The 57671-nt window shown below is 72.6% G+C and carries 24 protein-coding genes and 1 pseudogene (1 of these 25 running past the window's edge); 12 read left to right on the top strand and 13 right to left on the bottom strand.

Annotated elements, in window-relative coordinates; all coding sequences use genetic code 11:
* The 3 genes from ETD83_RS03400 to ETD83_RS03410 all read right to left on the bottom strand — a co-directional run.
* The coding region (locus ETD83_RS03400; protein ID WP_205717471.1) for a type I polyketide synthase at window positions 1-3956 on the bottom strand (3956 nt) is incomplete at its 3' end.
* 91 nt (window positions 3957-4047) lie between these two features.
* Window positions 4048-5214: a cytochrome P450 gene (locus ETD83_RS03405; protein WP_138643556.1), complete on the bottom strand. Its 1167-nt coding sequence runs from the start codon at window positions 5212-5214 to the stop codon at window positions 4048-4050.
* Window positions 5215-5227: 13 nt separating this feature from the next.
* On the bottom strand, window positions 5228-6406 hold the full coding sequence (locus ETD83_RS03410; RefSeq protein ID WP_138643557.1) for a pyridoxal phosphate-dependent aminotransferase: 1179 nt from the start codon (window positions 6404-6406) through the stop codon (window positions 5228-5230).
* A 659-nt stretch (window positions 6407-7065) separates the two neighbouring features.
* Between ETD83_RS03410 and ETD83_RS03415 the strand changes: the two genes are divergently transcribed.
* Together ETD83_RS03415 and ETD83_RS03420 are read left to right on the top strand one after the other, a co-directional pair.
* Window positions 7066-8298 (top strand): cytochrome P450, encoded by a 1233-nt coding sequence (locus tag ETD83_RS03415; RefSeq protein WP_205717472.1) that lies wholly within the window; start codon window positions 7066-7068, stop codon window positions 8296-8298.
* Between the two features lie 132 nt (window positions 8299-8430).
* Window positions 8431-16575: pseudogene (locus ETD83_RS03420) on the top strand (amino acid adenylation domain-containing protein); the annotation flags it as partial.
* Window positions 16576-16658: 83 nt separating this feature from the next.
* Here ETD83_RS03420 and ETD83_RS03425 read toward each other — a convergent pair.
* Window positions 16659-17201, bottom strand: a complete 543-nt coding sequence (locus tag ETD83_RS03425) for a DUF1707 SHOCT-like domain-containing protein (protein WP_138643560.1) — start codon at window positions 17199-17201, stop codon at window positions 16659-16661.
* A 222-nt stretch (window positions 17202-17423) separates the two neighbouring features.
* Between ETD83_RS03425 and ddaH the strand changes: the two genes are divergently transcribed.
* The 9 genes from ddaH (at window position 17424) to ETD83_RS03470 (ending at window position 43582) form a co-directional block, all read left to right on the top strand.
* Window positions 17424-18239 (top strand): dimethylargininase, encoded by an 816-nt coding sequence (gene ddaH / locus ETD83_RS03430; RefSeq protein WP_407921467.1) that lies wholly within the window; start codon window positions 17424-17426, stop codon window positions 18237-18239.
* A gap of 320 nt (window positions 18240-18559) precedes the next feature.
* The gene (locus ETD83_RS03435; protein ID WP_138643562.1) at window positions 18560-19396 is read left to right on the top strand and encodes a thioesterase II family protein; all 837 of its coding nucleotides are present in this window, start codon (window positions 18560-18562) and stop codon (window positions 19394-19396) included.
* 106 nt (window positions 19397-19502) lie between these two features.
* Window positions 19503-20513: an ATP-binding cassette domain-containing protein gene (locus tag ETD83_RS03440; RefSeq protein ID WP_138643563.1), complete on the top strand. Its 1011-nt coding sequence runs from the start codon at window positions 19503-19505 to the stop codon at window positions 20511-20513.
* On the top strand, window positions 20510-21364 hold the full coding sequence (locus ETD83_RS03445) for an ABC transporter permease (RefSeq protein ID WP_138643564.1): 855 nt from the start codon (window positions 20510-20512) through the stop codon (window positions 21362-21364). The genes ETD83_RS03440 and ETD83_RS03445 overlap by 4 nt, the downstream gene beginning before the upstream one ends.
* Before the next feature lie 257 nt (window positions 21365-21621).
* The gene (locus tag ETD83_RS03450; protein ID WP_268920406.1) at window positions 21622-29364 is read left to right on the top strand and encodes a SpvB/TcaC N-terminal domain-containing protein; all 7743 of its coding nucleotides are present in this window, start codon (window positions 21622-21624) and stop codon (window positions 29362-29364) included.
* Between the two features lie 28 nt (window positions 29365-29392).
* Complete coding sequence (locus ETD83_RS03455; RefSeq protein ID WP_138643566.1) at window positions 29393-35953, top strand: neuraminidase-like domain-containing protein; 6561 nt, start codon at window positions 29393-29395, stop codon at window positions 35951-35953.
* Entirely contained in the window at window positions 35946-39164 is a 3219-nt protein-coding gene (locus ETD83_RS03460; protein ID WP_138643567.1) for a Tc toxin subunit A-related protein, read from the top strand. Before ETD83_RS03455 ends, ETD83_RS03460 begins: the two co-directional genes overlap by 8 nt.
* Before the next feature lie 72 nt (window positions 39165-39236).
* Window positions 39237-41390, top strand: a complete 2154-nt coding sequence (locus ETD83_RS03465) for a hypothetical protein (RefSeq protein WP_138643568.1) — start codon at window positions 39237-39239, stop codon at window positions 41388-41390.
* On the top strand, window positions 41390-43582 hold the full coding sequence (locus tag ETD83_RS03470) for a hypothetical protein (RefSeq protein ID WP_138643569.1): 2193 nt from the start codon (window positions 41390-41392) through the stop codon (window positions 43580-43582). Before ETD83_RS03465 ends, ETD83_RS03470 begins: the two co-directional genes overlap by 1 nt.
* A gap of 36 nt (window positions 43583-43618) precedes the next feature.
* Here the strand turns inward: ETD83_RS03470 and ETD83_RS03475 are convergent, their stop codons facing one another.
* The 9 genes from ETD83_RS03475 to pstC form a co-directional block, all read right to left on the bottom strand.
* Window positions 43619-44920, bottom strand: a complete 1302-nt coding sequence (locus ETD83_RS03475) for an aspartyl protease family protein (RefSeq protein WP_138643570.1) — start codon at window positions 44918-44920, stop codon at window positions 43619-43621.
* Window positions 44921-45108: 188 nt separating this feature from the next.
* A complete protein-coding gene (locus ETD83_RS03480) occupies window positions 45109-46056 on the bottom strand; it encodes a metallophosphoesterase (protein WP_205717473.1) in 948 nt (315 codons plus the stop codon).
* 164 nt (window positions 46057-46220) lie between these two features.
* Entirely contained in the window at window positions 46221-47915 is a 1695-nt protein-coding gene (locus tag ETD83_RS03485) for a discoidin domain-containing protein (protein ID WP_138643572.1), read from the bottom strand.
* Complete coding sequence (locus ETD83_RS03490) at window positions 47912-49411, bottom strand: alkaline phosphatase D family protein (protein WP_138643573.1); 1500 nt, start codon at window positions 49409-49411, stop codon at window positions 47912-47914. Before ETD83_RS03490 ends, ETD83_RS03485 begins: the two co-directional genes overlap by 4 nt.
* 450 nt (window positions 49412-49861) lie before the next feature.
* Window positions 49862-52210, bottom strand: coding sequence for a polysaccharide deacetylase family protein (locus tag ETD83_RS03495; RefSeq protein ID WP_138643574.1), 2349 nt, complete (start codon window positions 52208-52210; stop codon window positions 49862-49864).
* The gene (locus ETD83_RS03500; RefSeq protein WP_138643575.1) at window positions 52207-53787 is read right to left on the bottom strand and encodes a substrate-binding domain-containing protein; all 1581 of its coding nucleotides are present in this window, start codon (window positions 53785-53787) and stop codon (window positions 52207-52209) included. Before ETD83_RS03500 ends, ETD83_RS03495 begins: the two co-directional genes overlap by 4 nt.
* Before the next feature lie 18 nt (window positions 53788-53805).
* Window positions 53806-54642: a phosphate ABC transporter ATP-binding protein gene (locus ETD83_RS03505; RefSeq protein ID WP_138643576.1), complete on the bottom strand. Its 837-nt coding sequence runs from the start codon at window positions 54640-54642 to the stop codon at window positions 53806-53808.
* Window positions 54639-55811, bottom strand: coding sequence for a phosphate ABC transporter permease PstA (pstA, locus tag ETD83_RS03510; protein WP_138643577.1), 1173 nt, complete (start codon window positions 55809-55811; stop codon window positions 54639-54641). The genes ETD83_RS03505 and pstA overlap by 4 nt, the downstream gene beginning before the upstream one ends.
* On the bottom strand, window positions 55808-56833 hold the full coding sequence (pstC, locus tag ETD83_RS03515; protein WP_171064000.1) for a phosphate ABC transporter permease subunit PstC: 1026 nt from the start codon (window positions 56831-56833) through the stop codon (window positions 55808-55810). The genes pstA and pstC overlap by 4 nt, the downstream gene beginning before the upstream one ends.
* Before the next feature lie 181 nt (window positions 56834-57014).
* On the opposite strand from pstC, the gene ETD83_RS03520 reads away from it, so the two are divergent.
* Window positions 57015-57671, top strand: partial view of a type 2 periplasmic-binding domain-containing protein gene (locus ETD83_RS03520; RefSeq protein WP_138643579.1) — the 5' end (the start) only. It continues 1698 nt past the right edge of the window; 657 of the gene's 2355 nt are visible here — the first part of the coding sequence; it begins with the start codon at window positions 57015-57017; the stop codon falls past the right edge of the window.

Consider the following 57671-nt stretch of genomic DNA (forward strand, 5'->3'; position numbering starts at 1 on the left):
GGGTTGAGGTGGTCGCAGACTTCGTCGAGGGCGGCGGCGAAGACGGGGTGGGTGGCGTAGAGGTCGCGGCCCATGCCGGGGCGTTGACTGCCCTGCCCGGTGAACAAGAACGCGGTGAGGGGTTGGGCCGGTACTGGTGTCGCGCGGTGGAGCAGGTTGGGGTGCGGCGTGTCGTGCGAGAGCGCGATGAGGCCCTCAAGGAAGCCCTGGCGATCCTGGGCGGTGATGGCAGCGGTGTGAGCGAAGCGGGTGCGTGTGGTGGCCAGGGTGTGGCCGATGTCGTTGAGGGGTGTTTGGGGGTGGGCGGTCAGGTGGGTGTGCAGGCGCGTGGCGTGGGCGCGGAGTGCCTGGTCGGTGCGGCCGGAGATGATCCAAGGCCGTGGCGTGGTGTCTGCGGTGGATTGTGGGGCTGTGGTGGGTGGCTGTTCGAGGATGATGTGGGCGTTGGTGCCGCTGATGCCGAAGGAGGAGACTCCGGCGCGGCGTGGGTGGTCGGTGTCGGGCCAGGGCCGGGCTTGGGTGAGTAGTGAGATGGCGCCTGCGGTCCAGTCGACGTGGGTGGTGGGTTCGTCGACGTGCAGGGTGCGGGGGAGGACGCCGTGCCGCATCGCCTCGATCATCTTGATGACGCCGCCCACACCGGCAGCCGCCTGCGCATGCCCGAGGTTGGACTTCAGGGAGCCCAGGTAGAGGGGCCGTTCGGGGTCACGGCCCTGCCCGTAGGTGGCGAGCAGCGCACCGGCTTCGATGGGGTCGCCCAGGCGGGTGCCGGTGCCGTGTGCCTCGACCGCGTCGACATCCGCGGCGGAGAGCCCGGCTGCGGCGAGCGTCTCCTGGATCACCCGTTCCTGGGCCGGGCCGCTCGGCGCGGCGAGGCCGTTGCTGGCGCCGTCCTGGTTGATGGCCGAACCGCGGACGATGGCCAGGACCTCGTGGCCGTTGCGCCGGGCGTCCGACAGCCGCTCCAGCAGCAGGACGCCGACGCCCTCGGCCCAGCCCGTGCCGTCCGCTCCGTCGGCGAACGCCTTGCAGCGGCCGTCCGGCGACAGGCCCCGCTGGCGGCTGAACTCCACGAACATGCCGGGGCTCGACATCACCGTCACGCCGCCCGCCACGGCCAGCTCGCAGTCGCCCGCGCGCAGCGCCTGCGCGGCCAGATGCAGGGACACCAGGGACGAGGAGCACGCGGTGTCGACGGTGACGGCGGGGCCGCGCAGGCCGAAGGTGTAGGCGACGCGGCCCGACAGCACGCTGGTGAAGTTGCCGGTCAGCAGGAACCCGCCGGCCTTGTCGTCCGCCTCGTGCAGCCGCGGGCCGTAGTCCTGGGCGAGTGCGCCGAGGTAGACACCGGTGTCGCTGTCGCGCAGCGCGGCCGGATCGACCCCGGCCCGCTCCAGGGCCTCCCACACGGTCTCAAGGACCAGTCGCTGCTGCGGGTCCATGCCGAGGGCCTCGCGCGGGCTGATGCCGAAGAACTCGGCGTCGAACTCGTCCGCGTCGTGCAGGAACCCGCCCTGGCGGGTGTACGAGCGGCCGGCGCGGTCCGGGTCGCCGTCGAAGAGGGTGTCGAGCGGCCAGCCCCGGTTGACGGGGAAGCCGGAGATGACGTCCTTCTCGTCCAGGACGAGCTGCCACAGCTCTTCCGGTGAGGTCACGCCGCCCGGGAAGCGGCACGCCATGGAGACGATGGCGATGGGCTCGTCCGCGTCACCGCCGCGGCGCTTGGAGGGCGCCGCCGCCACGGTGGTCGCGGTGCCGTTCAGCTGCGCGGCGAGGTGCTGGGCGAGCTGCTCGGGGGTGGGATGGTCGAAGAGCAGCGTCACCGGGAGCCGGAGGCCGGTGGCGTCGACCAGGCGGTTGCGCAGCTCCACCGCGCGTGCGGAGTCGAGGCCGAGGCTCAGGAACGCGCCCGTGCCGTCGAGTTCGGCGTCCGGGTCGAGTCCCAGAACCAGGGCGGTCTCGGCGCGCACCAGTTCCAGGAGCCCGACCATGGCCTCATCGGGTGCGCCGTCGGTGGTGGGCTGGGCCTGCGGCGGAGGGGGCGCGGGCAGGTCGATGAGCGAGGCGTCCGGGCCGAACGCGGGGCGCCAGTCCACCGTGGCGCCGCTGGTGTGCAGGCGGGCGAGCGAGGCGAGGAACCGGCGCGTTCCGGGCTTGTTGCGGTGCAGGGTCTCCACGACGACCGCGTCCGACTCCAGGTCGTCCAGGATCTGCTGGAGCGCCATGGTCATGACCGGGTGCGGACTGATCTCGATGAAGGCCTGGTGGCCGGTCTCGAGGGCGCGCACGGAGCGCTCGAACCGCACGGTGCCGCGCAGGTTGGCGTACCAGTAGGCGGCGTCCAGGGCCGCGGTGTCGAGGAAGTCGCCGGTCACGGTCGAGTGGAACGGCACGCCCGCCGAGCGCGGCTCGACCGGCGCGAGCCCGGTGATGAGCTCGTCCCGCAGCGCCTCGATGTGCGGGGAGTGGGCCGCGAGGTCGACGGGGATCCGCTTGGCCGTCACACCCCCGGCGGGAAGCTCTTCGAGCAGGCGGTCGACGACGTCGCGGTCGCCGGACAGGACCACCGATCGCGGCCCGTTCACCGCGGCGACGGCGAGCCGGTCGCCCCACTCGGCGAGTATCGGGTCCAGGGACGCGAGCGGCGCCGACACGGAGATCATCCCGCCGCGGCCCGCGAGCCGGGCCTGGGCCTTGCTCCACAGGGAGACGACCCGTGCCCCGTCCTCCATGGACAGGCCGCCGGCGACGACGGCGGCGGCGATCTCCCCGTTGCTGTGCCCGAGCACGGCCGAGGGCCGCACCCCGAAGGACTCCCACAGCCCGGCGAGGGCCACCGACACCGCGAACAGGGCGGGCTGGACGACGTCGTCGCGGTCGAGGGGCGCCGCGCCCGGCGTCCCGCGCAGCACGTCCTCCAGGGACCAGTCGATGTAGGGGGCGAGCGCCCGGGCACTCGCGTCGACGGCGTCGCGGAACACGCCGGACGCGTCGAGGAGCCCGGCCGCCATGCCGATCCACTGGGAGCCCTGGCCGGGGAAGACGAAGACGGCCCGGTCCCGCGCCGCCGCGCCGCCGCTGACGCGGGTCGCGCTGCGGTCGCCGCGGGCCAGCGCGGTGAGCTCGTCGGCGAGCTGCCGGTCGTCGTCCGCCCACACGACGCTCCGGTGCCGGGCGGCGGAGGGTTCGGCGGCGGCGTGCGAGGCCGCGAGGGAGAGGCCGAGGTCGCGCAGCGCGGGCCGGTTCTCCTCGTGGTGCGCGAGCAAACGCCGCGCCCGTTCCCGGACGTCGTCCTGCCCCGCCCCGGAGATGATCAGCGGGACCGTGGACGTGCGGAAGCCCGGCCGACCGGTCGCGAAGTCCCCTTCCGCGGCGGCCTCGACGACGACGCGGCATCCGCCGCCGCTGACGCTCGACGAGGACCGGCCGCGCTCGGCGGCCAGGACGGCCTCGACCAGCGCCGCCATGCCCGCCGCCGCGTCCGGCGCCGCGCCATGACCGCCCGTCGAGGCGGCGTCGCCGGCGCGATCGACGGACAGGACGGCGTGCACGCGGTCGCCGTCGGACCGCGCCCGGGCGAGCGTCTTGAGGACCAGGACGCCGCCGCTCTCGGGGCCGTCGACCCCGCCGGCGAGCGCCATTCCGGCCCGGCCGCCGTCCAGGCTCCGCGCGGCCAGGGCCACGGCCCGCAGCGCGGACCCGGCCCCGGTGGTGACGGTCGGCGTGAACCCGGGGAGACCGGCGGCGTGGTCGGCCTCCGGCCCGCCGAGGAACAGCTCTCCGTCGCCGTCCCGGAGGTCTTCGGGCGCGACGCCCGCGGCCGTCAGCGCCTCCTGGACGAGCGGCTCCCAGCCGGCCCGCGGGGTCGGCGCGCCCGGGAGCCGGCAGGACATCCCGATGACGGCGAGGGACACCCCGAGGGACCCGGCATCGGTGATCATGCGGTCGGCAGACACGTGCTCTCCCACTTCGGGTCTAGGTGGGTGCCGCGCGACGGGACGCGGCGGGCATAGGACAAAAGAGGGGATACGGGGGCGCGGGGGAGGGCTACCAGGCGACGGACAGCCGGTGCAGACCGCGCGTGCCCATGCCGTCCTTCCAGACGAAGGGTTCGGGGACGTCGGCGAACCGCAGCGTCGGGAAACGCTGCACGAGACGTTCGAGGACGATGCGGATCTGCACCCTGGCCAGCGGCGCGCCCAGACAGCGGTGGACACCGTGGCCGAAGGTGAGGTGGGGGGTGTCGCGGCCGGTGAGGATGTTCATCGTCTCCGGCTCGGCGAACGCGTCGGCGTCGCGGTTGCCGTACAGCAGCGCGACCACGATGCCCTCGCCCGCCTGGACGGTGACGTCGCCGACCTGCACCGGCTCCGTGGCGACGCGCAGGAAGGTCACCGGCGTGGTGGGGCTCAGCCGGATCAGCTCCTCCACCGCGTTCCCGATCCGGTCGGGATGCTCGACCAGTTCCTCGTACGCGGCGCGGTCCTGCAGCAGCGAGAGCGTCGCGAGGCCGATCTGGCCCGCGGTGGTCTCGTAGCCCGCCATCAGCAGCGTGAGCCCGAGGGTGAACAGCTCCTTGGTGGACAGCTCGCCCCGGTCCTGCGCGGCGATCAGGTCGCTGAACAGGTCCTCCTGCGGCTCCTGGCGCTTGCGGCCCAGCAGCTCGGAGATGTACTCGATGAGCTCGATGCGGTTGCCGGCCCGCTCGCGGGGGCTCTTGGTGTCGACGTCGAAGAGCACCTCGACCCAGCCGCGGAACCGGGCGGTGTCGTCCTCGGGGACGCCGAGCATCGAGCAGAGCACCGACAGCGGCAGCGGCCGCGCGAGGTTCTCGATCAGGTCCGCGCCGGGGCCGAGCTCGGCGATCGCGTCGAGGCGCCGGTCGGTGAGCTCCTCCACGAAGGTGCTCATCCGGGCCATGCGGCCGGTGGAGAACGCGCCGCTGACCAGGCGCCGCAGCCGGACGTGCCGCTCGCCGTCCGCGCTCATCATGGAGTCCGCCGCGGGCTGGTCGTGGTTGAATCTCGGGGCCTCGGGCCCGAGCGCCGCGGCCCGGCTGAACCTCTTGTCGGTCAGGACCGAGCGGCCCAGCGCGTAGTCGCGCACCAGCCAGATGTCGTCGCCGGTGGACAGGGCGATGCGGGCGACGCCTTCAGGGCCGGGCGGCAGGAACTCGGGTAGCGGGCCCAGCTGGTCGGCCGTGGACTGCCTCATCTGCGTAACCCCTTCACTTGTCGGCCGGCCGGGCGGCGCGGATCCGGTGCCCGACCTCGCGCAGCAGCTCTTCCTGCCGGTTGAATGCGATGCGTACGTACTGCTCGCCGCGGGCGGGGTCGGCGAATGAGGAGGCTCCGGGGACGACCAGGACCCCGGCGGTGTCGAGGAGCTCGAAGGTGAAGGCCCGGCCGTCCTTGAGGCCCCCGGTGAGCGGGCTGACGTCGGCGAACAGGAAGCAGCCCCCTTCGGGCGGGGCGATCTTCATGCCCATGCCGGTGAAGATCTCCAGGGCGAGGTCGCGGCGGCGGCCCATCTCCTCGGCCGCGGTCTTCAGGTCCGTCGAGAGGGCGGCGACGCCGACGGCCACCTGCAGCGGGGTCGCGGTGCCCTGCGTGGTGAGCTCGTGGACGCACTGCATCGCCTGGGTGCGGACGCGGTCGGCGCGCAGGAAGCCGATCCGCCAGCCGCTGATCGCGAAGCTCTTGGAGAGCGAGCCGGCGACGATGCTGCGCTCGGCGAGCCCGGGGACCTCGGCGATCGAGGTCTGGACCCGCCCGTCGAAGACGTAGTTGCTGTACACCTCGTCGCAGATGACCGTGGTGTCCCACCGCTCGGCCAGCTCGGCGATCAGGTCGAGCTCCTCCCGGTCGAGGACCCGTCCGGTGGGGTTGGCCGGCGAGTTCAGCAGCACGGCACGGGTGCGGGAGGTGAAGGCCGCGGCCAGGTCGGCCGGGTCGAACCGCCAGTCCGGCGGCTGCAGCGGGACGAACCGGGGCACGGCGCCGGCCAGCGCGATGGCCGACCTGAACTGCTCGTAGCCGGGGTCGAGCAGGACGACCTCGTCGCCGGGCTCGACGGAGGTGAGCAGGGCCACGCAGAGCGCCTCGGTGGCGCCCACGGTGATGGTCAGCTCGCCCCACGGGTCGGTCGGGACGGGAAAGGTGGCGGCGATCCGCTCCCGCAGCCCGAGATCGCCGGCGGGCATGTCGTACTGGTTGCGCCCGGCGCGCATCGCCTCGCAGGCGGCGTCGATGATGTCGGCGGCGGGCTCGGGATATCCCGGGGTGCCGAGCGCCATGTCGATGGCCTCGCGCTCCAGCGCCAGCATGAAGAGCTCGCCCAGGCTGTTGCCCGTGAGCCCCGCGGCGCGCGACGAGATGAATGGCCGATGGGCCGTGGAATGCGCCATGCTCCCCCTCCTCCTGTCTTCTGGGTCGCCTGAAAGTCCAGGCCGGCGCCTACGCGCAGTCGACCAGGGGAATTCAATCGAGCCGTTGTCCGGAAGATCGTGCGACATTCGACGGACGGAATCAAATCGAACAACCGCAGGCGCCAGGTGAACTCAGCCGACAGGACGCGTCCCCGTCCGAATCACGCGTAACTCAGAATGGATCACGTTGCCGGGTCGCGCTCCTGCTCCACCCGAACATACACGCCGATCCCTAAATGGTGAACCGGAAAACAGACCGGTGCTCGCGTCCCGGCGACAGGACACCGCGGATCGTGATCCGACAGGTCAGCGGCGTTCGGCTCGGAGGCCGGGCGTCGACTGGAACTGGGCGGGCTTGCTTGCGTCACGGTTCCGCGCAGACAATCGGGACTGGAAACCAAGAGGCGCGGTGGTGGACGGCCGGCCGAAGGGAACTGTGCGCGCACACTATACTCTTCGGATCGTTTTCCGCTCGCGCTTGCGGTGCCTCTGGTGAATGCCGGCTTCCGTTTAGGATTCTTGGATTCCGTCGCCCTGCCGGGATTCCCCCGCCCTGCCGGTGTGAGCGAACCGTCCGCGCGCGCGGCCCCTGCTCCGCTCACCGCGTCCCGCAGGGATTCATGAGTTTTGGAGCCTTCGTGACCGACCTTCACACGCCTTCAGACACCGTTGAAGGCATCGACCTCACCGACCCGCGGACCTTTCTGGCGCCCGGTGCCGAACTGGTGGACATGTGGCGCCGGTTCAGGGCCCAGAGCCCCGTCCACTGGCATGAGGTCACCGGCCGCGCCGTGCCCGGCTTCTGGGCGCTGTCGCGCTACGACGACGTGATGAAGGTCTACCGGGACAACAGGCGGTTCACGTCGGAGCGGGGCAACGTACTGACCACCCTCCTGGAGGGCGGCGACTCCGCCGCGGGCAAGATGCTGGCCGTCACGGACGGCCGCCGTCACCGCGACCTGCGCAACCTGCTGCTGAAGGCGTTCGCGCCCCGCGTGCTCGAACCCGTCGTCGCCGGGGTGCGGGAGCGCGCCGACCGGCTGGTGCGGCACGCCGCCGAGAGCGGTGACTGCGACTTCGCCCAGGACGTCGCCGAGCACATTCCGATGGCCACCATCGCCGACCTGCTCGGGGTGCCGGCCGGTGACCGCGACTACCTGCTGTCCCTGACCAAGGAGGCGCTCAGCACCGAAGAGGAGGGACAGTCCGCGGACGAGGCCCTGGTCGCCCGGAACGAGCTGCTCTTCTACTTCTCGGGCCTCGCGGGGGAGCGGCGCGACGACCCGCGCGACGACGTGGTGAGCGTCCTCGCGACCAGCACGATCGACGGTGAGCCGCTCTCCGAGCAGGAGATCATCTTCAACTGCTACAGCGTCATCATCGGCGGCGACGAGACCAGCAGGCTCTCGATGATCTGCGGGATGCGCGAGCTCATCGAGCATCCGGAGCAGTGGCGGCGGCTCAAGTCCGGTGAGGTCACCGTGGACAGCGCAGTCGAGGAGGTGCTGCGCTGGGTCAGCCCCGCCATGCACTTCGGGCGCCGGGCCCTGGAGGACGTCGAGATCGGCGGGCGGACCGTCCGCGCCGGGGACGTCGTCACGCTCTGGAACAGCTCGGCCAACTACGACGAGGACGTCTTCGCCGACCCCGGCACCTTCGATCTGGGCCGCGCGCCCAACAAGCACGTGTCGTTCGGCTACGGGCCGCACTTCTGCCTGGGCGCCTACCTGGGCCGGGCCGAGATCTCCGCCATGCTCACCGCGCTGCGCACCCATGTCGCCGAGGCCGTGCCGGACGGCCCGGCCAAGCCCATCCATTCCAACTTCCTGCACGGGTACAGCAGCCTGCCGGTCACTCTGCGCCGGGCCTGAGAGAGCGCTTCACCCCCTCCACTTCGAGCCTCTGGAGCATCCGTGAACCACCTACAGGGATCGTCCGCTGCCGAGTCGTTCCCCGGTGCGACCCTCGCGCTGGCCACGTTTCCCGAGTTGTTCGAGGCACGGGTCCGGGAGTCGCCGGAATCGCCGGCCGTGGAGTCCGGCGGCGACGCGTGGACGTACGCGGAGCTGAACGCGCGCGCGAACCGGATCGCGCACTGGCTGATCGGGCGGGGGATCGGCCCGGAGAGCGTCGTGGCGGTGGCGATGCCGCGCTCGGCCGGGCAGATCGCCGTGCTGCTCGGCATCATGAAGGCGGGCGCGGCGTATCTGCCCTGGGACCTCGGCTACCCGCGGGAGCGGATCGCGTACATGGCGTCCGACGCGGCTCCCGCGGCGGTGCTGACCACGCGGACCGCCGCCTCCCGGCTGCCGGACGACCTGGACGCCGACGTCGTGGCGGTGGACGTGCCCGCGACGGCGGAGACCTGGCGGCGGTCCCCGCGGACGGACCCGGGCGACGCTGACCGGGTCGCGCCGCTGAGGGCGGCGAACGCCGCGTACGTCATCTACACCTCGGGCTCGACCGGCCGGCCCAAGGGGGTGACGGTGACGCATTCCGGGCTCGCCGCGCTGCGCGCCGAGGCCGTGCGGCTCGGCGACCTCGGCGCCGGGGCCGGCGCGCGGGTGCTGCAGTTCGCCTCGCTGAGCTTCGACATGTCGGTGTGGGACCTGGTGTCGGCGCTGACCACCGGCGCCGCGCTCATCGTCCCCGAGCGGGAGCGCCTGGTGGGCGAGGACCTCGCGGACGTCCTCGCCGCAGGGGACGTGACGCACGCGACGCTGCCGCCGAGCGTCCTGGCCACGCTGCCCGCGAGCGCCGCGGAGGAGCTGAAGCGGCTGCGCGTCCTGGTGATCGGCGGTGAGGCGTGCACGCCCGGGCTGGTGACCGCGTGGGGGCCCGGGCGCCGGTTCATCAACGCGTACGGGCCGACGGAGGCCACGGTGTGGGCCACGTTCAGCGGCCCGCTCAGCGACGGCGCCGTACCGATCGGCACGGCGATGACGGACACCCGGGTGTACGTGCTCGACGAGCGTCTCGAACCGGTCACCGGCGGGCGGCCGGGCGAGCTGTACCTGGCCGGTCCGAGCCTGGCGCGCGGGTACCTCGGGCGCTGGGGGCTGACCGCCGCGCGGTTCGTTGCGGACCCGTCCGGCCCGCCGGGCGCGCGGATGTACCGCACCGGCGACCTGGCGCGGGTGTCCGCGAGCGGCCGGCTGGAGTACCTGGGCCGCACCGACGACCAGGTCAAGGTCCGGGGCCAGCGGATCGAGACCGGTGAGGTGGAGGCGGTCCTCGCGACGCATCCGAGGGTGCGCCAGGCGGTGGTCGCGGCCCACGAGGGCGGGGACGGCAGGGGCAGGCAGCTCGTCGGCTACGTGGTGCCGGTGCCCGAGGAGGAACCCCACGCGGCCGAACGCGGCGGCGGGGCCGGGAACCTCGCCCTGGAGCTGGGGCTCAGCTCGGTGGAGCTGCGCTCGTGGCTGGCCAGGCGGCTGCCGGACGTCATGGTGCCCGGTGTGGTGATGGTCGTCGACGAGGTGCCGCTGACGCCGAACGGCAAGGCCGACAAGGCGGCGCTGCCCAAGCCGGAGTTCCGCGGGGCCGAGTACCGGGCCCCTCGCTCGCCCGCCGAGCGGGTGCTCGCCGACGTCTTCGCGGAGGTGCTCTCCGTGGGCCGGGTCGGTGTGGACGACGACTTCTTCTCCCTCGGCGGCGACAGCATCCAGTCCCTCCAGATCACCTCCAGGGCGCGGGCGCGGGGGGTCGAGGTCGGCTCCCGGCAGATCTTCGAGTTCCGCACGGTGGCCGCCCTCGCCGAGGCCGTCGCCGCGGCGGGGCCGGGGGCCGGCCCGGTGCTCGAAGAGCTGGACGGCGGCGGCGTGGGATGGCTGCCGCACCTGCCGGTGACGCGGGCCGTCCAAGAACGCGGGCTGGTGCCCGCCCGGTCCTCCCAGGCGATGGTCCTGGAACTGCCCGAGGGCATGGACCGGACCCGGCTCGCCGCCGTCATCGGCGCCGTGATCGACCACCACGACCTGTTACGCGCCCGCCTCGTGGACACGGACGGCGGAGGGCTGGTCGTGGACGCGCCCGGGTCAATGGCCCTGGACGCGTCGATCCGCCGGGTCCCCCAGGACGGCCCGTGGAACGACCCGGGGCAGGCCGACGTCTGGCACCGCGTGCTCCGCGCCGAACGCGACGCCGCCGCCGGACGGCTCGACCCGGCTGCGGGCGTGATGGCGCGGTTCGTCTGGTTCGACGCGGGCGCCGCGCGGTCCGGGCGGCTCCTGGTGGTCCTGCACCGTCTCGTCGTGGACGGCGAGTCCTGGCGCGTCCTCATGTCCGACCTCGCCGCGGCGTGGCGGCAGGTCCGCGACGGCGAGGCCGCCGAACTCCCCCCGGCGGGCACCTCCGTGCGCCGCTGGGCCCACGCCCTGCTCCAGGAGGCCCGGCGGCCAGAGCGCGTGGCCGAACTCGACCTGTGGCGCGCCACTGTCGAGGCCCCCGACCCGGTTCTCGGCGCCCGGCGCCTCGACCCGTCCGTGGACGTGAACTCCACGCTGTCCGAGGTCGGCGTACGGCTCCCGGCCGACGTCACCGAGGCCCTCCTGACCACCCTCCCGGACGCCTTCCACTGCGACGTCGAGGACGGCCTGCTCGCCGCCCTCGCGATGGCCGTGACGCGGTGGCGTGCCGGACGCGGTGTCGACGCGTCGTCCACGCTGATCCGCGGGGAGGGGCCCGGCCGCGCGGAAGCCGCCCTGCCGGGCGCGGATCTGTCCCGCACTGTCGGCCCGCTCGCCGCCGTCACCGCCGTCCGCCTGGACGTGGCCGGGGCCGGCCTGGAGGAGGCGTTCGCGGGCGGACCGGCCGCGGGCACCGTCGTCAGGGCCGCCAAGGAACAGCGCCGGGCCCTGCCCGGCCGGGGTATCGGCTACGGGCTCCTGCGCCACCTCAACCCGGAGACCGCCGACGTCCTGGAGCGGCACGGCGGCGGCCAGATCTCCTTCGCCTACACGGGCGGCTTCACCGCGACCGGCCTGCCCGCCGAGCTGCGCGGCCTCGGCTTCGTCCCGGCCCCCGGAGCGGCCGGTCCCGCGGGGCCCGACGTGTGCCGCGACCCCCGCGAGCCCGCGCACGCCGAGCTCGCCATCAGCGCCGCCGTCACCGACGGTGTTGACGGCCCGCTCCTGGGCGCCCTGTTCACCGCACCGGAGGGCGTCCTGTCCTCCGCCGAGGTGCGGGAGCTGGCCGGCCTGTGGTCCCGGGCCCTCGAAGCGCTCGCCCGGCACGCGACCCGGCCCGGCGCGGGCGGCCTGACCCCGTCGGACGTGCCCCTGGTCACCGTCGCGCAGGACGACGTCGACGGCTGGCGGGAACAGCACCCGGGCCTGTCCGACATCTGGCCCGTGCCGCCCCTGCCGCTGGGCCTGCTGGTGCATTCGATGATGGAACGCGAGACCGGCGCCGAGCTGGACACCTACCAGGTCCAGTACACGCTGCGCCTGTCCGGGCCGGTGGCCGCCGACCGCCTGCGCACGGCCGCGCAGGCCCTGCTCGACCGGCACCCCGCGCTGCGCGCCGCCTACGTGCCCGGCCCGGACGGCGAACTCGTCCGGCTCGTCGTGGACGGCGTCGAGCTGCCCTGGCAGTACCTCGACCTGAGCGGCCTCGGCGATGCCATGCGGGAGACGGCAAACGAGCAGTTCCTGTCGAGCGACCTCAAGGTGCACGTCGACCCGGCGGTACCGCCGATGCTGCGCATGTCGCTGCTCACCCTGGCCGAGGACCGTCACGAGCTCGTCCTGACGGCCCATCACGCCAATGTCGACGGCTGGTGCCTGCCGCTTCTCGTCCGTGACCTGCTGCGCCTGTACGCGAGCGGCGGCGACGCCTCGGAGCTGCCCGCGGCCCGCGGCTACCGCGAGTACCTCGCCTGGCTGGCCCGGCAGGACGCGCGGGAATCGGCCCGCGCGTGGGCGAAGGAACTGGCGGGCCTCAAGGAGCCGACGCTGGTGGCGCCGGACAACGGCCCGGGCCCCGGCACCGGCACGGGGAGCGCGGACGTCGGCTGGGTCGACATCCCCCTCCCCGCGGGCGCGGCCCGGGACCTGCCGCGCCGCGCCGCCGAGGTGGGCGTCACCCTGAACACGCTGGTGCAGGGCGCCTGGGCCATCGTCCTCAACCGCCTGACGGGCCGCCGGGACGTGGTGTTCGGCGCCGCGGTGGCCGGTCGGCCCGCCTTGCTGCCGGGCGCGGAGTCCATCGTCGGCACGTTCATCAACACCGTTCCCGTGCGCGTCCCCTACGTCCCGGACGGCACCGTCGCGGGGATGCTGGCGGACCTGCAGGAGCGGCAGGGCGCCCTGCTCGGCCACCACCACTACGGGCTCGCCGAGATCCAGCGGGCCGCAGGGCTTCCGGTCCTGTTCGACAGCCTCATCGGCTTCGAGTCGTTCCCGCTGGACCGCGAGGGCATCGCGGAGGCGGTCGAGGAGGCCGGCATCGCCGTCACCGGCATCCGGCTGTTCACGCTGAGCCAGTATCCGGTGACCGTGTTCGTCTACCCCGACGGCGGCCGCCTGCGCCTGAACCTCCAGTACCAGCGGCGCCTGTTCGGCCGGGAGCGGGCGGGGGAGATCGCCGCGCTGTACGGGCGGGTGCTCCAGGACATCGCCGCGGACCCCCAGGTCCGGCTGGACGAGATGGCCGCCGATGGACGCACCGCCGCACCGGACGACGGCCGCGCCCTCGACCCCGCGGACTACCTGGCGTCCGTGCTCGGGGACGTCACCGAGCCCACCGTGATGTTCGGGCTCCAGGACGTTCGCGGCGAGGGCCGCCGGGTCCTGGACCTGCGCCTCCCGCTGGACGCGCGCCTCGGCGAACGCGTCCGGGCGTGCGCGGAGGAGCAGGGGGTGGGCCCGGCCGCCCTGTTCCACGCGGGCTGGTCCCTGGTGGTGGCGGCGTGCAGCGGGCGCGACGACGTGGTCTTCGGCACCGTCGTCTCCGACGCCCTCCACGGGCCGCGCGGCGTCGAACGCCCGCGCGGCGGCTCCACCGGCGTCCTTCCGGTCCGCGTCGACCTGGCCGGAACCGGCGTGCGCGATCTGGTGCGCGCCACCGACCGGACGCTCCGCGAGATCGTCCGCCACGGGCAGGCCGCTCCGGCCGCCGCCCACCGCAACGGTGGCGCGCCGCCAGGGCCCCCGCCGTTCAACGCGGTCCTGAACTACCGGCGCCTGGAGCCCGGCGACGGCTCGGGCGCCGTGGCCCCGGCGGGCGTCGTCGAGGGGAGCGACCACCCCATCGTCCTGAGGGTCGATGACCAGGAGCACTCCTTCTTCCTTGACGCGCGAATCGACCAGTCCCAGGACGCCGAGCTCCTCATCGGCTACCTGGAGACCGCCATGAGGAGCCTTGTCGACGCCCTCACCGCCGAGGACGCGGAGCAGCGCGCCGCCCTGGAACTGACCGTCCTGAGCGACGAGGTGCGCCGTCAGGTGCTCGCGGAGTGGAACGACACGCCGCCGGTGGTCCCGGTCGAGCGGTGCCTGCACGAGTGGTTCGAGGAGGCGGCGGCCGCGGCGCCGGGCGCGGTGGCGGTGGAGTGCGAGGGCCGCCGCCTGTCGTACGGGGAGCTGAACGCGCGCGCGAACCGTCTGGCGCGGCATCTGCGCGGCTTGGGAGTGGCGCCGGACGTGCTGGTGGCCGTGTGCCTCCCGCGCACCGAGCACCTGGTGGTGGCCGTGCTCGCGGTGCTGAAGGCGGGCGGGGCCTACGTGCCGGTGGATCCGGGGTCCCCAGCGGACCGGTTGGCCCATGTGCTGGAGGACAGCGCCCCGCGCGTCCTGTTGAGTGACGGCGCGCTGCCTGAAGGGCTGCCCGTCCCGGCGATCCCCGTGGTCGACGTCCGCGCGGACGCCGGCCAGTGGGCCCAGCAGTCCGCCAGCGATGTGACCGGGACGGGAACCGGCCCCTCGAACATGGCGTACGTCATCTACACGTCCGGGTCGACCGGTGTGCCGAAGGGCGTGATGGTCGAACACCGTCACGTCGTCCGGCTGTTCACCTCGACAGACGCGTGGTTCCGCTTCGGCGCGCAGGACGTCTGGACGCTGTTCCACTCCTTCGCGTTCGACTTCTCGGTGTGGGAGATCTGGGGCGCGCTGCTGCACGGCGGCCGCCTGGTGGTGGTGCCGCAGGCCGTCACGCGCAGCCCGGAGGACTTCTACCGGCTGCTGTGCGCGTCGGGTGTGACGGTGCTGAACCAGACGCCGACCGCGTTCCGGCAGCTGGTCGCGGCCCAGGGCGAGGCCGCGGAGCCGCACTCGCTGCGCGTGGTGGTGTTCGGCGGCGAGGCGCTGGAGGCGGCGTCGCTCAAGCCGTGGCTGCGGCGCGCCGCGAACAAGGACACCCGGCTCGTGAACATGTACGGCATCACCGAGACCACCGTGCACGTCACGTACCACCCGCTGACCGAGGCCGACGCCGACCGCACCGTCAGCCCCATCGGCCGGCGCATCCCGGACCTGCGCACCTACGTCCTGGACGCGCACGGCCGCCCCGCGCCCATCGGGGTCGCGGGGGAGCTGTACGTCGGTGGCGCCGGTGTGGCCCGCGGCTACCTGAACCGTCCGGAGCTCACCGCCGAGCGTTTCCTGGACGATCCGTTCGCCGAGGAGCCCGGCGCGCGGATGTACCGGTCGGGGGACCTGGCCCGCTGGCTGCCGGACGGCTCCCTGGAGTACCTGGGCCGCAACGACGACCAGGTGAAGATCCGCGGGTTCCGGGTCGAGCCGGGCGAGATCGAGGCCCGGCTCGCCGGGCATCCCGCCATCCGGGACGCCCGCGTCCTGGTGCGCGACTACGACGGCGACCAGGGGGACCGGCGCCTGGTCGCCTACCTCGTCCCGGCGGCGGACCGCGCGCCCGCCGTGCGCGAGCTGCTGCGGCTGGAGCGCACCGAGCCCGAGGCGTTCGCGCGGACGTACGAACTGCCCAACGGCATGACGGTGTTCCACCAGAACAAGAGCGAGACCGACTTCGTCTACGACGAGATCTTCACCAACCTGGAGTACCTGCGGAACGGCATCACCATCGATGACGGCGACACCATCGTCGACGTCGGCGCCAACATCGGCCTGTTCACGCTGTTCGCGGGCACCCGCCGCCCCGGCGTCCGGATCCTCGCGTTCGAGCCGATCCCGCCCGTGTACGACTCGCTGCGCCGCAACGTCGCCCTCCACGGCCTCAACGCCACGGTGTACGACTGCGGCCTCGCGGCGGAGGCGAAGGAGGCGACCTTCACCTTCTACCGCCACAACACCGTCATCTCCTCCAGCCTCACCACCGCCGACCAGGCCCACGACCTGGTCCGCTCCTACCTGCGCAACAAGGACGAGAGCGCCGGCGGGGGCCCGGGCGGCGCAGTCGGGGACGACCTCATCGACGAGCTCGTCGACGCCCGCCTCGACAGCGAGCGGTTCACCTGCCGCCTGCGGCCCCTCTCGGAGATCATCGCGGCGGAGTCGCTGGACCGGATCGACCTGCTGAAGATCGACGTCGAGAACGCCGAGTACGAGGTGCTCATGGGCGTCGACCGGCGCGACTGGCCGAAGATCCGGCAGCTCGTCGTCGAGGTCCACGACGTCGACGGTCGGCTGGAGAAGATCACGACCCTGCTGGCGTCGCTCGGCTACGACGTCGTCCGCGAACAGACCGACCGCCTGCTGCGCGGCACGACGCTCTACAACGTCTACGCCCGCCGCGCCGGTGATGAGGGCGCGCGGGAGGCCCCCGAGCCCGCGTCCGCGCTGGCCCCGGCCCGGTGGTCAGGCCGGGCGGCCCTGCTGGACGACGTGCAGGACATGCTTCGCGCCGCGCTGCCCGAGTACATGCTCCCGGCCGCGTACGTCCTGCTCGAAGAGCTGCCGCTGACCCAGAACGGCAAGCTGGACCAGCGGGCGCTGCCCCGGCCGGGAACCCACGGCCGCGCCTACGTGGCGCCGCGCACCCCGCGGGAGGAGCGGCTGTGCGAGCTGATCGCGCGGGTGCTCCGCGTCGAGCGGGTGGGCATGGACGACAACTTCTTCCAGCTCGGCGGCAACTCCCTGCTGGCGACCCGCCTCACCAGCATGATCGGCAAGACGCTCGGGGTCAGCGTGCTCATCAGGACGGTCTACGAGAACGGGGACGTCGCCGCGCTCGCGCGCACGGTGGAGAACGCGCCGGCCGCGAACCAGCCGCGCCTGCGCAGGATGGACAGGAGCACCCGTCGTTGAGCCCCTCAGCGCCGCGCGTGGCGGATCTTCAACCGTCCCGTCCCCATGGTCCCGGAGATCCGGATCGTCGGCCCGTCCGGGCGAGAGCCCCGCCGCGGCCGGTAGCTCGCGTCCTTCAGGACGGTGCGCAGATCCTCGATGTCGACGATCGCGTCGCGGGGCACCGTGATCTTGGCCCTGCCGGTGCCGAGCTGCAGCTCTATGTCGACCACCGGATGCTCGATGACCGCCCGCGACAGGTCCAGGCGCACGCGTCCGAACGCGGACTCGACCTTGACGGTCCGCGGCACCCGCCAAACGCCGCGCCGCCGGATCGGCCCGGTGAGGGCGGCGATCGTGGACGTGGTGCCCGGCTTCTCCGCCGGGAGCGAGGCCAGGGCCCGCGCGAGCTCGCCGCTCGTCTTGGCGGTGAGCACCCGGTCGAGGTGCGCGTCCATCTCCTCGTGCGAGATGTGCCCTTCGCTGTAGGCCTCCTGCAGGCGCTTCACGGCCGTGTCGCGGTCGTCTTCGCTGATCGGTGACGGCGGGTCTTGCGACGGAGAGGTCACGGTTTCACTCTAGCGCCGTCCCGGCGACGCGAACGCGTGAAGTGCGCGGCGGACAATGCGTCCGGCGGGAGGCCGCCCGCGCCGCCCGCGGCCCGGTCCCAGGACATTCATTCCGGGTCCCGCCGCCCCGCTTTCAGCCATTCCGTCCAGGTTTTCACAGATCCCGACCACTTCTACGAAAAAGAGGCGAGCAAGGTGTCGATCGTCAACAGGGACCGGCCCGTGAACAGCGCCCGCGCGGCGTCGCCACGGAATTATCTGATGTGCCGTCCGACCTACTTCGACGTCACGTATTCGATCAACCCGTGGATGGACCCGGGACGGCCGACCTCGGCGCAGGCCGCCCTGGCCCAGTGGAAACGGCTGCACGACACGTTCGTCGAACTGGGCCACGAGGTGCGGCTCATCGAGCCGGTGCCGGGGCTGCCCGACATGGTGTTCGCCGCGAACGGCGCCATCGTCGCCGGCGGCAAGGTCCTCGTCGCCCGGTTCCGGCACCGTCAGCGCGCCGACGAGGCCGCGGCCTACCTCGACTGGTTCGGCCGCGGCGGCTGGTCCGAGGTCCGGCAGGCCGAGCACGTCAACGAGGGCGAGGGCGACTTCCTCTGCGTCGGCGGGGAGATCCTGGCCGGCAGCGGTTTCCGCTCCGACCTCCGGGCGCACGACGAGGTACGCGAGTTCTTCGGCCGCCCCGTGGTGAGCCTGACGCTGGTCGACCCGAGCTTCTACCACCTCGACACGGCCCTCGCGGTGCTCGGGGACGGGGAGATCATGTACTACCCGGCGGCGTTCTCCCCGGAGAGCCGGGCGGTCCTGCGCGAGCGCTTCCCCGGCGCCATCCTGGCCGACGAGGCGGACGCCGCCGTGTTCGGCCTGAACGCGCTGTCGGACGGCCGGAACGTGGTGCTGCCGCAGCGTGCCGCGGGCCTCGCGGCGCGGCTGCGCGAGCGCGGCTTCACACCCGTCGGAGTCGATCTGGCCGAATTGCTGAAGTCCGGCGGCAATGCCAAATGCTGCACGCTGGAGCTGCGCGGCTGAAGCGGCCCACGGCCCAGGCCGGCCGCCGCGGCCCGCCCGGCTGTCCCGCCGACGGGACAGCGCCGCCCGGTCGGCCGGGAAAACTCCCGGAGGTGCTTTCCGGTGCGCTCTCCGCACCGATGAAGGTATATTCTGCCGCAGCCGGATTCGAATCCTGAAATGCTCTTCCTGGATATTCGACCGGCGCCCAGGTGTGCCTCCGGCCGGCTCCCGGCGGAGAAAAGCGGAGCATCGGCCCGCGCGCAATTCTTCGGCAGGCACCCAGCAGTCCCGGCATCCCGAATGGTGGCCCGCCGGGCATCGCAGGACAGGAGCAATCGATGAACAGCACGCCCCGCCGCGACTCCGTGCAAGGCAACTGGATACGCCAGTACCACGAGTCGCGGGGCGAAGGCCCGACCGTGGTCTGCTTCCCGCACGCCGGGGGCTCCGCGTCGGCGTACTTCGCCCTGTCCGCGGCCCTGTCCGCCACGGCCCAGGCGCTGATCGTCCAGTATCCGGGCAGGCAGGACCGCCTGGCAGAGCCTGCCCTGGAGGATCTCCGGGAGATGGCGGACCAGGCCGCCGAGGCCCTGGTCCCCTGGCAGGACAGGCCACTGGTCCTGTTCGGGCACAGCATGGGATCCGTCCTGGCCTACGAGGTCGCGCTGCGGATGGAGCGGTGGCATGACCGCGGACCGGTGGGCCTGATCGTCTCGGGCCGCGCCGCTCCGTCCGTCCCGGAGGACTGGGGCATCCACCTGATGGACGACGAGGGCATCACCGAGAAGCTGGCGGAACTCGCGGGAACGCCCCCCGCCCTGCTCGCCGACAAGGAGTTCCTGGACACGATCATCCCGCCCATGCGCGCCGACTTCACGGCACTGGAGACCTACCGGGACCTCCCGGGGAGCAAGGTCGCGTGCCCGATCAGCGCCTACTGCGGAGACCAGGACACCGACGTGCCGCGCGACGGGTTCCTCAAGTGGAGCGAGCACACGACGGCGGGGTTCACCGCCGGCTACTTCGACGGCGGCCACTTCTACTTCCAGTCCCGGGAGCCGGAGGTGGCCCGGGTCATCTCGCGGGACGTGGCGGCCTTCGCCTCGCGAGGCGTCCGGCGGTCGTCCGCGCACGAGGACGCGCGGTCCGGCGGGGGTAGCACGTTCGTGCCTTGACGCGATGTATCGCGTCTCCTTACGCTCATCGTGCCGCCTGCTCCCTACCCCGCATCTGACCCTTGTTGAGAACGGCCGTAAACCATTCGAAGCTGGGAGATCTCCTATGCCAGTGGCCATCCACGCCGAAGGCCTGGTGAAACACTTCGGCGACGTCCGGGCCGTGGACGGCGTCGGCCTTGACGTTCCCAGAGGCTCGGTGCTCGGACTGCTCGGCCCCAACGGCGCCGGCAAGACCACGATCGTCCGGATGCTGACCACCCTCCTCAGGCCCGACGCCGGGCGCGCGGAGGTGGCCGGTTTCGACGTGCTGAAGGACCCGGACGGCGTGCGCCGCTCCATCGGCCTGTCCGGGCAGTTCGCCGCGGTCGACGACTATCTGACGGGGCGCGAGAACCTCCAGATGGTCGGCCAGCTCTATCAGCTGAGCGCGCGCGACGCGAAGGCCCGCGCGAAGGAGCTCCTGGAGCGGTTCGACCTCGCGAAGGCCGCCGACCGCACCGCCAAGACGTACTCCGGCGGCATGCGCCGGCGGCTGGACCTCGCCGCGACCCTGGTCATCCGGCCGCCGGTCATGGTCATGGACGAGCCGACCACGGGCCTGGACCCGCGCAACCGGCTGGCGCTGTGGGGCGTCATCCAGGACCTGGTCAAGAGCGGTACCACGCTGCTGCTGACCACCCAGTACCTGGAGGAGGCCGACCACCTCGCGCACGAGATCTGCGTCATCGACCACGGCCGGGTGATCGCCCGCGGCACCTCCGACCATCTCAAGTCGCAGATCGGCCGCGAGCGCGTCGAGGTGGTCGTGCACCGGCGGGACGACATCGCCGGCGCCCGCGAGGTGCTCACGGCCCGCGCCAGGGGCGAGGTCACGATCGACGACCACATGCGCAGGCTCACCGTGCCGGTCACGGGCGGCGCCCGGCTGCTCGCCGACGTCATCCGCGACCTGGACGAGCGAGGCATCGAGATCGACGACATCGGGCTGCGCCGCCCGACCCTGGACGACGTGTTCATCTCGCTCACCGGCCGCGCCGCCGAGGCCGATGAGCCCGGGGACGCCGCGGAGAACGATCAGACCGAGGACCAGCCCGTGAAGGAGACCGTGAAGTGACCGCTCCCACCGTCCCGTCCGCCTCGGCGCCCGCGGCGCTGCGCACGACCGGCGTCGGGCGATCCGTCCGCGACTCGCTGGTCATCACCAAGTGCAACCTGATCCGGGTCACCAGGGTCCCGGGGATGATCATCTTCATGCTGGTCCAGCCGGTCCTGTTCGTGGTGATGTTCTCCTACGTGTTCGGCGGCTCCATGCAGATCGGCGGCACCACGGACTCCTCGGTCTACCGCGAGTTCCTGATGGTCGGCATCTTCGCCCAGACCGTCATCTTCGCGACCGTGGCCACCAGCGCGGGCATCGCCGACGACATGCGCAAGGGCCTCGTCGACCGGTTCCGGGCGCTGCCCATGGCCCGCGGCGCGGTCCTCACCGGCCGGACGCTCGCCGACCTGGTGCAGATGATGGTCACCATGGTCGTCCTGGCGACCGTGGGGTCGCTCGTCGGCTGGCGCATCCACGAGGGCGCGCTCAAGGCGGCGGCGGCGTTCGGCCTCCTGCTCCTGCTGGGATACGCCTTCACCTGGGTCGGCGCGCTGACCGGCATGCTGGTCGGCAGCCCGGAGGCCGCCTCCTCCGGCGGGATGATGTGGATCATCCCGGTGACGTTCATCTCCAACGCCTTCGTCGACCCCGGCCAGATGACGCCCTGGCTGCGGCACGTGGCCGACTGGAATCCGTTCAGCGCCACCGTGCAGGCCTGCCGGGAACTGTTCGGCAACCCCGGGGTGCGGACATCGGACGTCTGGCCGATGGAACACGCGGTGGAGGCCTCGCTGCTCTACTCGATCGTCATCATCGCGATCTGCCGCACCCTCGCCGTGCGCAAGTACCGCAACGCCACTTCCTGACCCCCCGTCCCTCCGTGGCCACATGCTGTCATATCTGGTCGGCGGCTTTACGGCGCAGATGTGAGTGCTCATAGTGAGAGCACGGCAAACGGGGGACGGGGGAGATCATAAAGCCACACCTGCCGCCTTTGCCTAAAGGCCGGGCCGACGGTCCGGCCCGTGCCGAAGAGGCTGCGCAGCACTCGGCCGTGAGATCGCCGTCCATTTCGCTGCCCAAGGGCGGGGGTGCCATTCGGGGGATCGGCGAGAAATTCGCCGTGAATCCCGTTACCGGGACCGGGGTGTCCACTGTTCCCATCGCCACCAGCCCGGGGCGTTCCGGGTTCGGGCCGCACCTCGCCCTCTCCTACGACTCCGGCACCGGAAACGGCCCGTTCGGCTTCGGCTGGTCGCTCGGCCTGCCGCGGATCTCCCGCAAGACGGACAAGGGGCTGCCGCAGTACCGCGACGCCGAGGAGGCGGACGTCTTCGTCCTCTCCGGCGCCGACGACCTCGTCCCGGTGCTCCACTCGGACGGTGGCCGCTTCGCGGACGTGACCACCGTGCCCGGGCACATCATTCATCGATACAGCCCGCGCGTCGAAGGGCTTTTCGCCCGTATCGAGCGCTGGACCCGTAGCGGCGACGGCGACGTCCATTGGCGCACCATCTCCAAGGACAACGTCCTCAGCGTCTACGGAATGGACCAGCGGTCCCGCATCGCAGACCCGGCCGATCCGCGCCGGATCTTCGCCTGGCTGCTCTGTGAGACCCGCGACGACAAGGGCAACGGCGTCGTCTACGAGTACAAGCAGGACGACGGCGTCGGCGTGGACGTGAGGCGTGGGCACGAGAGCAACCGCGGCGGCCCCGACGATCCGCGCCGAAAGACCAACCGCTATATCAAGCGCATCCGCTACGGCAACCGGACGTCACTTCTCGACGATGCCGGCCGCCGGCCGCACGTGCTCGCCCACGACCAAATCGCGAACGCCGGATGGATGTTCGAGGTGGTGTTCGACTACGGCGAGCACGACACGGCCGCCCCGAAGCCCGGCGACGGCGGGCCATGGCACCACCGCGAAGACGCCTTCTCTTCCTACCGCGCCGGGTTCGAGGTGCGCACCAGCCGCCTCTGTCAGCGCGTGCTGATGTTCCACCATTTCGAGCACGAGGACGGCGTCGGCGACGACTGCCTCGTACGCTCCACCGATTTCTCCTTCTCCGGCGAGCGCAATCCCGCGAACAAGGGCGAGCCCGCGTACGCCTTTCTCCGAGCCGTCACCCAGACCGGCTATCGACGAAAGGGCGACGGGTACAGCCGCCGCAGCATGCCGCCGGTCGAGTACGAATACACCCGGCCCGTCGTGCAGCACGCGGTGCACGACGTCGACGCCTCCGACCTGGAGAATCTGCCGGTCGGGCTGGACGGCTCGCGCTACCAATGGACCGATCTGCACGGCGAAGGCATTCCGGGCGTTTTCAGCGAGCAGGACGGCGCCTGGTTCTTCAAGGGCAACCTCAGCCCGATCAGCGCCCGGCAGGTCGAGCTCGCGCCGATGGAACGTGCCGCGAGCAGGCCCAGTGTCGCCCTGGCCGGCGGGCAGGCGCAGTTCATGGATCTGGCCGGTGACGGCCGCCCCGACGTCGTGATGACAGACGGCCCCATTCCCGGCTGGTACGAACACGACGGCGATCGAGGATGGGAGCCTTTCCGGCCATTCGAGTCCCGCCTGAATCGCGATACGCGCGATCCCAACCTGAGGTTCGTCGACCTGACCGGCGACGGCCTCGCCGATGTGCTGATCACCGAGGACGACGCCTTCGTCTGGCACGACTCCCTGGGCGAGCGGGGCCACGGCCCGGCCCGCCGGATTCGTCGAGCGCTCGACGAGGAGACGGGCCCGCGCCTGGTCTTCGCCGATGCCGCCCAGTCCATCCACCTGGGCGACATGTCCGGCGACGGGCTGACCGACCTGGTGCGCATTCGCGATGGCGAGGTCTGCTACTGGCCGAACCTCGGCTACGGCCGCTTCGGCGCCAAGGTCACCATGGACGACGCGCCCCGTTTCGACCGTCCAGACCAGTTCGACCACGCCCGTGTCAGGCTGGCCGACATCGACGGCAGCGGCACCACCGACATCGTCTATCTGGGCGGTGACGGCGTCCGGCTCTATTTCAACCGATGCGGGAACAGCTGGAGCGAGCCGCACACTTTGGCCGCGTTCCCGCAGGTGGAAAACCTCAGCTCGGTCACGCTCGCCGACCTCCTCGGCAACGGCACCGTCTGCCTGGTTTGGTCGTCGCGCCTGCCCGGCGATGCGCGGCGGCACATGCGCTATGTCAGTCTCATGGGCGAGCAGAAACCGCATCTGCTCGTCAGGACGGTCAACAACCTCGGCGCGGAGACGCGGGTCGGCTACGCCTCGTCCGTCAAGTTCTCCCTGCAGGACAAGCGCGCGGGAAACCCGTGGATCACCAGGCTTCCGTTTCCGGTGCACGTGGTCGAACGGATCGAGACCATCGACGCCGTCAGCGGCAATCGCTTCGTCACCCGGTACGCCTACCATCACGGCCATTTCGACGGGCACGAGCGCGAGTTCCGCGGCTTCGGAATGGTCGAGCAATGGGACACCGAGGAGTTCGGGTTCCGCTCCGGCACCAACGAAGACCCCGCCACGGATCTGCCGCCGGTGCTCACCCGCACCTGGTTCCACACCGGCGCCCACGTCGACGCCGACCGGATCAGCGGCCATTTCGCCGCCGGGTACTACCGGGAGGGCGCCCCCGCCCCCGATCTCCCCGGCCCGGGCGCTTCGGGGCAGAATGCCATGCCCCTCGCAGATGCCATGCTCCTCAAAGACACCATGCTCCTCAAAGACACCGTGTTGCCCACGACCGTGCTCAGGCCGGACGGGTCCAGACCGCCGTGGAAACTGAGCGCGGAGGAGCGGCGAGAAGCCTGCCGGGCGTTGCGCGGCTCAGTGTTGCGAGAAGAGATCTACGCCCTCGATGGCACCGAGGCGGCTCGCCGTCCGTACCGGGTCGCCGAGCGCAACTACACCCTGGAGCTGCTGCAACCGCGCGTCCCCAGCAACCGGCACGCCGTTTTCTTCACCCACCCCAGGGAAAGCGTCGAGTTCCACTACGAGCGAGCCCTGTACGGGCCGGACGGCGACCGTTTCGCCGACCCCCGGGTCAGTCATGCCGTGACGCTGGACGTGGACGTCTTCGGAAACGTCCGGCGCGCCGCCTCGATCGCCTATGGCAGGCGGGCCCCTGACCCGCACCGAGTCCTCACCGACGCCGACCACGCGAAACAGCGGAAACCCCTGCTCACCTGCACGGAGACTGACTACACCAGCCCGGTGGACGAGCCGGGCGCACACCACGTCCCGCTGTCGAGCGCGACCCGGACGTACGAGTTGCTCCAAGTGACGCCGACTGCACCGGCCACCGACGGGACCGGCCGCAGGGTCACCCCACTGTTCACCTTCGACGAACTGCGGACCCGCCTGGACGAGGCCGCCGCGCCCGGCAGGGAACTGCCGTACGAGGACGTCGACCACACCGGCATCACGACCCCCGGCCCGCACCGGCGGCTGATCGAACACGTCCGCACCCGTTTCCGCTCGGACGATCTCACCGGCCTGCTGCCTCCCGGCGAGCTGCAGCCACGCGCGCTGCCCGGCGAGACGTACCGCCTCGCCTACACTCCCGGCCTGCTCACCAGCGTGTACCGCCGAGCCGGGCAGGACCTGCTGCCCGCCGATCCCACCGCCCTGCTCAACGGTGAAGGGGGATACGTCAGGCTCGACGGCGACCCGGGCTGGTGGATCCCGTCAGGCCGCGTCTACCTCCACCCGGACGGCCCGGCCTCACCCGGGCAGGAGAGGCCGTTCGCCGCACAGGAGCTGGCCTTCGCCCGCGAACACTTCTTCCTCCCGCACCGCTTCGCCGACGCCTTCGGCGAGGCCACCGTGGTGGGCTACGACGCCCACCACCTCCAGCTCGCCCACACCCGCGACCCGGCGGGCAACACCGTCCGCTCGGTGCACGACTACCGGGTCCTCGCGGCGCGGCAGGTCACCGACCCGAACGGCAACCGCGGCGAGGCCGCGTTCGACTGCCTGGGGCTCGTCGTCGCGACCGCCGTCAGGGGAAAGGCCACGCAGGATCTGGGCGACTCCCTGGCCGCGTTCGCCGCCGATCACGAGTTCGCCGACCCCGATCTGCCGGCGCTGCAGGCGTTCGCGGCCGACCCGCACGGCCGCTCCGCGGCGCTGCTCGGCTCGGCCACCAGCCGGGTGGTCTACGACCTGCACCGTTTCGCGCGCTGCGGGCAGCCGCCGTTCGCCGCGGCGCTGACCCGCGAGGTCCACGCCGGGGAACCCGCCCCCGCGGGCGGGTCGCGCGTCCAGGTCGTGGTCGGCTATTCCGACGGTTTCGGACGGCAGGTGCAGACCAAGGTCCCCGCCGAGCCTGGCGCGGCGCCGGTCCGTGACGCGGACCTCCCGGTGGAGGCGGGCGATCCGCCGCGGCCCACCGGTGACATCCGGCCGGGCCCGCTGCGGGACGGCGGCCTCCCGGTCCCGGTCGCCCGCAGGTGGGTGGGCCAGGGCCGCACGGTCTACGACAACAAGGGAAACCCGGTCCGCCAGTACGAACCGTTCTTCTCCTCCACCCATCTGTGCGAGGAGGAACCGGAGCTGACCGACGCGGGCATCTCGCCGGTGCTCTGCTACGACCCGGTGGGACGTGTCGTCGTCACACTGCGGCCCGAGGACACCTACGAGAAGGTCGTCTTCGACCCGTGGCGGCAGGCCAACTGGGATCCCAACGACACCGTCCTGCTCGATCCGCGGACCGACCCGGACGTCGCCGGGATCGTCCGCGGTCTTTTCGCAGACCGTCCCGCCACCTGGCGGACGTGGTTCGAACGGCGGATCGGCGGAACGCACGGGACGACGCCCGCCGACCAGGCGGCCGCGCAGAACGCCGCGAGGAGAGCCGCCGAGCACGCGGCGACGCCCGGGCTCACCTTCTCCGACAGCCTCGGACGGACGTTCCTGACCGTGGCGGACAACGGGCCGGGCGGCGACCTCCCCACCCGCACGGACCTCGACATCGAAGGCAACCGGCGTGCGGTCACCGACGCCCGCGGCATCACGGTGGCGCGCAGCGCCTTCGACATGGCGGGAAACACCGTGCACACCCGCAGCCCCGACGCGGGCGAGCGGTGGACGCTCCTCGACGTGACCGGCAACCCGATCCGGTCCTGGGATGGCCGCGGCCTCCAGCGGCGCACGAGCTACGACGTGCTGCGCCGGCCCCTGGCCGTCTTCGTCGCCGGTACGGAGGGCGAGCGCTGCGTCCAGCGGACCGTCTACGGCGAGGCGGCCGGTGAGGGAGCGAACCACCGGGGTCGTGTACACAAGGTCTTCGACGGCTCGGGCGTCCTGGTCAGCGAGGCGTACGACTTCAAGGGCAATCTGCTGCGCGGCACCCGCAGGCTGCTGTCCGACCATCGGTCCGAGGTCGACTGGCCTGAGGAGCCCGATCCCGCCATCGACGCGCTCCTGGAAGCGGAGGCGTTCACCGGCGCCGCCGTCTACGACGCGCTCAACCGTCCCGTCCAGGAGGTGGCGCCGCATTCGGACCGGCAGGGAACGACCGTCAGCGTCACCCGGCCCGGCTACAACGAGGCAGGGCTGCTCGAACGGCTGGACGCCTGGCTCGACCAGGCGGACGAGCCGCCCGCGCCGCTCGACCCGGGCGGCGCGACCCAGCGCGTCGTCGGCGCCGTTGACTACAACGCGCGAGGCCAGCGCGTCCTCGTCGAATACGGCAACGGCGTCCAGACCGCCTACGACTACGACCCGCTCACGTTCCGCCTGCGGCGTCTCACCACGCGGCGCGGCGGTGACGTTTTGCAGGACCTCACGTACGACCACGACCCGGTCGGGAACATCACCGGCGTCCGCGACGGCGCCAACGACCTGGTCTTCCATGACCGGCAGGTGGTCGCCCCGGGCGGTGAGTACCGCTACGACGCCCTCTACCGCCTCGTCGCGGCTCGCGGCCGGGAACACCGCGGCGGAGACGCGCAGGTGGGCCACGATCCCGGCCCGTGGACGGTGCGGACCTTGCCCAACGACGGCCAGGCTCTGCGCAACTACATAGAGACGTACACCTACGACGGCGTCGGCAACATCCTCGGGATGCGCCACCACGAGGGCCCGAATCTCGACTCGCCCGGCCCGGCCGTCTGGCACCGCCGCTACCAGTACGCCGTCGACGGCAACCGCCTGATGGCCACCAGCCTGCCCGGCGATCCGAAAGACCTGCCCGACTATGTGACCGCGCCCGGATACAGCGCCAGGTACCAGCACGACGCCAATGGCAACATGACCGCGCTGCCTCATCCGGCGTCCCTGGAATGGGACGACGACGACCGGCTCCGAGGCGTCGACCTCGGCGGCGGGGCCCGGGCCTTCTACGCCTATGACGCCGCCGGGCAGCGCGTGCGCAAAGTACGCGAGAAGGCACCCGGGCTGATCGAAGAACGGATCTACCTGGGCGGCTGCGAAATATTCCGGGTCAGGACGGCCGGTGCCCTCACATTGGAACGCCAGACGCTCCATTTGATGGACGACGCGTCGCGCGTAGCGACGATCGAAAGCCGCACGCACCTCGTCGGCCCGGACCCGTCCCCGGCGCGGCTCGTCCGCTTCCAGCTCGGTGACCACCTCGGCTCGGTCGTCCTGGAACTCGACGCCGACGCCCGGATCGTCTCCTACGAGGAGTACCACCCGTACGGCACGATCGCCTATTCCGCCTGCCGCAGCGAAACCGAAACGCCCAGGCGTTTCCGCTACACCGGCAAAGAACGCGACGAGGAAAGCGGCCTCTACCGCTTCGGCGCCCGCTACTACGCGCCGTGGATCGGCCGCTGGTGTTCTCCGGACCCCGGCGGGCTCATCGATGGGGTGAACCTTTTCCAGTACGCGCAGGGCAACCCGGTGCTGCTGGCGGACCCCACGGGATTCGCGGCCGAACCGGGACAGGGCGTTCGCGTGGGCGAGATCCTGCCGACGGAATTCCTCCTCCGGCTCAAGGTGACCGCCACGGAGAAGACGTCCGGGGTGACCCCGAAGATACGGGAGAAAATCCAGTCGTTCTATCACACGGCAACGGGAAGACCCGCGAAAGAGGCGCATGCCGCCCATGAATTCGGAAGCGAGTTCGCGACCACACCACCCGGGCAGGCGGCATATGTACGACCGCAGAAGGCGGCCGACAACCTCAAGGGGTCCGGCTCGATCAGGAGCATGGTCGGCAAGATCCGGGACAAGCTCGTCGAAGGCATCAAGAACAAGGGCTACGCCCGTACGACGAAGGGCCATCACCCCGGTTCCGCGGTTCGTCCGGCGACGTCTCGGCAGCACATTCCGGCCGGGTCGCGACGGGTCGGCACCCCGTTTCCGAGCGCGCGGACGCCGATCCTCGGCCGGGCCGGCATGCGGGGCGCCGCGGAGCTGGGCCTCGTCAAGGGGCTGGGCAGGGGAGGTCTGACCGTTGTCGGCGGGCTCCTCGCGATCAAGGAGCTGAAGGCGGACCTGAAGGCGCGCGACTACGGGCGCGCGGTGGCGAGCGGCGCCGGCGTCGCGGCGGCGGCCACGGACATCGCGGCGGGCGGCGCGGGTCTCGTGACGGGCGTCACCTCCGGCGGTGTCGGCTTCGGTGCCGGTGTGGGAGGCATGGGAGTCGCCGAAGGAGTGGCGGCCGCTCCGCATGTCGTCGGCGCTTTCGCGCTCGGGGCGGCGGCCGGGGTCGCCATTCAGGAAGGGAGCGCCGCCCTTTCGAAGAAATACCTGGGAACGGAGATATCCCCGGGCCGGATCATGGGCGACGCGCTGAGCGCGCAGGACAAGCTCGTCTCCAGGATCTGGGCCGATCCCAGCAAGCCGGCACACACCCAGACCCTCGGCTGGAAACTCGCCGGATGGCTCACGGACTAGTGGAGACGAAATTGAGGCGGTGGGTTTCGTGACGGCGTCCGATTCGGCGGGGACGAGTTTCCACATCGGCGGGACGGTGCGCGACGACGCGGGGTCTCCCGTCACCGCGGGCGTCGCCGTGGAGGTCGTCGACCTGCGGCTGGGCGGCGAGCACCCGATCGGCACGGCCGAGGTCCGGCCGGACGGCGGGTTTGCGCTGGCCTACGATCCGGAGCCGGTCCGGTCGGGCCCCGGGGCGAGCCTGGACCTCGTCGTGCGGGTCGTCCGGAGGCCCGCCGACGGCGCCGGACGGCGCGGAGCCGCGGCGGAGGGAGGGGTGCTCGCCCGTTCCGCGCCGCGCTTCGACGCGGGCCCGCGCGAGCTGGTCGACGTCGAGGTCCCGGCGGACGCGGTGCCCGTCCTCGACGAGCACAGCCGCCTGGTCGCCGACATCGCGCGCGGGCTGGCCGACGCGGGCGGGAACGGCGCGGGCGGAGACGGCATCGGCCTGGCCGGGTTCGTGGAGAACACCGAACGCCGGGACGTGACGTTCGCCGCCGCCAAGAGCGGATGGGACGCCCGCGCCGTCGCGATGGCCTCGCTCGCCGACCGGGAGGCCGCGAGCACCGGCATCCCCGCGCCGCTGCACTACGCCCTCTACCGGGCCGGGCTGCCCGCGGGCCCGCGGTTGTGGGCGCTCGCGCCGGCCGAGGTGATCGAGACCGTCTGGTCGCGCGCCGCCGAGCAGGGGATCATCGCGCCGGAGCTGGCGGCGGAGGTCCCGGCGAGCCTCGACGCGGTCCGCGGTCTCGCCGGCCGGGCCGTCCTCGACCTGCCGGGCGGGGCCGGCGACGGCCGCCTGGACGACCTGCTGCGCCCGGCCCTGCCCGACGAGGCCGACCGGCACCGCTTCGCCCAGATCTACCGCGAGCACCGCGGCGCGCCCGAGGCCCTGTGGTCGCGGGTGCGCGAGGAGTTCCCGGACGGCGCCGACCGCCTGGAACTCGACGGCGCGCTCGCCGGCCTGACCCGCAACAACGCCCCGCTGATCGCCAGGCTCCACGACGGTCCCGCCCCGTCGCGGGTCGGCGACCTCGTGGCCGCCGGGTACCACCGGGCGGAGCGATGGCGGCAGGACCTCACCGCCGACGTGCCCGTTCCCGACGACGTCCCGGGCGAGGACGAGGACGCCCGGCGCGACGCCTACGCGCGGCTTCTGGCCGAGGAGCTGCGGCTGCGGCATCCGACCGCCGTGCTCGGCGCCGAGGTGGCCGAGGGGACGCTCCCGGTCGGCGGCCCGGAGGGGACCGGCCGCGCCGTGGCCGGTTTCCTCGCCGAACACCACGACCGGTTCGAGCTGGCCGTCCATCCCATCGACGACTTCCTCGGCGAGCGGGCGATCGAGCTGGCGCCCCCGGTACGGGACGAGGTGGCCGCCCTCCAGCGGGTCGTCGCCGTCGCCCCGACGCCGGAGGCGGTGCGCGGGCTGCGCGCGCTCGGCATCGGCTCCGCCCGCGAGGTGGCGCTGCACGGCGAGGAGGCGTTCGCCGCGCGGTTCGGGTCCGCGCTCGGCGGCGAGGACGCCGCCCGCGAGACGTTCCGGCGCAGCGACCAGGTGCACAGCGCCGCCCTCGCCACGGCCACCAGCTTCCTGGTCGGCAGGGCGGCGCCCGAGGTGTTCGCGGTACCGCGCGGCGGACCGGCCGCCCTGACCGGCCCCGGGGCCAGGGCCCTCGCCGTGGCCGAGACCGCGGGATTGGCGGCCGTGCGGAGGCTGCCGAACCTGGAGACGCTGTTCGGGCCCGGCGACACCGGCGCCTGCGAGCACTGCGAGTCGGTCCTGAGCCCGGCCGCCTACCTGGTCGACCTGCTCGAGTTCCTCGACGTCGAACCACCGGCGCCCACCGGCCGCAAGCCGCTCGACGTCCTGCTGCAGCGCCGGCCCGACCTGCAGCACATCGCGCTGAGCTGCGAGAACACCGAGGTCGAGCTGCCGTACGTCGATCTGGTGAACGAGATCCTGGAGCACGTCGTCGTGCACGCCTCGATCGACGGATACCGGGGCCACGACGTGGCGCCGGGCACCAGCACGGCCGAGTTGCTCGCGTCGCCGCAGTTCGTGGACGAGGCCGCCTACACGGCCCTGCGCGCCCTGCCATACCCGCTGCCGCTGCCGTGGGACCAGCGCCTCGCCGCCCTGCGCGCCTACCTGGCCCGTGTGGAGTCGACGCTCGCCGACGCGATGTCCGTGCTCGCCGCCGACGACGCCGGCGGCCGGTCGCGGAGCGACATCGTCCGGGAACGGGTGGGCGTCGGCCCCGCCGAACGGGACGTGCTGTGCGGGCCGGGGGTCACCCCGCAGGCGCTCTACGGCGACGACCCGGCGCGGGTGACGGAGGCGCAGCTCGTCGTAGGCGTGGGGAACGCCCGCCGGCTCGCCCGCCGTCTCGGCATCAGCCCGGCGGAGATCGTGAGCCTCGTCCGGACGCGGTTCGTCAACCCCGATGCCGCCCTGCTCGTCCCCCTCAGCGCCCTGCGCGTCGGGCTTCCCGCGATCCAGGCGCTGCGCGCCGGGACGATCACCCCGGCGCAGTTCCGGGCGATGCTGCCGCCGGGCCTGGACACCGCGCCGTTCGGCGGGGACGTCGTCGCCTGGCTCGCCGCCCGGCACGACCGGATCATGAACCTCGTCGTGCTCACCGATCCCACCGGAGCGGAGCCCCCGGCGGGCGACTCGACCGGCGGGTTCGCGTCGCTGGAGCTGCGGCGGGCGCTGCCCGACCCGGCGCGCAACCGGCTCCGGGCGGTCGACCTGCTGGCGATCGCGCGGTTCGCCCGGCTGCGCTCCCGGCTCGGCTGGAGCATCGAGCGCACGGACGACGTCGTCGCCGCGCTCTGGCCCGCCCCGATCCCGGTCACGGCGTCCGCCGCCGAGGTCCGGCGCGCCCTCGACACCGGGTTCGACACCGTCCTGATCCGGCTCGGGCACCTGCTGGAGGCCGTGGACCTGCTCGGGCTCGACGCCGGCGACGACCTGCCCTGGCTGCTCGGCTGCTTCGCGCCGCTGGGGGAGCGCGGCCCGGACGCCCCGTACCGCACGCTGTTCCTCACCTCCACGCTGCTCGGGGCGGACCCGGTGTTCGGCCCCGGCCCGGACGGCGGCCCACCGGCACGGCCGGACGCGAAGCTGCTCGACCACGCCCCGGCCCTCCAGGCCGCGTTGAAGCTCACCGCCGGCGAGTTCGCCGTCGTCGTGCGCGCGGCGGGCGCCGGCCCCGCCACTCCGCTGTCGGTCGCCTCGATCAGCCTCCTGTACCGCTACGGGTACCTGGCCCGCGTCCTGCGGGTGGGGGTGACCGAGCTGGTCAGCCTGATCGAGGCGACCGGCTGGCAGCCCTTCGCGCCGCTGGACGGGCCCGACCCCGACTTCCTGAAGCTGATCCGCCTCGTCCGGTCGATCCGCGGCTCGGGCCTCCCCGTCGGACGCCTCACGGCGCTGGCGCTCGGCACGGACACCGTCCCGGACGGGGCGGTCATGGACGTCCTCCGCCCGGTCCGCACCGCGCTCGCCGACCACCGCGCGCCGGGCGGCGGGCAGTGGAGCGAGGCGGCGCTGCGGACCGTCCTGACCTCGGTGTTCCCGCCGGATGTCGGCGACGCGTTCCTCGGCCTGCTCGCGGGGGTCTCGACCTACACGACCGCCTACCACCAGGACCAGCCGTCCCTCGCGGGCCCGGTGCTCGCGGCCGCGCCGCGCCTCTCCTACGACGCGGCCCGCTCGCTGCTGATCCATCGCGGCGTCCTGACCCCGGAGGCGGCAGCCGAGGTCACGGCCCTGCCGGGCCTCCCGGCGGGCCTGGCCGACGCCGTCGCGCGGCTGGTCAACGCCGGGCAGGCCGAGTACCTGCCGCTGCTCCGCGCCAACCCGGTCCTGGCGGAGCGCTGGCGCGTCTGGTCCGCGACGCCCGACGACCCCGCCGACCCGGGCGGCGAGGCCCGGCGCGCCGCCCTGGGGGAGGCCCTGCTGGACGCGCTGCTGCCCGCCCTGCGACGCCGCCGGCTCGGCGAGGTGCTCGGCGCCGCGACCGGCACGGACCCCGGTGACCTCGCGGCGTTCGTCCATGACGCCGCCGCCCTGCCGGGGTCGGCGGCGCCGCGATCGGTGGGCGACGACCTGGCCGCCGTGACCGCCACCGGCCTGAGCGCGCGCTTCTGGGCGGGCCCGGTGGCGGGCCCGGCCGCCGGGGCCCCGGCACGGACCGCGCTCGCCCCGCGAGCCGACTACGGTCCGGGCGCGGCCGCGCTGCGGGACGCGGCCGGAATCCCCAACGGACCGCTCAGCGGGATCTGGGCCGCGTTCGTCGATCCGCCCGTCTCGGGCGCCTACGTGCTGTCGATCGAGTCGGACGGCTCCGCGGTCACCCTCCAGGCCGACGGCCGGGCGGTCCCGCTGCGGCGCGATGGCGGGACCTGGACGGCGACGGCCCCGGTGGATCTCGTCGCCGGTCGCCCGGTGCGGCTCGAACTGACCGCCACCGAGCTGAACGCGAGGCTGAGCCTGCGGTGGCGGGCCGAGGGGGTCGCCCAGGTGGTGCTGCCCGGCGCCGCGTGCTGCCCCGCGGACGCGGTCGCCGCGTTCACCAGCGGATACCGGCGGCTGCTGGCGGCCCTCGAACTGGCGGCCGCGTTCGGGCTCTCGATCCGCGAGCTGCGCTTCTTCGCCCGCTCACCGGAGCATCGGATCGGCGGCAGCGGCTGGCTCTCGGCGGTTCCGGCCCCGGCGGGTGCCGCCGCTTCGCAGACGCTGGTGCGGGCCGTCGCCGGCCTCGCCCGGTACCGGCGGCTGTGCGAGCGCTGGGCGGTCACCGACACCGCGATCATCGACCTGCTCGACGGCTCCGCACCGGCCCCGCCGCCCGACGTGGTCGCGGCGCTCAGCGGTGTCACGCCGCCGATCGTGGCCGACGCCGCCGCCCACCTGGGGCTGGACGGCGTCGCGCTGCGCGGCGTCGACGGCCTGGGCCGGGTGGCCGACGTCCTGGACCTGGTCGGCAAGGTCGCGCTTCCGGTGAGCACGCTCGGCAGGACGATCCGCACCACGCCGTCGGCGCAGGACGTCCGCGACGTCCGGGACGGCATCCGCGCACGCCACGACGACGCCGCGTGGGCGGAGGCGGTGCGCCCCGTCCACAACGAGCTGCGCCGCGCGGCCCGCGACGCGCTGGTCGCGCGGGTCCTGCACCTGGAGAACCCCGACCCCGACCTGGACGCCGACGAGGTCACGGGCGGGTTCACCTCCCCCGACCAGCTCTACGAGAAGCTGCTCGTCGACGTGCAGATGGACCCGTGCATGACGACGTCCCGCATCGCCCAGGCGATCTCGACGGTGCAGCTGTTCGTCGCGCGGCTGCTGCTCAACCTGGAACCCGACGTCCCGCCGGAGGCGGTCGATCCGCGGCGCTGGGAGGCGATGAAGCGCTACCGGATCTGGGAGGCCAACCGCAGGGTGTTCCTCTTCCCGGAGAACTGGCTCGACCCCGATCTGCGCGACGACAAGTCGCCGTTCTTCCGGGAGCTGGAGTCCGAGCTGCTCCAGTCCGACATCACCGACCAGGCCGCCGCCACCGCGCTCGGGCATTACCTGGAGCGGCTCGACGAGGTGGCGAACCTGGAGATCGCCGGCATGCACGTCGACGAGCGCGTCGCCGCGGGCACCGGCGTCCCCGACCCGGTGGTGCACGTCATCGGACGCACGTCCGGCGCGAAGCGCGCCTACTTCCACCGGACCCTCGACGGGACCTGGCGGCCGTGGGAGCGGGTCAACGTCGACGTCCCGGACGACCCCGTGCTCCCGGTCATCTGGAAGGGCCGGTTCCTGCTGTTCTGGCTGAAGGTCTCCAAGCAGCCCGACGGCAGGCGGCCCGGCGAGTTCGCCGCGAACACCCCGAAGCAGACCCGGCTGGCGGACCTGGCCCTGCGGGACCTGACCCTCCGCCCGACGGCGTCCCTGACCGTGAGCCTGTTCTGGAGCGAGTACTACAACGGCCGGTGGCAGTCGCCGCGCACGTCCGACCCCGACCGGCCGATCGACCTGGGCGCCGAGTTCAGCGTGATCGGCGATCCGCTGACGCTGAGCCTGGCCTCGGACATCAGGGCCGACGGCACCGGCGTCCGCGACAGCCTCGGCATCATCGTGCTCAACCCCAGCCCGGGCGGGACGGGCAACTCCCATTTCCGTCTCTACACCACCCACAGCCTGCCGGTCCGCAAACAGGACGACACCATCGGCTCGCCGGGCTTCCCGGCCGACCGGCAGTTCTCCACCACGGGCCCGCTCATCGTCAGCTACAGCGACGACCCGTTCCACCAGCTCGCGGTCCTGGGCGAGGCCCAGTCGCCCTACCAGGCCATCGGCCCGATGCACCGGCTGAAGGACCCGCACCGGGCCCCGTTCTTCTTCCAGGACCGCAGGCACGTGTTCTACGTCCATCCCGACCCCACCGACCCGGTGCCGCCGCAGCCGTTCGGGCTCTTCCCCGGGCCGCTGGTCGCGCCGCCGGTGTTCCCCTCATTCGAGACGTTCGAGGTCGAGAGGCTCAGCCATGGCTGACACGAAGTCCTTCGTGTTCGAGAACCACTTCCACCCGTACGTGGGGATGCTGGTGGAACGGCTGAACCAGCAGTCGGTCGACGGGCTGCTCGACCTGGCGGTCCAGCAGGTCTCCGAGCCGTTCTTCGGCCAGATCTACAAGCCGAACGACCCGGCCGCGCCCGGCGGGGACGCGAGCTTCGAGGTCACCTCGTCCCCGAAGAACATCGACGTCGGCGAGGCCGGCCCGTACTCCGTCTACAACTGGGAGCTGTTCTTCCACGCGCCGGTGACCATCGCCGTCCACCTGAGCAAGAACCAGCGCTTCGCCGAGGCCCAGCGCTGGTTCCACCACGTCTTCGACCCGACCAACACCGACACCGGTACGCCCGTGCCCGACCGGTTCTGGAAGTTCGTGCGGTTCCGCAATCCGCGGCCGGGCGACATGCCGAGGGTGGACGAGCTGGTGGCCGTGCTGAGCCGTCCGCCGTCCGAGCTCGGCCCCGAGGAACGGATCCTGCTGGCCTCGGCGGCGCTGAGCTACGAGGCGCTGCGCCGCGAACCGTTCAGGCCGCACCGGGTGGCCCGCACCCGCGTGGTCGCCTACCAGTACTACGTGGTGATGAAGTACCTGGAGAACCTCATCGCCTGGGGCGACAGCCTGTTCCGCCTCGACACCGCCGAATCGGTCAACGAGGCGACCCAGCTGTACGTGCTGGCCGGGAACATCCTCGGCCCGCGTCCCGCGGAGGTGCCCCGGCACCGGTCCGCGCCGCGGATGAGCTACCGCCGGCTCAAGGAGGCCGGGCTCGGCGCGTTCTCGAACGCGCTGGTGGAGCTGGAGAACCAGCTTCCGTTCGCCCGGACGCCGCCGCCCGGGGCGCCCGGGGCGGGCACCGGCGGGACCGCGCTGCTCGGCATCGGGCGCAGCCTCTATTTCTGCGTTCCGCGCAACGACCGGCTGGTCGGCTACTGGGACACCGTCGCCGACCGGCTGTTCAAGATCCGCAACTGCCAGGACATCACCGGGGCCGTGCGCAGGCTCTCGCTGTTCGCGCCCGCCCTCGATCCGGGCCTGCTGTCCCGCGCCACCGCGGCGGGCGTCGACATCGCCGGAGCCGTCGCCGGGACCCGGGCGCCCGCCTCGCCGGTACGGGCCGCGCTGCTGATCCAGAAGGCGCTGGAGATCACGGCGGAGGTCAAGTCGGCCGGGGCCGCGATGCTGACCGCCATGGACAGGCGCGACGGCGAGCAGCTCGCGCGGCTGCGGCAGGGCCACGAGATCGACATGGCGCGGCTCGCCCGCGACGTCCGCTTCCTCGGCTGGAAGGAGGCCGAGGCGAACACCGAGGCGCTGCTGCGCTCGCGCGCCGTCACGTTCGCCCGCTACCGGCACTTCCAGCTGCTGCTCGGACGCCCCGAGTCCGAGGTCGACAAGCTGCGCGAGGTCGGCCTGACCCGCCTGCCCGTGACCGAGGCGAACTTCGCCGAGGTGCACCAGCGGCTCGTCGGGCGGTACGCCACCGCGATCGCGCAGGAGAGCCGCCCGGCGCCGCGCCTGGCCAGGGACGGCGACCCGCAGGTCCAGGCGGGCGCGGAGAGCCAGGGATCGCTGGACCTGATCGCCAACGAGTACGCCGAGCTGAACATCCACATGCCGGCGGCCCGCGACAAGCAGCGGGAGGCCACCGACATCGACATCATGTACGGGGTGCTCGGCATGCTGCCGAACATGGGCGTCGACATCGAGCCGTTCGGCGTCGGCGGCCACGTCGAGTTCGGCGGGCCGCTGCTGTCGGCCGTCGGGCGGACGCTCGCCTCCGCCACCCGCGGGGCCGCCGACCAGGACGTCTACGAGGGCGGCCGGGCCGCCAAGATCGCCGGCTACCAGCGCAGGGACCTCGACTTCGTCCAGCAGAGCAACCAGGCCGCGCTGGAGCTGATGCAGAACGGGCGGCAGCTCATCGCCGCGCTCGTGCACGAGCAGGTCGCGCGGCGCGACTACGACTCCGCGGGCGACCAGATCAAGCGGGCCCAGGAGGTGGACGCGTTCCTGGCCTCGAAGGACACCAACACCGAGCTGTACACGTGGCTGCGCGGCGAGGTCGCGCGCGGCTTCGCCGAGTGCTACCGGATGGCCGTCGACGTCGCGCGCGCCGCCGAGCAGGCGGTCAAGCGGGAGCTGATGCGTCCCGAGCTCGACGACACGACCTTCATCGGCTTCTCGCACTGGGACACCGGCCGCCGCGGGCTGCAGGCCGGGGAACGCCTCCACCACGACCTCGTCCGGTTGCAGCTGGCCTACCTGGAGAACAACCGGCGCGAGCTCGAACTGACCACGCATGTCTCGCTGCGCATGCTCGACCCGCTGGCCCTGCTCGAACTGCGGTCCCGCGGGACGTGCCAGTTCACCGTGCCGGAATGGCTGTACGACCTGGAAGTGCCCGGGCACTACTTCCGCCGCGTCCGCACGGTGGCGCTCAGCCTGCCCGCCGTGACCGGCCCCTACACGTCGGTCGCGGCCACGCTGTCGCTTCGGCGCAGCTCCCTCCGGCGCGACCCCGGGCTGATCGACGGCCGGTACGCGCGGCTCCCGGGCGAGGACTCGCGGTTCCTGGACTACCCCGGCGCGCTGGAGTCGGTCGTGACCAGCACCGCCGTCCGCGACGCCGGGCTGTTCGACGCGAACGCGCGCGACGACCGCTACCTGCCGTTCGAGGGCGCGGGCGCCATCAGCGAGTGGACGCTGAGCCTGCCCGCCGACCTGCGCACGTTCGACTACACGACCATCTCCGACGCCGTCCTGCACATCGGTTACACCGCCCGCGCGGGGGTGCGGGCCGACGCCGTCGCCGCCGATCTGCGCGAGCGCTTCGCGGCCGCGCAGGAAAGGACCCTCGCGCGGTCGTTCAGCCTGCGCCATGACTTCCCCACGGACTGGGCGGCGTTCGCGGCGGGCGAAGAGGATCTCCCGCTGCGGATCGAGAAGGGCTGGTTCCCGTACCTCACCCAGTCCGCCGCGATCACGCTGAACGCGGTCGAGCTGTACGGGATCGCCGGCGACGACCTCGTCCGGGGGCCGTCGCCGGTGGGCGCCGACGCGCTGCCCGCGCTCAACGCCCAACTGGCCGCGGAGGGCGCGTTCACCCTGGCCGTGCCCGCCGACGACGCCGTCGTGCGGCGCGACCGGGACGCCGACCCCTATCTCATCGTCCGCTACACGATCCGTTGACCCCGCAGCCGAGAGAGGCCCGCCCACGATGAAGGTTCCTTCGACGACGCCTCCCCGCGAACGGACGCGCTGATGGCGCGCGCCGCGTGGAGCAGGCTCGGAAGCCCGAGCGAGGTCACCGGGGCGCGGGCGTCCGGTGACGCCGCGGTCATCGCCGTCGGCACGTCCAGCGGCCATCTCTACCTGCGCAGACGCACGGAAGCCGGGTGGCGCTGGGAGCACGCGGGGACTCCGCCCGGCGCGGTGGAGGTGCTCGACGCCGCTCTGCTCGCCGTCGAGGGATCGAACGCGGTCACACCGGTCGTGGTCGGGGACGACCTCCGGGTCTGGCTGTACCGCCCGGGCCAGGCGGGGGCCGCGCCGTGGATCGCTCTCGGCGGCGTCGCACCGGACGAGGACCTGCCCTTCCTCGCCGAATGCGGCGACATCACTGTCAGCACCTCGCGTGGGGCCACGGCCCTCGTGGTCAGCAGCGCCACGGGACGGCCGTGGATACGCCCGGGCGTCGAACCCGGCGCGACCTGGTCCCGGCTCACGCCCGGCGGCGGGCTGGTCGCCGTGGAACTCGCGACGGCGCTCGTGTCCGGTGCGTCCGGGGAGGAGCCGCATTTCTTCGCCCTGGCCCAGCAGCCCGGGGGCGCCGGGTCCCGCCTCCGGGTCGCCGTCCTCGAGGACTCCGCCTGGACCTGGATCGATCTGGGCGGCCCGGCGCCAGGGGGCGCCCTGCAGACCGGCGGGCTATCTGCGACCAGCGTCCGCGACGGCGGCGGCCGGCTCCGGGCGTGCGCGGTCGTGCGGCAGATGATCACCGGGAAGGTCGGCATGGTCACCGGCTCGGGCCGGGACTGGCGGTGGGCCGATCTCGGGCGGCCGCCCGCCCAGTACGCGCCCGCGTCGGCCGTCGTCGCGGCGAAGGGGCCGGACCCCCGGCCCGGCGACGAGCCCGTCGTCATCGCCCGCGCCGGCCACCACATCTGGACGCGCACGCGCACCGGCGCCTGGACGGATCTCGGGACCACGCCGCAGGACGTCGCCGTCGTCGATCCGGCGACCGCACGCGAGGGCGTCGCGGCGGACGGGCGGCGCCGCGTGTGGGCGGCCGGCGTGTCCTGGGCGTCCGACCTGTGGACGTTCGAGTCGGACGATGCCGGCGTGCGGTGGGAGGACCACGGCTGCCCCGCCCCGGTGATCTCGGTCCCGGGCGTCTCGGTCGGCCCGAACATGATGCACGTCGTCGACGGGTACGGCGCGGTGTGGAGCTGCCAGCTGTGGCTGAACGGGCCCGACGGTTTCGTCAACCCCACCGGCACCTGGACGTACCACGGCCCGCCCGCCGCCGGCGTCACGGCCGCCGTGGGCGTCGGGGTGCTCAACATGGAGGGCAGCGAGCCCCGCCCGACCTGGGTGTTCGTGGTCGGCAGCGACGGGCGTCTCTGGGCGAGGACGGCCGTCGACGAGGAAGGGGAGGCCGCCTGGTCCTGGGTGGACCACGGCGCCCCCGCCGACGGGCCGATCAGGACCGGCGCCGCGCCGGTCGGCGTCGACTTCTTCGGAGGCCCGCCCGCCGTCCACGTGCTGGGCGACGACGGGCGCCTCTGGATGCGCCGCATCTCCGGGGGCGACTGGCGCTGGAGCGACCGCGGCGTGCCGCAGGGCCAGCTGATCTTCGCGATCGTGGGCGCCGCCGCCCCGGAGGGCGAGGCGGGGCCGCGGCCGGTCGCCGCCGTCGTCACCGGCGACGGGCACCTCTGGATCAGCGTGCCGGAGGGCGACTCCTTCCGGTGGAGCGATCTGGGCATGCCGTCCCCGGCCGAGAAGGTCGTCGCCGGGATCGGCGTCGAGACCGTGGCGGACGACTCCCCGGCGGTGGACATCGTGGTCGTCGGCTCACCGAGCGGGCAGGTGTGGAGCCACCGATGGGAGCCTGGAAAGCCTGGGCAATGGACGGCGTACGGGCGTCCGGCCGGCGCACGCGTCCGCGGCGGCGTCGGGACGGTGCGCCCTCCGAACGAGGCGGGCTGCTTCATCGCGGTCATCGGAAACGACCAGCAGGTCTGGGTGACCTGGTCCACCGAGCCCGGGACATGGACGCGCTGGGACCCGCCGCAGACCGCCGCCACGGTCATCGCGGGGAAGGCCGTCCTGCTGGGCAAGCCGTGCGCGGTGGTGCTGGACGAGGACCGGCGGGTCCACGTCGTGACCGCCGCGACCGGGGAGCGGGCCTGATGGCGCCCGTCCGGTGGACCGATCTCGGCGGGCTCGGCGAGGTCACCTGGGCCCGGGCGGCCGGCGACGCCGCGCTCATCGCCGCCGGCACCTCCAGCGGCCACCTCTACCTGCGCAGACGCGAAGGAGCCGGCTGGCGCTGGGAGCACGCCGGGCGGGCACCGGGAGCCGTCGGCGTGCTCGGCGTGGCCCTGCTCCCCGCTGCCGGGGGATCGGGCGCCGTCGCTCCGGCGGTGCTCGTCCGCGACTGCAAGGGCGACTCCCGCGCGTGGCTGCGTTCGGCCGGGGCGGGGCGCAGGCCGTGGATCCGCCTCGGCGGCCCGGACCCGGACCTGGAAAAGTTCAACATGTCCGACATCGTCTCGGCCACCACGCGGCACGGCACGGACGTCCGGCACACGCTCGTGACCACCAGCGCGGCGGGACGGCCGTGGGCACGTCATGACGCCGGCCCCGGCGCGTCCTGGCTGCGCGTCCCGACGGACGCCGACTGGATCGGCGTGGAACTCGCGATGACGCTCGCGTCCGTCGCGGCCGGGGCGGAGCCGCAGCCGCACCTGTTCGCCCTGACCATAGACCGCGAGTCCTTCGTGGATCAGGCCCTCCGGGTCGCCGTCCTCGAAGGTTCGCTCTGGACCTGGATCGACCCCGGCATCCCCCCGGACGCCGGGTTCGTCCAGTCCCTGTCGGCGGCCGGCTTCCGCGACGCCGACGGCCGCCTCCAGGCGTGCGCCGCCGTCGTCGGGGGAGACGACAACGCCATGGTGCTCACGGGCTCGGGCCGCGACTGGCGGTGGACCGACCTCGGCCAGGCGCCCGGCCCCGACCTGATCCGAACGGCCGTGGTCGTGGACCCGGGCGCGGACCCGCGACCCGGCGCCGAGCCGGTCGTCGTCGCCAGCGCCTTCTCCGATCACATCTGGACGCGCACGCTGACCGGATCCTGGACGGACCTGGGAGCCGCACCGCGCGAAGCCGCCGTCGACCCGGCCGCCGCGCTCGACCTCACCGCCGCGGCGGGGCGGCGGCGCGTGTGGACCGCCGGCGTGTCCTCGGACTCAGGCCTGTGGAGCTTCGAGTCGGACGACACCGGCGTGCGCTGGGAGGAGCACGGCCGCCCCGGTTCGCTGGCTTCGCTCGTCGGGGCCTACACCGACGCTCTCGATATTCACGACAAGCGCCGCGTCGTGGTCCATGCCATCGACGCGAACGGCGCGCTGTGGAGTTGCGATCGGTGGGGGAGCCCGGGCGCCGGCCTCTCCGACTCGCGCGGCTTCTGGACCCGCCACGGCCTGCCCCCGTCCGGTGCGGTCTGCGCCCAGGGCGCCGGTGTCTTCAACATCGACACCGGATTCGTCGCGCCGGCCTGGGTGTTCGTGGTCGACGGCGACGGGCGCCTGTGGGCGATGAGGGGCGCCCGGGGCGGCTGGGCCTGGATCGCCCACGGCGCTCCCCCCGGCAAGTCGATCGTGACGGCCGCCGCGCCGTTCCCGGCCGATCTGACGGGCGGCCAGCCGACCGTGTTCGCGCTGGCCGACGACGGGCGGATCTGGATGCACCCCGCGGGCATGGGCGGCCTGCCCTGGATCGACTGCGGCGGGCCGCAGGGGCAGCTGATCTCGAGGTTCGTGGGCGCGGCCGCCCCGATCGGCCTGGCGGGACTGCTGCCGGCGGCCGTCGTCATCACCAAGGACGGGAACCTCTGGATCGCCGACTCGGCCGAGTCGGGAGGCGGGTCGTTCAAATGGAACCTCCTCGGCACCCCCGACCCGGCCGAGACGCTCATCGCCGGGATCGGCGTCCACGTCGTGACCGCCCCGGCGGACTCCGACGCCCTGGACATCGTGGTCCTCGGCGCACCGAGCGGGCACGTGTGGCGCCTCCGCTGGGCGCGGGGACGCCCCCTGAGCTGGACGAGGCACGGACGGCCGGCCGACGCCCGCCTCCGCGGCGGCCTCGGAACCATGCCCGATCCCGCAGACCCAGCGGGCTGCCTCATAGCGGTCATCGGAAACGACCAGCAGGTCTGGGTGACCCGCTCCACCGCCCCCGGGACGTGGACGCGCTGGGACCCGCACCCCGACACGACGACGATCATCGCCGGGCAGGCCGAGACGCTGCTGAACCTGCCGTGCGCGGTCGTACTGGACGGCGAACGGCGCCTCCGCATCGCGACACCGCAAAACGGCTAGCCGCCCGGCGAACGGGACACCTATGCGGTAGGTCGGTCAGGTGGCCTTGCCGCGGACGACGTAGAGGTTCATGTCGGTGAAGTCGAGGGTGACGTTGTAGGGCTTGTGGAAGCAGTGGAAGAAGGCGGCCGGCACGTCGAACCCATGGGGGGCGAGCACGGCTTTCGGGTTCGTCTCGCAGTAGACCTCCTTGGCGACGGCGTCGCCGAGGCGGATCTCCTTCGGGTAGCAGGGGTAGGTGACGGCCGGGTGGCTCTGGGCGAACGTCTCGATCGGACGGTCGTGGTCGGTGCGGATCTGCAACTGCTCGGCGGTTTCGCCGAACACGACCGCGGCGCTCTCGCCGCCCCGTCCACCGAAGTTCACACCCACCACACGTGAGCCGGAGCCCGCGATGCTGCCTCTGCTGTGCACATACTGCTCACGGGCCAGCCAGAGCGGGAGGGGCTTGACGCCCGCCCGTGCGGCGGCGGCGCGCGCATTCCTGGCCGATTCGGGGGTCCGGCGGCGCAGGATCAGCGACCGGCCCGCGTAGTCGAAGGTGGTCAGCAAGTGGTAGAAGACCCACGTGCCGATCATGCCGTCGCTCTCGGTGTCGACATCCTCGCCCGACTCCGTCGACCACCAGCCCACGGGGACGTTGCGCAGTTCGATACCGCCCAGCTTGAACGAGTCCAGCACCCCGTAGTGCGCCCATACGGCGCCGTCCTCGAAATCGATCTTCTGGCTGGCGACGGGGCTCAGCCCGGCCTCCTTGGCCATCGTCGCGGTCACGCCCAGGTTCGGGGCGCCGGTGTAGAACGCGAAGCGCTTCGGCGGTCCGCCGTTGACCGACGCCTCCACCAGCGGCATCGGGTCCATCTGCTGGAACGGCACCCGCCCGACGTCGCCGTGGATCTGGTACGCCTCGCCGCGGACCGCCGCGAACCACTTGGCGTAGGCGTCCTCGCCGATCGCCTGCCAGTGTGGTGCGGACAGAGAGAATTTGTCCTGCCGTATATAGCAGTCAGCCAGGTAGTAGTTGGTGTCCCTGTCGCCGGGTGCCAACTGAAGGGCCATCTTGAGGTATTTCTCAGCGTCGGGGAACCGGTTGGCCAGGAGCCCGACATAACCGCGCCGGCGGGCCGCGTGCAGGTTAGTGGGGTCCTTTTTCAGGATCTCCTCGTACGCGCGGCCGGCCTTCTCGAAATTCCCGGCCTTGAACAACGCGTCCGCGTCACCGCCGTCGGCCCGTGCCGTGGCCGCCTGGCCCAGCAGCGGTGTGGTCGCGGCGGCACCGGCCACCACGACGGCGCCCCGCAACAGCGAACGCCGGTCCCATTCTCCGTCACCAGCCACGCACTTCTCCTTTTCGTGATCACCTTCCGTCCGTGTTTTTCTAGCCAATGGACGGTCACAGCGCGGTGCCCGAAGCTGTGACCCAGATGTGACCCGGTCCGCTGCCGGATGGTGCCGACTCCGCGATGGCCGCCGGGCGAGGAACCGGCCGGAGATCGCCGTCAGGTGCTCGGCGATCTCCGGGACGGTCACGGAGCGGGCACCGTCCGCGGCTGCCAGGAGAAGACCTGAGGCGAGCGCGGATCGATGGTGACGCGGAGCCAGTTGCCCGCGGTGTCGCCGAAGGTCTCCAGCCGGGTCAGGTTGGCCACCCCGGCATAGCCCGGCTCCACCTCATACGCGTGCTCGTCGCCGTGCACGAGCAGGACCGGCTTGCCGAAGGCGCGGGAGCGTTCGACGATCCGCGCGCGGATGTCGGCGAAGCCGGGGGTGCCGGTGGGCTCCGCCTGCATCATCAGCAGCACGCCGGGAGCGCGGGTACGGGCGGCCCGAGCGAAGGCGGTGTCGATCCAGTCGAGCGCGGCGGCCTTCCGGGCCTCGAACTCCGCCAGGCGCAGGTCGGGCCGGTCGCCCCCGGGGAGTTCGGCCCACGGTGCCAGGTCGTTCTGGCTGCCCACGACGTGGACGGTGCCGACGACGACCTTGGCGCTGGTGAAGAGCACGTTCTCGCGGTAGTCCGTATACCGGGGGTCGAGGGCCTGGGAGCGCACCGGCATCGAGCGGCGGCCGAGGGTGCGTCCCACTCTGGGGTAGAACACCCGGCGGACCGCCTGCAAGCGCTCGGTCGGCAGGTAACCGCCCGCCGCCGCGCGGTGGCAGTCGGTCCATTCGTTGTCGCCGGGGGTGAGGACGAACGGGTCCCTGAAGGTGCCGAACAGCCCCGCCAGGTCGGCGAAGCGGGCGTCGTCGCAGGTCGACGATCCGTTCTTGACGTCACCGGCGTGCAGCACGTAACGCACGCCGGGGCTGGAGTTGATGTCCTTGACCAGCCGGGGGAACACCGCTCTCTGGGCGTCGCCGTACGGGGTGTCGCCGAGCAGCGCGAAGGTCTCCGGGTGGCCACCGGTCACCTGGGCGGACGCGGCGGCAGGGGCCGCGAGCCCGACCACGAGCGCGGCGGTGAGGGCGCTCTTCATGAGCATGGGGGTACGCATCAGCGATTATCGGCAGATGCCGGGCCCGTTCCGGTGACGGTCGGCTGTCCAGGAGCCGACCTCTGCTCGACGAACGCGCCCACGCGAAGTCCTGTGGTGCGGCATGCCGAACCGGCCCGGAAGCCCCCGGGCCGGTTCAGGGGTGGTCAGCGGACGGTGATCTCAGCGGCCGAGGCGTAGGCCCCGCCGCCCGACCGGCTCGATGTGAGCCGGACGAGTTCTGCATCGACCGGATCGAAGGTGACGGTCTTGGCGGCCTTGCTCGCCGCCCAGGTCCCCTTCGCGACCTCGGTGAAGGTGATTCCGTCGGTGCTCACCTCGATGGTGTAGTCGAGGATGTCGCCGTTGGGGCTGCCGTCCTGCCGGGGCAGGTACTGCAGCGAGCCGATCTTCCGGACCCCGTCCAGGTGGACGGTGATCGACTGCGGAAGGGTGACCGGCGGGCTCCACTCGGTGTGCCAGATGGTGCCGGGGTTGCCGTCCACGGCCTTCTCGGGCTCGTTGCCCAGGTGCCAGCTGGTCGCGAACGCCGGAGCGTAGTGGCACTCCCCGGGCACTGTCACCGGCACCTGGACGGACTGCTCGCCGAAGAACACCGTGACGCGGTAGTCGCCGGGCGGTGTCGTGACCGGCGCGGTGACCGGCAGGTACAGGTCGCGTGCCTCACCCGCCGGGACGGTCAGGTTGCGTGCCGTGCCGTCCACCCGCAGCGGAGCCTGGGCCTCGGCCCGGACCGCCGTCGTCGTCTCCTTGGCGGACGTGTTGACGGAGCGGGCGGCGACTGCGGAGACCCGTCCGGTGCCGGGCTCACACTGGTCCAAGGTGATCCGGGCCGGGAACACCGTCTGGCGAACATCCGTATCGGGCTTCAGGCGTGCCCAGGTGAAGGGCTGGTCCGCGTAGTAGTTGCCGCAGGCGGCCCCGGCTTTGCGCGAGTCGCCCCGGTCGTATGCCGCCTTGCAGGTGGCCAGGTCCGGCACGGCGGTGTCGTACTCGACGTCCATGGCGGCCTCGGCCACGCGGCCGCGCGCGAACAGGAAGCTGGTGTACTGACGGGTGGAGACCCGGGAGTCTCCGACGAACGCGGCCTCGTCGTAGGCGTTGGTCTGGGTCAGGTACGACCAGAAGGGCGCGAGCGCGCAGCCGAACTTCTGCGCCTGCGCGCAGCGGATGCTGGAGAAGTCCGCCCCCAGGACCGCCATCTCGGTGTCACCGGCGCGCTTGCGCAGTGCGGTGTCGAACTCGGTGGCGGCGGCCTGCGCGACGGGTGCGCCCACGGCGCCCACGCGGCCGCTCAGCAGGTGGGTCTCCTGGGACGAGCCGCGGCCGGCCACCGTGAGCTGGGCCTGGTCCTCGCCCTGGACGCGCACGAAGCCCGCGGCGCCCCGCACGCTGACGGTGCCGGAGTTGATCAGGATCGCGCTGGCGCGGACACCTCCGTCACCGAGGAACGGGGTGCGCCCGGGGGAGACCGCGACGCGGTAGCCGTCGCCGGTGCTCCGGCTCAGCCGCCTGGCCAGGTGCTCGGCGCCCGGCCCGAGAATGTCGGTCAGCAGCAGGACGTCGGGCGCCTTCGGAACGCTCTTGATGACGCGGTTCGCGAAGTGGTCGAGGTCGGCGGTGTCCGCGGCGTCGGCGGGACGCATCGCGTCCTGCAGGTTCGCCTGGACGACCACCAGGTCCGTGGAACGTTCCGCGGGCGCGGCGAAGGCGGGTTCGGGTCTGCTGAAGGCGCCTGACGTAAGCAACCCGGCCAGCAGGGTGCCGGCCATGAGGGTGACGACCGTCGCCATCGTGGGGACGGACCCTGCGCGGCCGATGAAGTTCTTCGCCACGTTCATGCCTCCGTGTCCTGCAGGCCGGGACGGCCCGCCTCCACGACGAACCGGCGGCGTACCGACATCACGCCGCTCTGGTCGGTGACTTTCGAGATCACGTTGTAGTCGGTCTCCCAGGTGTTCGCGGCCACCCGGCAGGCGACGTAGCCGCGCAGGTTGTTGACGAACTTCAGGTGCGGGTTCGCGCGCAACTGGAGACGGCCGCCCTCGGTCATGTCCACGCCGTTGCCGCCGCTGGAGATGGACGTGCCCATGAACTCGACCCCGATGGTGGGCGACCCCTGGTCGTTGAAGTCCGCCTTCAGGTCGGCGGCCGCGCTCCAGTGCGCGTCACCGGTGATCACTACCGGGTTGGCGACCCGGCGTTGCCGGATCCCGCCGAACAGGCGCCGCCTGGCCGCCTCGTACCCGTCCCAGATGTCGGGGTGGAACTGCTCGATGCCGCCGTCGGCGGTGAACCGGTTCTGCTGGTACATCTCCACCTGGTTCGCCAGCATGTTCCAGGTGGTGCGGGACCTGCCGAGACCGTCGAGCAGCCAGCGCTCCTGCCCGGTCCCCAGCATGCTGCGGTCGGCGTCGAAGCGGCGCGCGAAGTTCTGCGCGCTGCGGTACTGACGGCCGTCCAGGACGAAGAAGGACGCCAGCCTCCCGTACCGGAGCCTGCGGAAGATCTGCATGTCGGGGCCCTGCGGCATCGAGGACGGCCGCAGCGGCAGGTTCTCGTAGTAGGCGCGGAAACCGGCGGCCCGCATGCGCAGGACGTTCTCCGGGCTGATCCCCGGCACGCTCTCGTCCGCCCAGTCATTGATGATCTCGTGGTCGTCCGGGGTCACGATCCAGGGGGCGCTCCGGTGCGCGGCCTGGAGATCGGGGTCGCTCTTGGTCAGCGAATAGCGGAGGCGGTACTGCGCGAGGGTGAACAGCCGCGCGTTGTGCGCCGCTGACAGAGGCGTGTTACGGGCACCGCCGGTGGGACCGTAGGCGCCCTCGTAGATGTAGTCGCCGAGATGGAAGATCACGTCCAGGTCCTGGCTCGCCATGTGCCGGTAGGCGGTGTAGAAACCGTCCACCCACTGCTGGCATGAGGCGAACGCGAGGGTGAACGGGACGGCCGCCGACGGGTCCGGGGCGGTGCGGGTGCGCCCGATCGGGCTCTGCTCCCCACCCGCGGAGAATCGGTACCAGTACTCACGGCCGGGCCGGAGGCCCTTGACCTCGACATGCACGGAGTGCGCGAGCTCCGGCGTGGCCAGGACCGAACCGCGCCTCACGACCCGGCGCATCGAGTCGTCCTCGGCCACCACCCAGCGGACGGGCACATCCTTGCCGGGCATGCCGCCCAGGCCGTCGTCGGCCAGCGGGGCCGTCGCCAGCCGCGTCCACAGGACGACGCCGTCCGGCCACGGGTCGCCGGAGGCCACGCCGAGGGTGAAGGGATATCCCGCAAGCCGGGGGGACGCCTGCGCGGGATCCGGGGTCAGCCGGCTCAGGGCCACCATGCCCGCCACCCCGAGACCTCCACCAAGGAGGCCGCGGCGGCTGATGGCGAATCCACTGCCACGTGCATTCACTTTTTTCTGCTCCTCTGTCGGGGGAACACCTGCCGGCCCGAGGACTTGGCAATAGACTCGGGTCAGCAGTGCCCACCGCGCCCTCCAGATGGCAGCACTACAGGCCGATCGGCGAACGGCTGCACTTGACGAGAACGGCAGATAATGCGTCACGAAATGCGATCGGCCAAAATCTGGGAGCACCTGGAGTGCGCTGGTCAGGGCACAAATTGAGATTAAAGATCACTCCGCGGGGGGTCCAGGTGCGGGCCGGTGGCGGTGAGATGAAGTTCGCCGAATGGCTCGATGAATAATCTGGACGAAATAGCGTCCAATAAGCTCGTCTCACGGCCACGGAGCGACGTCTGGATGCAATTCCACTGACGCCGTGTTGAACGTTCAGGGGCGGGGCCAGGTCTGGGCGACTGTGGCCGGGTCGGTGTAGGTGGAGCCTCGGGCCTGGGCGATGGCCGTCAGCAGGTCGGTCAGGCAGTAGGACTCGGCGCTGTTCGTCCAGTGGGCACGCCAGTCGGCGGAGGTGCAGTCCCACTGCTGGCCCTGGTTCGGGCCGGCGAGGCGACGGCCGCGCAGGAACTTGTAGCCCTGGATCGTCTGCCATTCGTCCGCGCCTCCGGTGAGGGCGGCGGCGAGCCGGTCGGGGGAGGTGTAGCGGCCTGGGGACGCGTCAGTCGTCGGCGCCCAGTGGTAGCAGGTCAGCGCGGGGTCGTTGCAGCGGCCGGACGGCCAGCTCCAGGTGCTCTGGAAGTACGGTGCGCCGGTGGTGGCCCGGGTGTTGCGGCCCGCGCCGTAGCTGCGGCCGTAGGCGAAGCACGTGGCGACGACGTCCTGCTGGATCTGGGTGCTGAGCTTGTTGTTGGGATAGGCGAACAGGCCCCAGGCCCGGTCGTGGCCGTGGGCCTTCAGGTCGGTCAGCGAGTCGCATGATTCGGTTCGCTGCTGTTCGGGGGTCAGCCCGGTCATGTCCGCGTAGGTCGCTCCGTGGCTGACGAACGTCCAGCCGTGGCGGGCTCGGAGGCCGTCCAGGTCGTTCCAGGTGGCGTAGTCGGTGAAGTTCGCCAGGCAGTGGCGGGTGGTGTCGCCGGTGCGGTTCACGACAACGGATCCGGTGGCTCGCACGTTGCGTCCGTCCAGTGCGGATGCGACTTCGGACAGTGGGACGGCACCGCGCAAGGGTGCGCACCTGTGGTCGACCGCCTGCCACTGCGACCGGCTCATCAGGAGGGTGACGAAGCCCGTGGCGCCTGGGCGGTGGCCGAAACGCACGCTTGGACGGGCCGTCTCCCCGGCCACGTTGCCTGCGGCGTCGAACGCCTCGACGTGGGCCAGGTAACGGCCGCCGGTCTGCGGAGGCGTCCAGTCGTAGGTCCAGGTGACGGACGGGGTGCGCAGGCCGGTCGCGGTGGGGGTGAGCCGCCTGTACGGCCCCCAGCCTCCGGTCGGTTGCCACCACAGGCCCGTGTCGCGGTTCTGGACGCCCAGGTAGAGGGCGGTGACGGCGACGTCGTCCGTGGCCGCGCCGGTGATCCGGATCGGCCCGGTGGTGAGGGTGCGATCGGCGAGGGGCGCCGTGAAGGACGCCGCGGGCCGGACCGTGTCGACGGGCGCCGGGGTGGACGAGAAGCGCAGCCAGGGCAGGGTGGCGTCGGCCTGGCCTGCCGCGTCCAGCGCGGTCACCTGGAGGCCGTAGTCGCCCGCCGCGGGCGGGGTCCAGCTGAAGGACCAGCCGGTCTGGGGGGCGGTCCAGCGGCCGTCGTTGATCGTCCAGGACGTGGAGCCGGACGGGCCGGTGCGGGTGGCCGGGTGGCGGGTGAACGTCCCCCAGCCGCCGTCCGCGTGCCACCACTGCTTCGTCGTCCGGTTCTGGATCGCGACCTGGACGTCCGCGACCCCGCGCAGGTCGGTCGCGGTGCCCGTCCAGGTGATCGCGCGGCCCGCCGGGTGGGAGCGGTCCTGCGTGCCGGCGACCCCCGCGTCGGGTGCGGCGCCGTCGGAGGCGAACGGGCGGAACGCCGGGTCCGGGTCGGTGCCGCCCGCCGGGCTCGTGGCCGTCGCCTGGAAGGCGTAGTCGCCGTCTGCCGGTGACGTCCACGGGAAGGACCAGGTGGCCGTGCCGTCCGGGGCCCTGCTCCCCAGGGTCGCCGGGTGCCGTTGGTGGGCGCCCCAGGTTCCGTCCGCGCGCCACCACAGCTTGGTGGCGCGGTTCTGCACCGCGACGCCCACCGAGGCCGCGCCGGACGCCAGGCCGCGCGCGGTCAGGGCCGCGCCCGCTCGGACCACCGACGTCGCCGCCGGGGTCGCGATGGCGGTGTCGGGGGACGAGGAGAGATCGAGGACCGTGAAGGGCGTGTAGGCCGGGGCCGGGTCGGTCGCCGAGGCGTTCCGCGCGAACACCTGGACCAGGTAGTCGCCCGGCTCGGGTGCCGTCCAGGTGGACGACCAGGTACCGCCGGACAGCGTCGCCGCGAAACGCTGCTGCTCGCCCCAGGTTCCGTCCGCCCGCCACCACAGCTTGCTCGTCCGTTCCTGGACGGCCACCTGCACCGAGTCGGCGCCGGTCACCTCGCCGCGAAAGGTCACCGGACCGGTGCGTGCCAGACCGCCGGACGATGGCGCGGTGATGGTCGCGTCGGGCGCGGCGGCCGCCGCCGGGACGGCCGCCGCCGGGACGGTCGGCGTGAGGGTGACGAGAGTCCCGGCGGCGACCGCCGCCGGGAAGAGCCGCCTCACTCTGTCTCCCCGTCGCCGCTCCTGCGGCCGCGGATGAACTCGGCGATCGGCACGGGCAGGAACAACAGGGCCAGGAACACCAGCACTGTCGCGTACAGCAGCCACGGCTGCCCCGCCTTCTTGAGGGCGTCGGCCACGTTCGAGGCCGCGGTCGCAGCCTGGGTGGGGCTGACGGACGAGTTCCCATTGGGGCCTGTCGTGGCCCCGGGAGCGAGCGAGCCCGGGCCGCCGGTGGGTCCCGTGGTGGCGCCGGGAGTCCCGGCGCCCGTAGCCCCCGCCCCGCCGCCGCCCGATCCGCCGCCGGAGCCGCGGCTTCCTACCGGGAGCTCCTGGGCCCGTTTGCCGGATTCGCCGCACGTCGTGCCGTCCGGAAGCTTGAGGCTCTCGTAGAACTGCCCCCAGGTGGCGGGATTGCCGGGGATCGACGGGCGGCCCGGTACCTGGCCCAGAGCGCTGAAGCCCTGGGAGATCAGGTTCGTGGGGAGCGGGGAGTAGCCCAGGGCCGCGGCCTTGCGCTGCCCGTCGGTGATCGAGTACAGGATGAACCGGGCCATCGCCTCGCCCTTCTGCGGGTCCGAGCCGCTGGTCGGCACGATCACGTAGTTGTAGCTGGAGACCGGATAGGCCCTCGGGTGCGGATGCCGGTAGACGCGCTGCAGGTTGTACGTCCCGTCGCCGTTGCGGTCGGCGCGCGTCAGGGCGATCGCCTGGTGGCAGGCTTCGGGCAGCACGTAGTTGCCCGCGGCATTGCGGATCCGCACGACCGGGATCCCGCGTTGCAGTGCGTACGCGTACTCGGCGTAGCCCACGGTGCCCGCGTACCGCTGGACGTGGTTGGCGACGCCGTCCGAGCCCTCCTTGTAGTCCAGGTTGTTCCGGGTGGTCGGCCACTCGTCGGTGGCCGAGCAGATCCGCCCGGTGCAGTCGTCCGCCTGCGGGGCGAGCTGCATGTAGCCGCGCCACCGTCCCGCGTCCTGCGAGTACAGGTACTCGGTGAACACCGAGGTCGTCCCCGAGCCGCCCTTGCGGACCACCGGGCGGATGACCGTGTGCGGCAGCCGCCCGCGCAGGTGCGGGTTCTCCGCCGCGATCCGTGCGTCGTCCCAGTGGACCGCGCCGTGGTGCGGCTGCGTGAACACCCACGTGGCCAGCGGGCCGGACATCTGCAGGTCGGTGATCGGCCGGCCGGCGGAGTCCCGGACGTTGGCGAGGATGGCCGTCCCGCCCGCGACCAGCGGCAGGTAGGTGTAGGGGAAGTTCGGTCTCGGCTCGTTGCCCAGCCCGGCCGGGAAACCGAACGAGACGTCGCTGGAGGCGAAGTCGACCTGCTTCTGCGCGAAGTACGCGCGCCCGGCCGTGGAGCCGTTGCCCTGGTAGTTGACCCGCAGGCCGAACTGCCGGGACACGTCGGCGGTCCACTGCTGGATGGCGATCTGCGCGAACGTCGACCCGGCGCCGTTCACCGCGGGCAGCGCCGCCGCGGCGGCGGTCGACGGCGGCGCCAGCGGCCCGAGCGCGCAGACCAGGCCCGCCGCGAGGACGACGCGGCCGCGCCGTCCGGTGAATCCCGTCCCCATCGCTCCCACCGCTCCTTCTCAGCCGAACCGGCCGTGCACGTAGTCGGACGTCCTGGCGTCGCGCGGCGAGTCGAAGATCGTCGAGGTGGGCCCGGACTCCACGACGCGGCCCGGCTCGTTCTCCGCCGCCAGGAAGAAGGCGCAGCGCTGGGAGACGCGCTGGGCCTGCTGCATGTTGTGGGTGACGATGACGATCGTCACCTGCTCGCGCAGCTCGCCGATCGTCTCCTCGATCCGCCGGGTCGAGGTCGGGTCGAGCGCGGAGCACGGCTCGTCCATCAGCAGCACGTCCGGGCGGACGGTCAGCGAGCGCGCGATGCACAGCCGCTGCTGCTGCCCGCCCGACAGGCCGCCCGCCGGGTCACGCAGCCGGCCCTTCACCTCGTTCCACAGCCCGGCGCGGCTCAGGCTCTCCTCGATGAGCTCCGTCCGGTTGGCGGCCCTCGTCCCGGTGAGCTTCAGGCCCGCGGCCACGTTGTCGGCGATGCTCATGGCGGGGAACGGGTTGGGCTTCTGGAAGACCATCCCGATCCGGCGGCGTACCTGGGTGACGCGCAGGCTCGTCCCGTAGATGTCCTGCCCGTCCAGCAGCACCGAGCCCGCGAGGGACGCGCTCGGGACCAGCTCGTGCATCCGGTTGAGGATGCGCAGGAACGTGGACTTCCCGCAGCCCGAGGGGCCGATGAGCGCGGTCACCCTGCCCGCCCCCATCTCCAGGTCGACGCCTTCGAGCACCTTGCTGGCACCGAACCAGGCGCTCACCTGGGAGGCGGTCAGGGTTCCGCCCCGGGATCGCACCGGCCCGTCCGGTGGGCTGGCGAGCGGCTTGGTCCGGGTGGGATCGGCGTTGTTCATGAGCGGTCGGCCCTCTTCGTCGGTTGCCGGTCTTTGGGACGCGCGTGCGCCGGACGCCGGGACGCCCGCCGCCGTCCACCCGGGCGGGAGCCGCCGAGCAGCCGGGCGAGCACGAACAGCGCCAGGACGAGCGCCAGCAGGACGAGGGCGCCCGCCCAGGCCCGCTGCACCTGCGTGTTCTGCGAACTGCGGATCTGGGTGTACACGAACAGCGGAAGGTCGTCCTGGATGCCGTTGAGCGGATTGCCGTTGGTCGTGGTCGTCCCGAACGCCGTGAGGAGCATCGGCGCGGTCTCGCCCACGACGCGGGCCATGCCGAGGATCACGGCGGTGGACAGGCCGGCCCGCGCGGTGGGCAGCACGACGCTGAGCACCGTCCGCCAGTGCGGGGCGCCGAGCGCGAGGGACGCCTCCCGCAGCCCGCCGGGCACCACGCGCAGCACCTGCTCGGCGGCGATCGTCACCGTCGGGAGCATCAGGACGGCCAGCGCGAGGCTCCCGGCGAACCCGGAGAAGCCCCAGCCGAACTGCAGGATCAGCAGGGAGTAGATGAACAGCCCGGCCACGATGGACGGCAGGGCGGTCATCGCGTCGGTGACCAGCCGGGTCGGCCGGGTGAGCCGTCCCCGGACCTCGCTCAGGTACACCGCGGTGAGCACGCCGAGCGGCACCGAGATGACGGTGGCGATGGCGAGCTGCTCCAGCGTCCCGATGATCGAGTGCACCGCGCCGCCCTCGGTGGCCGCCGACAGCGGGCCGGTGACCTCCAGGTTCTCGGTGAAGAAGGTCGGCCGGACGACCTTCGCGCCGCGGTAGGCGACGTACCCGATGACGGCGACGATGGGGGCGAACGCCGCCAGCGCCCCGGTGCCGACGAGCACGGCCATGATCCGGTCGGCGGCGACGACGCGGCCGTGCCCGTCCCGGACGACGAGCGAGTAGGTCAGCAGGAACAGCGCGTACCAGCAGAGCCCGAACCCCACGACGTGGACGTCGTAGGGCAGCAGCCGCTCGAAGACGAGCCAGACGAGCGCGCCCGACGCGAGAGCGGCGCCGAGGAACTCCGCGACGTCGCTCCATCGCCTCGTCCTGGGCCGGTACTGCGGCGGCGCCGTGAGCGCCTGCAGTGTGGTCTGCGGCGGCGGCTCCGCGTGGATCATTCCGCTCATGCCTCGACCCCCGCGCCCGAACGGGACCGGCTCACCACGATCGCGGCCAGGAAGTTGATCGCGAAGGTGACGACGAACAGCGCCAGCCCGGCGGCCATGAGCGCGCTCAGCCCCATCGTCTGGGCGTCCTTGAACTGCACGGCCAGCGCGCTGGCCACGGTGATCCCGCCGTTCTCCAGCACCCGGGGCTTGATCTCGAACGTCAGGCTGAGGATCAGCGTGGCGGCCAGCGTCTCGCCGAGTGCGCGGCCGAGGCCGAGCATCGACCCGCCGATGATGCCGCCGCGGCCGAACGGCAGCACCACCGTCCGGATCATGCCCCAGCGGGTCGCGCCGAGGGCCAGCGCGCCCTCGCACTCGTGCCGGGGCACCTGCGCGAGCACCTCGCGGATGATGGACGTGGCGATCGGGATGGTCATCAGCGAGATCACCAGCCCGGCGTTGCCCAGGGACGCGCCGATCGCGGTGGCGCGCATGAACGGCAGCGCGCCGCCGAACCGGTCCACCGCCCACTGCTCCAGCGGCACCAGGAACGGCACCAGCACGAACAGCCCCCACATCGCGAAGATCAGGCTGGGGATCGCCGCCATCAGGTCGATCAGCGAGGTCAGCGGGCGGCGCAGCCGGCGCGGCGCGTACTCGTTGATGAACACGGCGGTCGACACCGACACCGGGAACGTCACCGCCATCGCGACCACGGCGCTCACCAGCGTCCCGGCCATCATCGCGGCCACCCCGAAGCGCGGCCGCTCGGCGTCCGGGCTCCACTCCTTGGTGGTGAGGAACGACCAGCCCGCCTCGCGCAGCGCCGGCAGCGCCTTGATCAGCAGGAACAGCCCGATCAGCACGATCAGCGCGAGGGTCGCCCCGGCCCCGGCGGTCGCGGTCGCGTGGTAGAGGCGGTCGCCGCGGGTGAGCCGGGCACTGATCTTGCGCGGTCCGGGCCCGCCAGTGGAGCCGGCCCCGGCACCGCCTCGTTCACCTGCGGGCAGGGCGGACCGTGCTCGCGCTCGGGTTCGCATGCCGGACAGTGTCCGAGGCCGCCGCTGACCGCGGCGATACGCGCAGGTGAACGCGGCCCTAAGGCGGAACGGCGCGCGGTTTGGGCCCATTTACAGGAACTTTCCGGACGGCGTTTCCTGGGGTCGACCGCCGCCGGGGCGCACCTGCGGCGTGCGATGTCGTGGCGGGCCGCGCAGTGCCGTGGCGGGCAAGGCCGCGGCGGGCGCGGCGGGCAAGGTCTTGGCGGGCCAGGTCGTGGCCCGGGGCGGGCAGGGGAGAGCAATGGTCGGACGGATCTGCCGGATCACGCTCGCGGTCACGGTGGCGGCGGGACCGTCGCTGGTCGCGATGCCGGCGCGGGTGGAGGCCGCCGAGGAGCCCACGGTCGAGGTGTGGTCCGTGGGCGCCGACGGGGAACGGCTGGACGGCCGGCCCGACGCGGCCAAGGAGTCGGTGCGGGTAGCCGGCGGCCAGTCGGTCGAGGTGCGCTGGAAGGGCTTCCGGCCGAACTCGGCGGTCGTCATCACGCAGTGCATGTCGGCGTTCCAGGTCAAGAACGTCCACCGGAGCGAGACGTTCACGCCCGTGTTCGAGTGCGCGCACCAGACCCGGTTCGCCGGCACGACGGGCGCGGACGGCACCGGGAAGGCGAGCTATCCGATCAGGGCCGGGCGGTTCGCGTCCGTCGTGCTGTCCAAGGACGACGTCACCGAGTACAAGAACGACGTCTTCGAATGCAGCAGCAAGGTGTTCGCCGGGCGGAGCGAGTACAACTGCTCGGTCGTGGTGAGCGAATGCGAGTGGGACCAGCCGCTCGCCATGGAACGCAGGCCCGCCGGGACGGGCCCGTTCACCCTC

Origin of the sequence: Actinomadura soli (genome assembly GCF_005889715.1) — a bacterium.
Taxonomy (GTDB): Bacteria; Actinomycetota; Actinomycetes; order Streptosporangiales; family Streptosporangiaceae; genus Spirillospora; species Spirillospora soli.

What these genes read in the sequence shown, in the direction of transcription:
- ETD83_RS03440 (WP_138643563.1), top strand. Translation starts at nt 19,503, where the DNA reads ATGCCAGTGGCCATCCACGCCGAAGGCCTGGTGAAACACTTCGGCGAC.
- ETD83_RS03410 (WP_138643557.1), bottom strand. Translation starts at nt 6,406, where the DNA reads ATGGCGCATTCCACGGCCCATCGGCCATTCATCTCGTCGCGCGCCGCG.
- ETD83_RS03405 (WP_138643556.1), bottom strand. Translation starts at nt 5,214, where the DNA reads ATGAGGCAGTCCACGGCCGACCAGCTGGGCCCGCTACCCGAGTTCCTG.
- pstA (WP_138643577.1), bottom strand. Translation starts at nt 55,811, where the DNA reads ATGAGCGGAATGATCCACGCGGAGCCGCCGCCGCAGACCACACTGCAG.
- ETD83_RS03500 (WP_138643575.1), bottom strand. Translation starts at nt 53,787, where the DNA reads ATGGGGACGGGATTCACCGGACGGCGCGGCCGCGTCGTCCTCGCGGCG.
- ETD83_RS03460 (WP_138643567.1), top strand. Translation starts at nt 35,946, where the DNA reads ATGGCTGACACGAAGTCCTTCGTGTTCGAGAACCACTTCCACCCGTAC.
- ETD83_RS03435 (WP_138643562.1), top strand. Translation starts at nt 18,560, where the DNA reads ATGAACAGCACGCCCCGCCGCGACTCCGTGCAAGGCAACTGGATACGC.
- pstC (WP_171064000.1), bottom strand. Translation starts at nt 56,833, where the DNA reads ATGCGAACCCGAGCGCGAGCACGGTCCGCCCTGCCCGCAGGTGAACGA.
- ETD83_RS03465 (WP_138643568.1), top strand. Translation starts at nt 39,237, where the DNA reads ATGGCGCGCGCCGCGTGGAGCAGGCTCGGAAGCCCGAGCGAGGTCACC.
- ETD83_RS03490 (WP_138643573.1), bottom strand. Translation starts at nt 49,411, where the DNA reads ATGGTGGCCCTGAGCCGGCTGACCCCGGATCCCGCGCAGGCGTCCCCC.
- ETD83_RS03470 (WP_138643569.1), top strand. Translation starts at nt 41,390, where the DNA reads ATGGCGCCCGTCCGGTGGACCGATCTCGGCGGGCTCGGCGAGGTCACC.
- ETD83_RS03505 (WP_138643576.1), bottom strand. Translation starts at nt 54,642, where the DNA reads ATGAACAACGCCGATCCCACCCGGACCAAGCCGCTCGCCAGCCCACCG.
- ETD83_RS03480 (WP_205717473.1), bottom strand. Translation starts at nt 46,056, where the DNA reads ATGAAGAGCGCCCTCACCGCCGCGCTCGTGGTCGGGCTCGCGGCCCCT.
- ETD83_RS03485 (WP_138643572.1), bottom strand. Translation starts at nt 47,915, where the DNA reads ATGAACGTGGCGAAGAACTTCATCGGCCGCGCAGGGTCCGTCCCCACG.